General features: G+C 49.1%; 53 protein-coding genes and 1 riboswitch (1 of these 54 running past the window's edge). Of the genes, 25 read left to right on the forward strand and 28 right to left on the reverse strand.

What is annotated here, in order from left to right:
- On the forward strand, window positions 1-98 hold the end of the coding sequence (locus P771_RS0106710; RefSeq protein WP_035244002.1) for a phosphate ABC transporter ATP-binding protein. 670 nt of this gene lie to the left of the window's left edge; only the last 98 of its 768 coding nucleotides appear in the window; its start codon lies off the left edge, out of view; its stop codon occupies window positions 96-98.
- Between the two features lie 3 nt (window positions 99-101).
- Here P771_RS0106710 and P771_RS19115 read toward each other — a convergent pair whose 3' ends face one another.
- The 15 genes from P771_RS19115 to P771_RS0106790 all read right to left on the reverse strand — a co-directional run bounded on the left by P771_RS19115 (window position 102) and on the right by P771_RS0106790 (window position 15,004).
- Window positions 102-1,277 (reverse strand): cobalamin-independent methionine synthase II family protein, encoded by a 1,176-nt coding sequence (locus P771_RS19115; RefSeq protein ID WP_279614512.1) that lies wholly within the window; start codon window positions 1,275-1,277, stop codon window positions 102-104.
- Between the two features lies 1 nt (window position 1,278).
- Window positions 1,279-2,040: a sulfurtransferase TusA family protein gene (locus tag P771_RS0106720; protein ID WP_051617167.1), complete on the reverse strand. Its 762-nt coding sequence runs from the start codon at window positions 2,038-2,040 to the stop codon at window positions 1,279-1,281.
- Between the two features lie 126 nt (window positions 2,041-2,166).
- On the reverse strand, window positions 2,167-2,532 hold the full coding sequence (locus tag P771_RS0106725; protein WP_028574546.1) for a DsrE family protein: 366 nt from the start codon (window positions 2,530-2,532) through the stop codon (window positions 2,167-2,169).
- A 3-nt stretch (window positions 2,533-2,535) separates the two neighbouring features.
- Window positions 2,536-2,793: a sulfurtransferase TusA family protein gene (locus P771_RS16770; RefSeq protein ID WP_051617168.1), complete on the reverse strand. Its 258-nt coding sequence runs from the start codon at window positions 2,791-2,793 to the stop codon at window positions 2,536-2,538.
- Between the two features lie 240 nt (window positions 2,794-3,033).
- Entirely contained in the window at window positions 3,034-4,134 is a 1,101-nt protein-coding gene (locus P771_RS0106740; RefSeq protein WP_028574547.1) for an Sfum_1244 family protein, read from the reverse strand.
- Between the two features lie 178 nt (window positions 4,135-4,312).
- Complete coding sequence (locus P771_RS0106745; protein ID WP_244147301.1) at window positions 4,313-4,804, reverse strand: HyaD/HybD family hydrogenase maturation endopeptidase; 492 nt, start codon at window positions 4,802-4,804, stop codon at window positions 4,313-4,315.
- A gap of 206 nt (window positions 4,805-5,010) precedes the next feature.
- The gene (locus tag P771_RS0106750; RefSeq protein ID WP_028574549.1) at window positions 5,011-6,711 is read right to left on the reverse strand and encodes a nickel-dependent hydrogenase large subunit; all 1,701 of its coding nucleotides are present in this window, start codon (window positions 6,709-6,711) and stop codon (window positions 5,011-5,013) included.
- Window positions 6,712-6,912: 201 nt separating this feature from the next.
- Complete coding sequence (locus P771_RS0106755) at window positions 6,913-7,863, reverse strand: hydrogenase small subunit (RefSeq protein ID WP_028574550.1); 951 nt, start codon at window positions 7,861-7,863, stop codon at window positions 6,913-6,915.
- Between the two features lie 33 nt (window positions 7,864-7,896).
- Complete coding sequence (locus P771_RS16775) at window positions 7,897-8,397, reverse strand: hydrogenase maturation protease (protein WP_051617169.1); 501 nt, start codon at window positions 8,395-8,397, stop codon at window positions 7,897-7,899.
- 157 nt (window positions 8,398-8,554) lie between these two features.
- Window positions 8,555-10,093, reverse strand: a complete 1,539-nt coding sequence (locus P771_RS0106765; RefSeq protein ID WP_279614513.1) for a Ni/Fe hydrogenase subunit alpha — start codon at window positions 10,091-10,093, stop codon at window positions 8,555-8,557.
- Between the two features lie 27 nt (window positions 10,094-10,120).
- A complete protein-coding gene (locus tag P771_RS0106770) occupies window positions 10,121-11,101 on the reverse strand; it encodes an NADH-quinone oxidoreductase subunit B family protein (RefSeq protein ID WP_028574552.1) in 981 nt (326 codons plus the stop codon).
- Complete coding sequence (locus tag P771_RS0106775; protein ID WP_028574553.1) at window positions 11,102-11,515, reverse strand: hydrogenase iron-sulfur subunit; 414 nt, start codon at window positions 11,513-11,515, stop codon at window positions 11,102-11,104. It abuts the gene before it with no gap.
- Window positions 11,516-11,531: 16 nt separating this feature from the next.
- The gene (locus tag P771_RS0106780) at window positions 11,532-12,446 is read right to left on the reverse strand and encodes a CoB--CoM heterodisulfide reductase iron-sulfur subunit B family protein (RefSeq protein ID WP_028574554.1); all 915 of its coding nucleotides are present in this window, start codon (window positions 12,444-12,446) and stop codon (window positions 11,532-11,534) included.
- A gap of 11 nt (window positions 12,447-12,457) precedes the next feature.
- The gene (locus P771_RS0106785; RefSeq protein ID WP_028574555.1) at window positions 12,458-12,973 is read right to left on the reverse strand and encodes a 4Fe-4S dicluster domain-containing protein; all 516 of its coding nucleotides are present in this window, start codon (window positions 12,971-12,973) and stop codon (window positions 12,458-12,460) included.
- A gap of 9 nt (window positions 12,974-12,982) precedes the next feature.
- Window positions 12,983-15,004, reverse strand: a complete 2,022-nt coding sequence (locus tag P771_RS0106790; protein WP_028574556.1) for a CoB--CoM heterodisulfide reductase iron-sulfur subunit A family protein — start codon at window positions 15,002-15,004, stop codon at window positions 12,983-12,985.
- A 474-nt stretch (window positions 15,005-15,478) separates the two neighbouring features.
- Here P771_RS0106790 and P771_RS0106800 point away from each other — a divergent pair, with 474 nt between their 5' ends.
- The 5 genes from P771_RS0106800 (at window position 15,479) to P771_RS0106825 (ending at window position 19,846) form a co-directional block, all read left to right on the forward strand.
- On the forward strand, window positions 15,479-16,555 hold the full coding sequence (locus P771_RS0106800) for a TRAP transporter substrate-binding protein (RefSeq protein ID WP_028574557.1): 1,077 nt from the start codon (window positions 15,479-15,481) through the stop codon (window positions 16,553-16,555).
- A gap of 81 nt (window positions 16,556-16,636) precedes the next feature.
- Window positions 16,637-17,134, forward strand: coding sequence for a TRAP transporter small permease subunit (locus P771_RS0106805; RefSeq protein ID WP_028574558.1), 498 nt, complete (start codon window positions 16,637-16,639; stop codon window positions 17,132-17,134).
- A complete protein-coding gene (locus P771_RS0106810; RefSeq protein WP_028574559.1) occupies window positions 17,131-18,438 on the forward strand; it encodes a TRAP transporter large permease in 1,308 nt (435 codons plus the stop codon). Before P771_RS0106805 ends, P771_RS0106810 begins: the two co-directional genes overlap by 4 nt.
- A 336-nt stretch (window positions 18,439-18,774) precedes the next feature.
- Window positions 18,775-19,215, forward strand: a complete 441-nt coding sequence (locus tag P771_RS16780) for a host attachment protein (RefSeq protein WP_035244003.1) — start codon at window positions 18,775-18,777, stop codon at window positions 19,213-19,215.
- A gap of 37 nt (window positions 19,216-19,252) precedes the next feature.
- On the forward strand, window positions 19,253-19,846 hold the full coding sequence (locus tag P771_RS0106825) for a superoxide dismutase (RefSeq protein WP_028574560.1): 594 nt from the start codon (window positions 19,253-19,255) through the stop codon (window positions 19,844-19,846).
- 79 nt (window positions 19,847-19,925) lie between these two features.
- On the opposite strand, the gene P771_RS0106830 is transcribed toward P771_RS0106825, so the two are convergent.
- Window positions 19,926-20,681: an ABC transporter ATP-binding protein gene (locus tag P771_RS0106830; protein ID WP_028574561.1), complete on the reverse strand. Its 756-nt coding sequence runs from the start codon at window positions 20,679-20,681 to the stop codon at window positions 19,926-19,928.
- Entirely contained in the window at window positions 20,678-21,751 is a 1,074-nt protein-coding gene (locus tag P771_RS0106835) for a FecCD family ABC transporter permease (protein WP_028574562.1), read from the reverse strand. The genes P771_RS0106830 and P771_RS0106835 overlap by 4 nt, the downstream gene beginning before the upstream one ends.
- Before the next feature lie 441 nt (window positions 21,752-22,192).
- On the opposite strand from P771_RS0106835, the gene P771_RS0106840 reads away from it, so the two are divergent.
- Complete coding sequence (locus P771_RS0106840; protein WP_161635949.1) at window positions 22,193-23,053, forward strand: formate/nitrite transporter family protein; 861 nt, start codon at window positions 22,193-22,195, stop codon at window positions 23,051-23,053.
- 47 nt (window positions 23,054-23,100) lie between these two features.
- Here P771_RS0106840 and P771_RS0106845 read toward each other — a convergent pair whose 3' ends face one another.
- On the reverse strand, window positions 23,101-24,666 hold the full coding sequence (locus P771_RS0106845; protein WP_028574564.1) for a nicotinate phosphoribosyltransferase: 1,566 nt from the start codon (window positions 24,664-24,666) through the stop codon (window positions 23,101-23,103).
- A complete protein-coding gene (pncA, locus tag P771_RS0106850; RefSeq protein ID WP_028574565.1) occupies window positions 24,663-25,274 on the reverse strand; it encodes a bifunctional nicotinamidase/pyrazinamidase in 612 nt (203 codons plus the stop codon). Before pncA ends, P771_RS0106845 begins: the two co-directional genes overlap by 4 nt.
- Window positions 25,275-25,422: 148 nt before the next feature.
- Here pncA and P771_RS0106860 point away from each other — a divergent pair, with 148 nt between their 5' ends.
- Window positions 25,423-27,783: an SLC13 family permease gene (locus tag P771_RS0106860; RefSeq protein WP_028574566.1), complete on the forward strand. Its 2,361-nt coding sequence runs from the start codon at window positions 25,423-25,425 to the stop codon at window positions 27,781-27,783.
- Here P771_RS0106860 and P771_RS0106865 read toward each other — a convergent pair.
- Together P771_RS0106865 and crcB are read right to left on the reverse strand one after the other, a co-directional pair.
- On the reverse strand, window positions 27,775-28,437 hold the full coding sequence (locus tag P771_RS0106865) for a flavodoxin family protein (protein WP_051617172.1): 663 nt from the start codon (window positions 28,435-28,437) through the stop codon (window positions 27,775-27,777). The two genes, P771_RS0106860 and P771_RS0106865, sit on opposite strands and share 9 nt — an antisense overlap.
- A gap of 20 nt (window positions 28,438-28,457) precedes the next feature.
- On the reverse strand, window positions 28,458-28,835 hold the full coding sequence (gene crcB, locus P771_RS0106870; RefSeq protein ID WP_028574568.1) for a fluoride efflux transporter CrcB: 378 nt from the start codon (window positions 28,833-28,835) through the stop codon (window positions 28,458-28,460).
- Between the two features lie 100 nt (window positions 28,836-28,935).
- A riboswitch (Fluoride riboswitch) is annotated at window positions 28,936-28,998 on the reverse strand.
- Window positions 28,999-29,332: 334 nt separating this feature from the next.
- Between crcB and mgtE the strand changes: the two genes are divergently transcribed.
- The 12 genes from mgtE (at window position 29,333) to P771_RS0106935 (ending at window position 42,152) form a co-directional block, all read left to right on the forward strand.
- Complete coding sequence (gene mgtE / locus P771_RS0106880) at window positions 29,333-30,766, forward strand: magnesium transporter (protein ID WP_028574569.1); 1,434 nt, start codon at window positions 29,333-29,335, stop codon at window positions 30,764-30,766.
- Window positions 30,767-31,055: 289 nt separating this feature from the next.
- Window positions 31,056-32,015 (forward strand): TAXI family TRAP transporter solute-binding subunit, encoded by a 960-nt coding sequence (locus P771_RS0106885; protein WP_051617173.1) that lies wholly within the window; start codon window positions 31,056-31,058, stop codon window positions 32,013-32,015.
- Between the two features lie 197 nt (window positions 32,016-32,212).
- Window positions 32,213-34,429 carry a TRAP transporter permease gene (locus tag P771_RS0106890; protein WP_028574571.1) on the forward strand — a complete coding sequence of 739 codons (2,217 nt, stop codon included), beginning with the start codon at window positions 32,213-32,215 and terminating at the stop codon, window positions 34,427-34,429.
- Window positions 34,430-34,446: 17 nt separating this feature from the next.
- Window positions 34,447-34,911 carry a universal stress protein gene (locus tag P771_RS0106895; protein ID WP_028574572.1) on the forward strand — a complete coding sequence of 155 codons (465 nt, stop codon included), beginning with the start codon at window positions 34,447-34,449 and terminating at the stop codon, window positions 34,909-34,911.
- Window positions 34,912-35,123: 212 nt separating this feature from the next.
- Entirely contained in the window at window positions 35,124-35,558 is a 435-nt protein-coding gene (locus P771_RS0106900; protein ID WP_208595949.1) for an arsenate reductase ArsC, read from the forward strand.
- A gap of 140 nt (window positions 35,559-35,698) precedes the next feature.
- Window positions 35,699-36,262 carry a GAK system XXXCH domain-containing protein gene (locus tag P771_RS0106905; RefSeq protein ID WP_028574574.1) on the forward strand — a complete coding sequence of 188 codons (564 nt, stop codon included), beginning with the start codon at window positions 35,699-35,701 and terminating at the stop codon, window positions 36,260-36,262.
- Window positions 36,263-36,363: 101 nt separating this feature from the next.
- Window positions 36,364-37,548, forward strand: coding sequence for a hypothetical protein (locus tag P771_RS0106910; RefSeq protein ID WP_028574575.1), 1,185 nt, complete (start codon window positions 36,364-36,366; stop codon window positions 37,546-37,548).
- 50 nt (window positions 37,549-37,598) lie between these two features.
- On the forward strand, window positions 37,599-37,886 hold the full coding sequence (locus tag P771_RS16785; RefSeq protein WP_051617174.1) for an amphi-Trp domain-containing protein: 288 nt from the start codon (window positions 37,599-37,601) through the stop codon (window positions 37,884-37,886).
- 2 nt (window positions 37,887-37,888) lie between these two features.
- Window positions 37,889-39,535: a phosphate signaling complex PhoU family protein gene (locus P771_RS0106920; RefSeq protein WP_028574576.1), complete on the forward strand. Its 1,647-nt coding sequence runs from the start codon at window positions 37,889-37,891 to the stop codon at window positions 39,533-39,535.
- A 31-nt stretch (window positions 39,536-39,566) separates the two neighbouring features.
- Window positions 39,567-40,448 (forward strand): GAK system ATP-grasp enzyme, encoded by an 882-nt coding sequence (locus P771_RS0106925; RefSeq protein WP_035244004.1) that lies wholly within the window; start codon window positions 39,567-39,569, stop codon window positions 40,446-40,448.
- A gap of 48 nt (window positions 40,449-40,496) precedes the next feature.
- Window positions 40,497-41,690, forward strand: coding sequence for a GAK system CofD-like protein (locus P771_RS0106930; RefSeq protein ID WP_028574578.1), 1,194 nt, complete (start codon window positions 40,497-40,499; stop codon window positions 41,688-41,690).
- Window positions 41,691-41,741: 51 nt separating this feature from the next.
- Window positions 41,742-42,152 (forward strand): amphi-Trp domain-containing protein, encoded by a 411-nt coding sequence (locus tag P771_RS0106935; RefSeq protein ID WP_028574579.1) that lies wholly within the window; start codon window positions 41,742-41,744, stop codon window positions 42,150-42,152.
- A gap of 18 nt (window positions 42,153-42,170) precedes the next feature.
- Here the strand turns inward: P771_RS0106935 and nadD are convergent, their stop codons facing one another.
- From nadD to P771_RS0106960, 5 genes are all read right to left on the reverse strand, one after another.
- Complete coding sequence (gene nadD, locus P771_RS0106940) at window positions 42,171-42,860, reverse strand: nicotinate (nicotinamide) nucleotide adenylyltransferase (protein WP_161635950.1); 690 nt, start codon at window positions 42,858-42,860, stop codon at window positions 42,171-42,173.
- Between the two features lie 106 nt (window positions 42,861-42,966).
- Window positions 42,967-44,961, reverse strand: a complete 1,995-nt coding sequence (gene uvrB, locus P771_RS0106945; RefSeq protein WP_028574581.1) for an excinuclease ABC subunit UvrB — start codon at window positions 44,959-44,961, stop codon at window positions 42,967-42,969.
- 22 nt (window positions 44,962-44,983) lie between these two features.
- Window positions 44,984-46,333 (reverse strand): exodeoxyribonuclease VII large subunit, encoded by a 1,350-nt coding sequence (xseA, locus tag P771_RS0106950; RefSeq protein ID WP_028574582.1) that lies wholly within the window; start codon window positions 46,331-46,333, stop codon window positions 44,984-44,986.
- A gap of 32 nt (window positions 46,334-46,365) precedes the next feature.
- The gene (locus tag P771_RS0106955) at window positions 46,366-48,102 is read right to left on the reverse strand and encodes a proline--tRNA ligase (RefSeq protein ID WP_028574583.1); all 1,737 of its coding nucleotides are present in this window, start codon (window positions 48,100-48,102) and stop codon (window positions 46,366-46,368) included.
- Window positions 48,103-48,179: 77 nt separating this feature from the next.
- Window positions 48,180-48,563, reverse strand: a complete 384-nt coding sequence (locus P771_RS0106960) for a Fur family transcriptional regulator (RefSeq protein WP_028574584.1) — start codon at window positions 48,561-48,563, stop codon at window positions 48,180-48,182.
- A 135-nt stretch (window positions 48,564-48,698) separates the two neighbouring features.
- On the opposite strand from P771_RS0106960, the gene P771_RS0106965 reads away from it, so the two are divergent.
- From P771_RS0106965 to P771_RS0106995, 5 genes are all read left to right on the forward strand, one after another.
- The gene (locus P771_RS0106965; RefSeq protein WP_028574585.1) at window positions 48,699-49,667 is read left to right on the forward strand and encodes a metal ABC transporter solute-binding protein, Zn/Mn family; all 969 of its coding nucleotides are present in this window, start codon (window positions 48,699-48,701) and stop codon (window positions 49,665-49,667) included.
- Window positions 49,668-49,779: 112 nt separating this feature from the next.
- Window positions 49,780-50,541, forward strand: coding sequence for a metal ABC transporter ATP-binding protein (locus P771_RS0106975; protein WP_028574586.1), 762 nt, complete (start codon window positions 49,780-49,782; stop codon window positions 50,539-50,541).
- Window positions 50,542-50,544: 3 nt separating this feature from the next.
- On the forward strand, window positions 50,545-51,360 hold the full coding sequence (locus P771_RS0106980; protein ID WP_028574587.1) for a metal ABC transporter permease: 816 nt from the start codon (window positions 50,545-50,547) through the stop codon (window positions 51,358-51,360).
- A gap of 3 nt (window positions 51,361-51,363) precedes the next feature.
- A complete protein-coding gene (gene lgt, locus P771_RS0106985) occupies window positions 51,364-52,164 on the forward strand; it encodes a prolipoprotein diacylglyceryl transferase (protein WP_028574588.1) in 801 nt (266 codons plus the stop codon).
- Between the two features lie 154 nt (window positions 52,165-52,318).
- A complete protein-coding gene (locus P771_RS0106995) occupies window positions 52,319-53,401 on the forward strand; it encodes a lipid II:glycine glycyltransferase FemX (RefSeq protein WP_244147302.1) in 1,083 nt (360 codons plus the stop codon).
- Window positions 53,402-53,443: 42 nt separating this feature from the next.
- Here the strand turns inward: P771_RS0106995 and P771_RS16790 are convergent, their stop codons facing one another.
- Complete coding sequence (locus tag P771_RS16790) at window positions 53,444-55,720, reverse strand: methyl-accepting chemotaxis protein (protein ID WP_035244005.1); 2,277 nt, start codon at window positions 55,718-55,720, stop codon at window positions 53,444-53,446.
- Window positions 55,721-55,963: 243 nt separating this feature from the next.
- Complete coding sequence (locus P771_RS16795) at window positions 55,964-57,583, reverse strand: Na/Pi cotransporter family protein (RefSeq protein WP_051617175.1); 1,620 nt, start codon at window positions 57,581-57,583, stop codon at window positions 55,964-55,966.
- Between the last annotated feature and the right edge of the window lie 88 nt (window positions 57,584-57,671).

Genomic DNA, 57,671 nt, shown 5'->3' on the forward strand with positions numbered 1-57,671 from the left:
TGTTTGTGTTTAAGGACGGTCTGGTGAGTTCAGTGATAGAAGAATTTGATCCACACCAGTCAAAGGAATGCCTGGATTTAATCCAAAGTGCGTTCTAAGTATCAGGAGTATTCTTTTCGCAGTATGTCTGCAGCCTGAACAATGGACTTGATTTTGGCCGCAGCAACTTCTTCTACATTAACACAGCGGTTGGCAAAACATCCGAATCCGCAGTCAGTGTTCAGAAAGATCTGTTCCGGCTTGTAGTGCTCCAGGGCCATTCTGGTCTTGGCTACAATTTCCTCAGGGGTTTCTGCAGTACTGGTCCTGGGATTGACCACTCCAAGTCCCAGCTCTCTAAGCTTCTGGGTTCCAGGAACGTTTCCAGCCAAGGCTTGGCCCACGACCCTGATTTCACCTGCCCTGGGCGTGGCATACTCAAGAACATACTGGTCAACTTTCATCCTGGTCAGGGCAGGCAAAAGCGGAGTATAGTCTCCGGTCAGCAGGACATCCTCCCTGGTGCTCCAGTTGCCCCGGCAGATATGAATGCCGATGCGTGGCCCACTGACTCCATCAATGATCCTGTTCATAAGCTGGGCAGCGTATTCAAGTTCAACACCCACGTCACGGCGGGTGGCCAGGGTGGCTCACATGAAGGTCCGTCGACCACACTCCTGGGACATGACTATTTCCGTAAGAACCGGCTCATCGAACTGGACAAACTCGCACCCGGCCTCTGCCAGTTCTTTAAGTTCGCTGCGCAGGATGTGCACCACATCATCACCCATCTCAAACTGATCTTTGTAAATCTTGCCTGCGTATCTGGTAACCCACATGGACCGAGACAGCAGATATGGTCCGGGCAATGTTATTTTTACCGGTTTCGGGGTGATGTTTTTGACAAACAGATAATCTTCCAGGGCCAGGGGCTCTCTTCTTTTCAGACGTCCAACACAGGTGGGATTGCGAATGGCTGATGCCGGGACATCCAAAGTGTCCAGCATTTCCTCAAATCCTGACTTATCCTCCACCTCATCAAGCATCTCAGCCAGTGACATGAGCCTGGTGCCTTCAACCTTGTCCGTGATAAAGGAGTAGAAGTTATCCCTTCTGTGCTCACCGTCCACCACCATGTCCAGGCCTGCATCCTCCTGGATTCTTACAGTCCGTTCCACTTCCTGGTCGGCAATTGTGTTGAACTCCTGCCTGGATATCTTTTCCAGACGCCTGTCCCGGAGTGCCTTTAACATTTCTCTTGAACGCGGCCAGCTTCCAACCTGAGTAGTTGTAAACACTTTACACCACCAGCAGTTTGATATTGACTTGAGTTGCCTTGGCAAGGGTCACCGCAATAGGAGATCGCTTGACTGTCTGCTCCCAAACCTGGCGGACCTTGGTTTCATCGTCCATGGTTGATGCAAAGCATTTGACCTCAATACTGGAAAAGCCAGGATCACCATCTTCAAGCCCCAGATGAGCCAGAACATTAATCAGCCTGGCCCGCACGGTGATTTCAATATCATCAATTTCCAGACCGCTTTTGGAGCATTCAGTTGCATAGGCAGTACTCAAGGACGAGCCCAAAGCACCGAGCATGGCTTCCACTGCACAGGGATGAGTATCCTTTTCTTCAAAGCTGACTGGCTGGCCGAGTTTCCAGGAAAAATTGCGGCAATATACTGTACTTTCCAGATGACCTGTGGAGCGGGTCCTGACCCGCCATTCATATTCCTTGGCCTGCTCCTTGTCCTTTTGTAGAGCTTCCTGTTCAGAGTCTTCTCCACTTTTGGGCTCTCCCCTGCGGATAAAATAGCGCACATAGCCCTTGCCTTCCAATTGACCCAAATAGTGGTGACCGGACATCCGGCACCATGGGGGCAAATCATCAGCAACAGTCGGCTCGCTGCTGCGCATTTCCAGAATCCCGCCTAGCTGGACCTTGAGCATATTTTCCCGGATCAGCAGGATCAGCCCTGATCCGCAGTCCAGATCCCCCCCATCAAACACCTGGTCTGGAGTTACTTGTTCAAGATTGGTTTGTCCTGATTGTGCTGTCATGGGATGACCTTTTGGCTGATAGTTGATGCTTACAATATTTATAAAATATCCAGAGATAGATGAAATAACCCACAGGAAACCGGACCGGACAGTCAGTGTCCCTGCGGGTTATTTCCGGATTACGAATCAATAACCAACGCAGGGAGAACCGGATGAAAGCCATTCCACCAGTGCTGCTCCGCCAGCTGGGGTAGCCCCATCAACCAGGTCGTTTTCCCCGAGTCCGCGTTTTTTCAGACAAGGAGTGCAAACGTATACCTTACCCCCTGCATTGACAAATTTGCCAACCAGTTCTTTAAGCGGTGCAAAGGGCGCGCCCTCATCAATCTTTTCAGCTTCCCCTTTGACAGCGCAGTAAACACCGTCAGAGCTGAGAAAAACCATGGTTTCCTTTTCACTACCCTGAGCAGCGTTGGCTACCACAAATCCAAGAGTGGCCTTATCACCGTCAGTCCGGCAATGGGTAATAGTTACGCAGAATTTGTCAGCCATGTTTCACTCCTTTTTTAGTTCAGGTTTGTATTCTACAAGGTAGTATGGATGGACCATGTCCAAAAGGGCATTTTTGGTCATCCTGCACCATGCGGGAAACTCAATCGGAGCTGCCGGATCTTTGGAAATAAGAAGAATCCTGTAACCCGGAGGCATTGGTTTCAGGTAAGTGTACAGATTGATGATCACCCGGCCGCAGGTTTCATCTCCACCATCAAATTCATCATCAAATTCCCAATGATCAGGATAGGCTTCAGACATCAGCTCCTCAAAAAACAGCTTATTAAAAACGTATATATTTTACCTTTTGATTTATAGTGTAGGACACCATTCAAAAAATGGTCAAATTGATAATAATAATTCAAGAAGTATAAAACTATTCAGGATTTTTATGAGAGGTTTTTTATTTAATGCTTGATTATGACCAAAAGAAAGAATGGACGGTAATGGAGGTGACCTGCCAAGTCTTGCTGACAGGCAGAATTGATGGATAGGTGGCAGTTAGTCTTCAGTGGGGCAAATGTTCAACGGTTGGATGAGTTGGCTTTCAACAGTTTTCCGGACCCAGTCCTTGCCCCTAGTCTGTCCCTGGAGATGCCAGGCTGTGAGCTTTTGAGCCAGTTCAACAGCTCTTGTCAGACCATGTTGACGGATCCTTTCCAGCTCGTTCCAGTCTGAACCGGAGCTTATCAATTCAAAGGCCCGGATGAGTTCTGGAAACAAAGCCCGGGAAAGAGGCTGGATCAGGCAGAGATAAAAACCCATTGAAGCCTTTTTTTCATGCCTGATGATATGCGCCAAAAGTCCCTGTTCATGGGTGTCTGCCAGGAGATCCTTGACCGCCCTGGCAACTCTTTCCACCAGGGTGTTGGCATGGAGAGCCACAAGCTCTTGCCAGATCTGCAGGTCGAATTCCTGCTGGAGTGCTTCTCCCAATTCATGGTGCACCCAGGTATCTGACTCATCCAGGGCCATCTTCCACAGGGTTTTCCGATGACTTTTGGATACGTCCATCATGTTGTCCACATCCAGATCATACTGGGCAAGAGCAAACCTCAAGGCTTCCAGGGTAGAGGCTTTTTTTTCAATAATAACATCCCACAGGTAAGCAGCCATGACCTGGGGCCTGATGATGATATGGTCACCCTGGCGCATGGCCGGAGATGCAAACAGGTCCCTGGCCAGCTCCTTGTCCAGAATGTGGACATGCATATTTTTGATGGTCTTACTTTCTAAAACAGTAGCCAGAAAAAAAGTTGGTTTCATGCCGGTGGCATACCCGGCTCCGTAGAACAGTCCGCTCTCTGAAATCCTTGCGTTGATCAGATCAGTATCAAAAGGATCAAGGTCCTGCCCGTTGATCCGGATGGCATTCAGATCCTTGCGGTTGGATCTCTCCCACTTGTCCTCCCTCATCTCCACCCAGGAAAGAAGATCCTGGTAGTCAGGCTCATCCCAGGGTTCAAGGCCTTTTTCCCATTTGTAGTAATCTCTCATCCGGAGCAGAAAACCGCACAGGGAGAATACACCGCCGAATCGAGCATCAGAGATAAGGCAGTTTAAAAGGACCTGATCTTTAATGTTGTCCGAGTCACAGTCCATGATGCAATGTCCAGGAGGTTAAAACCAAAGGTTTAATTGTCAGAAATAGGAACAAGACCTGATAAGGCCAAGATGCTTAATGGAATCATGATTCAGCTTTAAACTCAAGAAAAAAACAGAATCTTCTCCATTAAGCATTCTGGAGGACAAGGCAGTGTTGAACAGAGCAGAATTTGAATTATGAAGTCTGGTCTTTTGACTGATACGTTCCACCAGCCAGCTCGACCTCACTAAGGACCATCTCAGTCAATTCATCAATTTTAACCTGAACCTCAGGAGTCAGCTTTTCGCTCCAGGGAGCAAATTCCTTGGGCTCAACCCCGATAATCACGCATTCTGGACGGCTGCCAATGAGCTCACAATGGGTCAGGGTTTCCACCAGGTCAGCCTGATGCATGGAGTCTTTAAAGGCCATGCTTTTTCTGAGATCATCTCCAATCAGCCGGTAAACCGTACCTGGAGGCATTTTATTCAGGACAGCGTCCACAACCACAAGATAATCACACTCCATGATATAGTCCATGAGCCGGATGCCCAGGGTGCCCCCGTCCATGACCCGGACATTGTCTGAAAATTCGAACTCAGACTCCAGCTTTTCAACAACCCGGACCCCTACCCCTTCATCTCCAAGAAGGATGTTTCCTACCCCTAGAACCAAAATTTTCTTCATTCCACTATCCATAACAGATTAAGGTTTATCCGGAATAACAGCCTACTGCAGCTGAGAACAATAAACAGCTTGCCAAAAAGCACAAAGGACACAGGGCTCTGAGGGGTCAGGCATCAGTACCTGTGCCGCCCCCTCTCAGTAACCACTGCGTCCTTTGTAGCAGCAAGTAGAATTGTTCTGATTTTCAAAATTGTGGCCAGCTGAACCTAGCTGGCCTTGAACTTATAAACCTCGTTGGTTTTCGGGTCAATGACATGCACTCCGCAGGCAATGCATGGATCAAAAGAATGAATGGTACGCAGGATCTCCACCGGTCTTTTGGGATCAGCCACTGGAGTTCCGATAAGTGCCTGTTCAACCGGGGCAAGTATTCCCTTGGCACATCTGGGACCAAAGTTCCAGGTGGTGGGAACAACCAGCTGAAAATTTTCAATCTTGCCGTCTTTGATTTTAATCCAGTGGCTGAGGCCACCCCTTGGTGCGTCTGCGAACCCGACACCTTCAGCCTCATCCGGCATCTCCCAGTCCTGGGCGATTTTGGTGTCTCCAGCAGCCACATTATCTTCAAGCTCTCTTAGCCAGTCAGCAGTTTTTTGGGCAATTACCAAGGCCTTGACTCCCCTGGCTGCTGTCCGGCCCAGGGTTGAGTGCAGGGCTTCAGGCCCAACCCCTAAGTGTCTGAGCACTGTGTCCACAGCATTGACAATTTCCGGCTGACCTTTGGCATAGGCCACCAGCACTGAAGCCAGAGGGCCAACTTCCATGGCCTGATCATTGTACCTGGGAGCCTTGGACCATGAATAGCGTTCCTTGTCGTCATAACTGGTGTACTTAGGTTCAGTCACACCTTCATAGGGATGCTTGGCTTCTTTACCTTCATACCAGCTGGCTGCCACATGTTCATAAATTGCACCCGGATCAACAGTATCCACCCTGGACAGATTTCTGTTCAAAATCACTCCAGGAGGAATCCACCTGCTTTCAAGGTCCTGTTCATTTTTAGGGAATTCCCCGAAGCTCATGTAATTATGGGTTCCACCGATCCCTGCCCAATCCTTATAAAATGAGGCCACAGCCAGGAGGTCGGGAATATAAACGTCTTCGATAAAATCCCTTGTTTCTTTTAACAACTCTGCAAACTGGTCAATTCGTTCCTTTCTCAGCCCATCATAACAGGTTACCCCGCCTACAATAGTAAACTGGGTATGGGGATTTTTTGAGCCATAGATGGCCATCATTCTGGCTGCCTTGACCTGGAGACGCAGAGCTTCCAGGTAGTGGGCCGTGGCAATCAGGTTGACTTCTGGTGGCAGGTAATAGGCTGGATGCTCATCCAGAAAGTAAGCGTTGGTAAAAGGTCCGAGCTGCCCGCTCTCCACGAACTTGGTCAGCCTTTCCTGGACTGCTTTCAACTCCTGAGGAGTTGTTTTTCGAGGAGATATATCATTGGCAATCTGGGCTGCTTTCCTGGGATCTGCCTTGAGGGAACTGGTCACATCCACCCAGTCCAGGGCATGGAGCACGTAGAAGTGGACCACATGGTCATGCATGAACTGGGAAGCCATGACCAGGTTCCGGATTATTCTGGCATTCTCTGGAATCTCCACTCCAACCGCATTATCAACACACCTTGTGGAAGCAAGGGCATGGACATAAGTACAGACTCCACAGGCCCTCTGTGTGATATGCTGGGCATCTCTTGGATCCCGACCCTTCAGAATGATCTCCAGGCCCCGGAAGAGCTGTGAACTGGACCAGGCATTCTTGACCCGTCCGTTCTCAACCTCCACCTCCATTTTCAAGTGGCCTTCTATCCTGGTAACCGGATCAATGATAATGGGTCCGGAAAAATCGCTTTTGGGGGTCACCGGAATCACCGGTGCCGCCTGGGGTTTACAACCGGCCATATATAATTCCTCCTGATTTCATAAAATTTTTATTACAGAGAGGGCAGAGGCAGTTGAGTACAGCTGGCCTGACCTTGTTGCTCCTCTGTAACTGCAGATTATTCTCTGTGGTGAACTTTCTATTCAAACCATTGTTCTTGCAGACCGGAAACCTAAGCAGCAGATTCTGACCAGTCTGACCCTTGAACTGCTTAAAAGGGTTTACAGGTCATAAAAAGGACTCATTGTATCCCAGAAGTCCGGCTCGCTGCAGCCTATACAATGATGTCCGGCCTCAACCGGCCAGTTGGTCTGATTAAACTTGATCTTGGGACAATTGTTATAGGTCCAGGGCCCGCGGCAGCCCAGCTCATACAAACAATATCCCTTTTTGGCTTCTTCAGAATCAAAGGAATAGGCGAATTCTCCATTAATGTAGTGATCAAGTCGTTCGCACAATTCATGGACTGAAGTTCCATAAAACATGGTTGGCCGCATGAGCGAATCAACCTGAGGCATTCCTTCTGTCAGAAGATGGACAACGGTTCCCACAAAATTGTAAGGATTGGGTGGACATCCAGCAATGTTAATGGCCTTGATGCCTTTATCCTTTAAAAAGTCATTGACGCCCTTGGCTCCGGTGGGATTTGGAGCTGCAGCCTGTACCCCGCCAAAGTTGGCACAGGCACCAATGGCGATGGTGGCCTGGGCTTTAGGGATGATTTCATTGGCCATTTGGAGCATGGTGTGTCCGCCAACCTTGCCGTAAATCCCGTTTTCCTTGGTTGGAATAGCACCCTCCACAACGCAGATAAATCCTTGGGGAGCGTTTATTGCCTGCTCCAGGGCCTCTTCAGCCGCATCTCCGGCAGCAGCCATGATGGTTTCGTGATAATCCATGGAAATGGTGTCCAGGATAAGATCATCTACATAAGGCTGAATTGTCCGCAGCACCGACTCGGAACAGCCTGTGCATTCGGCAAAATGAAGATAAACCACTGAGGGCCTTCTTGGAGCTGTCAAGGCCTGGGCAACCTTGGGTGCAAAGGTTGCATCCATTCCCATAACAGCAGCCACAGTGGCACAGAACTTCATGAAATCACGCCTGGAGACACCATTTTGCTCCAGTCTCTTTTCTCCGCCTTCTTTACCAAGGCCTACACTGAATTTCATACCCCCCTCCTTATTAAATGGTAATCAACTGCATTATGTCGATCCAACCTGGCAAAAAGGCTGGCAGGACATTTTCTCACCCTTTATTCTTGCTGCTATTGAGGCCACTGCCCTGTCCACTCCATTCTCAACAACCTCGGTCATAACATTTGTAAATTCTTCAATTTTTTCAACTTCAATCAGTAGAATGTATATCTCCCCGGGCATTTGATCCGGAAAAAGTTCATATCCGGTTTTCAGGGTAGCTCCCAGAGTTATTGCATGGGAATTGGATAATGAGTGGGAAGAAAAAATATCGTCAACAGTTACCTCAACCACGGTCCCAGGCTGGTAACCCAGTTTACAGGCGTCAACTACAAAGGCCCGGTCATATCCCATGAGCCGGTCCAGGACATCCAGGCCTACAGTGTACAGCTCCTGAATATCCACTGAGAGGTCCATACTGGAAAGTCTCTGAACAACTTCAAGACCAGCCCTGTCATCCTGAAGAAGAGGGTTGCCTATGCCTAACGCGATGGTTTTACTGCAATTCATCAAAGTGCCGCCATGATATGGTTATTGGATTCAATGAAATTATTATTCTGGATTGTTCTCAAAGCTTGATAGCTTCGTCCTGGAATCGCGGAGAAGCATGAAGCGATCAAAGGAATATCCATGCTCTCCGCATTCCGGGACTGATTATATTAAGGGTTTAGAAGTTTTTCATTTGCCTTAGGATCTCACCGTCACTCTTGTAGATATTCACCTCAACTGGAAGCTGTCCAGCTGTGACCGTGTGGGTGGCACAGGCCAGACACAGGTCATACGGTCTGAAGGCCATTTCCACATGATTGAGAAGTCCTTCGGAAACATTTCCATCCTTGATGAAATGCTTGGCTGCAGTCTTGACAGCCAGATTTATGGGCGCATTGTTGTGGGTAGTTGATACGATGAGGTTTGCATTTTGAACTATACCGTTATCATCTGTGATATAGTGATGAATCAGGGTTCCCCGGTTGGCTTCGATGATCCCGACACCTTCACCAGTGCAGGAAGTAGGCTTGTTCCAGGTGTCTGAACCAGTAATTTCAGGATCTCTGGAAAGCTCAAGACACTTTTCAGCTGCAGCCAGTATTTCAATGGCCCTGGCCCAATGGTAACCGAGGATGTAATGAACTGGCTTTAATCCAAAAGTGTTATGAAACTTTTCAAAATGTTCCTGAGCCAGGGGAGTGCTCATGGAGTCTACCACGTTCATCCTGGCCAAAGGGCCCACGCAATAGATATTGGTGTCTGGTCCGCTCTTAATGCCGTCCCAGCTGCCAAGTTTCTTGTTATAAGGGAATTTAAGATAAGACCATGGTAGCACTCTTTCAGAGATAAAATCAAGGTACTCTTTACCGGTGAAAGTACCGACAAGATCACCTTTGGCGTCTATGACTTTCTGGGTACCGTCGTATAGGGTGAATCTGTTCTGTTCATCCACAGAAGCCATGTAGCCCACCTCGACCTTGTACATATCCCCTGTGACCAGTTCCATGTACTTGGGATTTTTAAGGACAACATCCTCAAAGACCTGAAGGGTCAGCTTACCCAGTTCAACCAACTCTTCTGACCATTTCTCAATCTGGGCCCTTTCCTCCTCACTCAGCCTCTTGGACCACCCACCAGGCAGTGCAGCAACAGGATGATTGGGTTTGCCTCCAAGAATCTCAAATATTTTGACTGCCAGACTGCGTTTTTGAAGGACCATCCTTCCTGTCTCAACACCTACAGCGTTGATGAGTCCGATAAGATTGCGTTCAGCAGGAGAGGCATCCGGACCGACCACAAAATCCGGGAAACCAAGGGCATACAGAATTGCCGTGTGGTCTTCTACGGTATGGGCGCTGTAGAAGAGTTCCCGTAGCTTCCTGCCCGTGGGCGGAGGAGTTACCCCGTACACGTTATCAGATGCTTTCATGGAACACAGAAAATGCACTGCCCTGCACACTCCGCAGACCGTGGATACGGTCCTTGGCACCTCTTCAATGGGCATGCCCTGCAGGAATTTTTCATACCCGCGAAATTCGACTGTCTGGAAAAAGGCGTCGTCAACATTGCCGCTTTCATCAAGGAAAATGGCGATCTTGCCGTGCCCCTCCAGGCGGGTCATGGGATTGATTTCTATTTTTTTCACTTTGCTTTCTCCTTTGATTTGTCCTCGACACATCCCTACTGCTTTTTTCAGCAGTTCTGTCACTTTACTCATGACTACCCCTCACGGGTTAAAAGAAGATCATTTGCCCGGGGTCAACTTCTGGTTAAGTATTCCTGCCGAATATGAGTACCGATAGCAGAATTTAGCCATATCATTAAATTTTTTAACAAATTCCTCCGCTGTTTCATCATCCTTCAAGCTGGAAGTAATGGTTGAAACACACCTTGCCCCGTAATCTCTGACACCGGGAATAGGACCTCCACAGCCACGGCATGGTATATTCACATTCAGACAGGATGCACCGCAATCACCCTGAGTGACAGGACCAAAACAGATATATCCCTGCTGAAGAAGACACTTATCTTCATCCGGGCGGCCGTCCACAGTCCTGAACACCTCTCCGATAGGCAGTCTTTTCTGATCATGGTCAGCTGGATTGCGTTTGCAAATGTCACAAACAGCTTTGCCCGAGGTGAGCCAAGATCCCTTGGCAGGCAGGTTTCCACTGACAATGGCCTGAACCAGCTGGGCAATGAAGTCATGGTGAGGAGGACAACCGCCTACAAAATAGTCAACCTCAACCAGCTGATCTATAGTACTGACCCGGTTGGTGAAAGCCGGAAGGGTCAAATCATACTTTCCTTCCCAGGTGCATTCGGGCTGAGGATAAATCCCGTCAGGGTTGTCAGTGCTGAAGGTGTCTTTATAAGCCTGACTGAACAGCTCCTCCTGGGAGTGACAGTCGCCCAGGGCTGCAATGCCGCCAAGGCTTGCACAGGCGCCAAAAGCTACCAGAGTCTTGGATTTCTGCCTCAGAACTTTAACAGTATGTTCGTTTTCCGTGTTTCTGATCATTCCATCAACAAAAGCCAGGTCAATGTACCCGTCTTCCATGGCTTCCAGGTCTTTGTACTTGACGTCAGCTACTGTGGGCGCCCAGAAAACCACATCCAAATGCCCCAGGGCGTCCAGTAATTTCTCTGACATGTCCACCAAAGCCATTTCACAGCCAGCACAACCGCCGGCCAGCAGAAAACCGAATTTTATTTTTTCAGCCATTTATGCATCCTCCTTGACAGGATTGGGACCAAGCTCCTGCAGCTCTCTGGTGAATTCCTCCACCACTTCGGCAAACCGCTTGCCCTCGGCTCCGGATATCCATTCCAGTCTGAAACGCCTGGGATCGAACCCTGCGTCTTCAATCATTTTCTTAAGTACGGTCATCCGGCGGGAAGTCTTGTAGTTGCCATCCTTGTAGTGGCAATCACCATAGTGACAGCCACCAACAAGTACACCATCAGCGCCCCTGGCCAGTGATTCAAGGATATACTCCGGTTCAACACTGCCAGAACAGGGTACTTTGATGAGTTTAATGGTGGGAGGGTATTTGCAGCGCAGGTTACCAGCCAGGTCAGCCCCGGCATAGGTGCACCACTGACAGGCAAACCCCACAATATTCGGATTGAAAGACATTTAATTATCCTCCTGGTTATCCCTTATTTATTTTTCTCTTTTCACTCTGGATTTCCGAGATGACTGCATCCCTGGGGGTCTGGCTGATGGCCGCAACCTGGGCAGGATCAAAACCCTGGGCCAGGGCCAGAACCTGGGTATAGTAGAACACTGGAATGGTGAAATCGATCATTCCACGTTCCTTGAGTATCTGCTGAGACATGTCGAATTGCAGAAAACAGGAGGAACAAGTGGTCACGATCATGTCCGGATCAATCTCTTCCTTCATGGACATGAGCTTATCTGTAAACAGCTTCAAAGACTTTTCTACGTCAGTTGAACGCATCCCGCCCATGCCGCAGCAGAACTCCAGCCGGCTGTAATGGGGAACCTCAGCTCCAAGAGCTTGAGTAAGTTCCTTGAGAATAGTCGGGAAAAACGAGTTCTTTTCCTTGACGTGATACACATCAGACGGCCACAGGATATGACAGCCAGGCTGGATAGCAGCCTTGAGGCCATCCAGAGAATAGACCAGGCTTTCCTTAATCTTTTCCGGACCAACCTTTTCATAAAGAACATGAGAAATATGATAGATGTTAGAGGTGCCTTTGAACTCACGATCAATGGCCTTGAGGTTCTCATTAACCCTTTTTTTCCGGGCCGGATCATCTTCAATAAAGTGCTTGGCCTCGCTCATGATGCCAAAGCAGCTGTTGCAGCCGGTCATCAGATCGATATTCTTATCTTCAGCCAGGATGATGTTTCGCGATGAGATGGCGCACCATGTATCCAGATCAAATGATGGGGCGGTTCCCCAGGCCGGACAGCAGGTGGCACCTTCCAGGTCTTCCACTTCAATCCCAAGGACGGGAAAGGTCTTGCGGAAGGACTGTTCAATGTCCGGAGCTTTGAACGGGATATTGCATCCCAGATATAAACCGAGTTTTTCCATTTCCAGCCTCCTTAATATAATCCCAGTTCGCCCATGGGGCTGTTTTCCAGTAGTGTCTGAATTTCCTTCTGCGCCTTTTCATTATAGGCTGAAGTAGGGGCTTCAGGTGCAAGACCGACTTTCTTCCTCAGTTCCCTGGCATCGCTGAAAACCGCATGGCCATAAGAATGAAGATTCATCTGGCTGGTGATGGCCGAGGTGGAAAAGGCCAGTTCATTGGCCTGATAACGCCTGAAGGCAAACACTACTTCCTGGGGTCTGACCCCCTGGGGACAGACTTCTGTACACCTGTTGCAGGCCTGACAGCCCCAGGATGAACTCTCCTCGATCATTTCTTCCAGCTGACCATCCAGAACCTTCTTGATGAGCAGCCGGCACAGGACCGGGAACCCGGCCTTGACTCCAGGGCAGACCGCTGAGCAGGCCCCGCACTGGACACACTTGAGTATGCCGTGCCCCCCAAGCTCCGTGATGGTCTTGACCCCCTCGGATATCTTTTCACTGTCTAATTTGATATAATCGGACATGTCTTCCTCCTAAGCAGTTAACGCGGCTATCTGGGCGTAAATCTGATCTTCTTCGTATCCATGCAGAATAATGGCTGCTGATGGACAGGCCGTGGTGCATACTCCGCACCCTTTGCAGGCTGTCATGTCGATCTCAGCCCTGGGACGGTCAGCCACCATCCTGAAGGTGATGGCATCATAGGGACAAAGAGGGATGCAGATGCCGCATCCACTGCACTTTTCAGCGTGAACTTCGGATATGATGGGATCGATCTTGACCTTGCCCTGAGCCAGAGGAACTGCAGCAACTGCTGCTGCACCCTTGGCCTGGGACACGGTGTCCGGAATATCTTTGGGACCCTGACAGCATCCAGCCAGGAAAAGACCACGGACTGAAGTTTCCACAGGTCCAAGCTTGGGATGGAGTTCGCGGTAAAAATGAGATCCGCAGAACTGCAGGCCTGTGGCCTGGGCCAGCTTCTTGGCGGTTTCGGGCAGCTCTATGGCTGTGGCCAGAACAACCAGGTCGGATTCGTATTCAATGGGTACAGCTCCTTCCATGTCATAGGCCAGAACCCTGAGCCGGTCTTCCGGCAGGACTTCCAGACCGCCTACTTTACCCTTGAGTATATTAATGCCCATCTTCCGGGCTCCGGTATAGTACTCATCATATTCCTTACCTGCGGCCCGGACATCAATGAAATGCATATTGATATTCAGGTCCGGATATTTCTCCTTGAGCAGCCTGGCCTGTTTGATCATGTACATGCAGCAGACCCTGGAGCAGTAGGTATGGAAATTCTCATCCCTGGAACCGACACAGGACACAAAAGTGATGGTCTTGGGTTTTTGCTGGTCTGAGGGACGGACAAGCTTGCCTCCGGAAGGACCAGTGGCTGATATGATCCTTTCCAGCTGCAGGGCTGTTACCACATTGGGGGAATCAGGGGCCAGCTCCTTGAACCACTTCTTGTCCATGACCTGATAGCCCGTGGCCACCACAATTGATCCAACCTTTATCTCTTCAATGGTTCCATTGGGATCAAACTGCTGGCTGCGGTCAATGGCATCAGCCGGACAGGCCTCCTGACAGGGGGCAATCATGGGCTTGCCTGTTTTCTTGCTGATCTTGGGTTCCTGACCAAACTTATGGCCTTTACAGCTGATACAGTTGGCAGCATCCACTACTGCCTTCTTGGGCACAGCCTGGGGAAAATGAATATAGGCTGCTCCCCTGGGTGACAGACCCTGGTTGAATTCATCCGGGATCCTGCCCTTGGTCTGCTCTACACAGACCTCGGCACAATCGCCGCAACCAGTACACTTCTTCCAGTCTATATAGCTCTGCTTATGGCGGACCTTGACAGTGAAGTTACCTATAAAACCCTCGACCTCTTCCACTTCGCTGTAGGTCATCAGTTTGATGTTGGGGTGATTGCCCACATCCACCATCAAAGGAGTCAGGATACAGGCTGAACAGTCGTTGGTGGGAAAGGTCTTGTCCAGCTGGGCCATGATCCCGCCAATGGACGGTTCCTTTTCCACCAGATAGGTGGTGTAGCCCATGTTGGCCAGCTCCAGGGCTGATGATATCCCGGCTACGCCTCCGCCAATGACCAAAGCTGCCTGGGTCACATCAACATACTTGTCCTCCAGAGGCTTGAGCCTGGATGCCTTGCCCACTGCACTGGCCAGAAGCTTCATGGCCTTTTCTGTGGCCTGCTCCGGATTGTCCGGATGGACCCAGCTGTCCTGATCCCGGATGTTGGCCATCTCAAACAGATACTTGTTCAGACCGGCTGACTCCACAGCCGCCCTGAATATGGGCTCATGGGTCCTGGGAGTACAGGCAGCTACCACAACCCGGTCCACCAGACCCTCCCTGATATCCTGCTTGACCAGCTCCTGACCCGAATCCGAACACATAAACAAATCCTTGCGGGCCACCACCACCTCAGGCAAGGCCTCGGCAAACGCCCGAACAGCCTCCACGTCGATGACGCCGGCGATGTTCGTCCCGCAATGGCACACATATACGCCAACTTTAGCCATGATCTACCTCCTAGGACCTTGGGTTTTAAAAAGACCCATCTGTTTTTGATGAGCCTTGGGACAGTAAGAAAATTTCAAAAATAGAATGCAGAGTTAACACGCCAAATCGGCATTGTGTGTTATTATGGAATATCCTGTGCTGCATGCGTACTTACTCCATGGAATTAGTTTTATTTCTGAAACTATGTCCAATACTTATTTTTAATCTTCTCTGATCGTAGCAATTGATTAAATCTATGAATATTTTTTGGCATAAAAGTAGGATAAGAATCCAAGCTCATGGTCAATTCGATCTTTCCAGGTCAGTTCAACAATGGCTGAACGATTTCTACTGGAGGGTTTAATAAAGGTTTTACAAACAATTCTTGTTGGGGTATTAAATTTTGCCTTTTTTAACTTTGCTTTTTTGAATCGTGGTGACCAAAAAGGCCTTGGGTGGTATTTCATCTTTAACTTTTTGCGAGGTAGGAAGTTATGAAATCGAAATTCACGCTCTGGATTGGAATTGCGTTTCTGGCAATGACGCCTTTTCTGTGGAGCTGCGCTTCAGATGAAGCCGCGGATCCCCATGGTGAGCCAGCCCAGGTATTCAGACTTTCCATGGCCACCTTCTGGCCATCCACTGCTTTTCAGGTGGCAGAAATGCAGAGACTCTGGATAGATGAAGTAGCCAGACGTACCGAGGGCAGAGTCGTAATAACCCTTCATTCAGGTGAAGTTCTGCTTGGAGCCAGGGAGATCTATAACGGGGTTGTCAGTGGTGTTGCTGACATAGGAACAACCTGCCCATCCTACACACCGGGCATGTTTCCACTGACCGAAGCCTTTGAGCTGCCTGGATATCGCAATGTCAATGCTGCTGCTGCTTCAGCTACCATCAATGAGGGATATAAGAAGATCAGAGATGACTTGGGAATAGATGAATTTGAAGATGTAAAGGTCCTGTTTCTTTGGGCCACCGGACCAGGGAATATAATGTCCAAAGCTCCGGTCAGAACCCTGGAGGATATGGCAGGAATGGAAATACGGGCTGTGGGCGGCACAGTTCCTTCCATTGAAAGCCTTGGAGCCACCACCCATGCCATGCCTATGTCTGAGTCCTATCTTGCCCTGGACCAGGGGCTGGTCAACGGGATACTTGCCCCCAACGAGACTTTGCGTGCTTTCAGACTGTCCGAGGTAATCAGCCATGTCACCAACACTCCTTTTCTTTATAATGTTGCTTTCATCAAGATCATGAACAAAAGGACCTGGGATTCTTTGCCTGCTGACATACAGGCCATTTTAGAGGAAATGAATGATGAATTCGCCATCAAGTATGCCACCATGATGGATGAATTCTCTCAGGACATCCTGGATCAGGCTGTTGAAGAAAGAGGAATTGAGGTAATCAACCTGACTGATGATGAGAGGCAGAGATGGCTGGCCAGAGTTGAGCCAGTGGTTGACAAATGGATTCAGAGAAGGGAAGGCCAGGGGCTTCCGGCCTCAGATGTGGTTGAGATAGTCAGGGAACTGGATGAAACATATTCGGATTATTACGGAAATTAGAAACTGATCTGAACTCGATTTCCCCGGACCGGCTGCAGACAATGGTCGGTTCGGGGAGTCATTTTTATTTGGAATGTTCAAATGTCCAGACTCGAAAAATTCATATTTGCCATGACCAGAAAGACCTCCCAGGTGGCCCAGGCTGCTCTGGTTCTGGTCATGCTGGTCATTGTAGCCAACATCATCATGCGCTCCTGGTGGAAACCCCTGCCTGGAAGTTATGAACTGGTTGAACTTTTGGGAGCTGTCATCCTGTCCATGGGGGCTGCTTATTGTGCCATGACCAGAGGACATGTTACTGTGAGCCTTTTGGTGGATAAACTTCCTAAGACCGGACAGGCAATTGTCGACCTTTTCACCAGTCTTGTCTCTTTTATATTCATTTCAGCCATCGGCTGGGGCCTCATCAAATACGGAACCATGGTTTCCAAAAGAAGCCTTGAAACCTCGACCCTGGGCATTCCGCTTTACCCTTTTTACTACCTGGTGGCCATCGGACTCATGATGCTGGCCCTGACCGCTTTGCTGGAACTGCTTAAATCCGTTCTCATTCTTATTGGTAAAAGGAATATAAAGTGACTCCCACCCAGGTCGGAATTCTGTCGGTTGTTCTTGTTTTTACCCTGATCATTTCCCGGATGCCGGTTGCCTATGTCATGCTGGTCATCGGGGTGGGCGGATACGCTTATCTCATTTCTCCGGAAGCGGCCCTGTCCATAGCCGCCTCATCCATTTACAATACTTTTGCTTCCTACTCCCTGATCGTGGTTCCCCTTTTCGTCTGGATGGGGTATATTGCCTACCATGCCGGAATAAGCAGACGCATTTATGATGCAACTTACAAAGTCATGGGTAGCCTGCCAGGAGGACTTGCCCTGGCTACCATCGGCGCCAGCACTGCCTTTGGTGCTATTTGCGGATCAACAACCGCCACAGCAGCCACCATGAGTGCTGTGGCGGTTCCGGAAATGAAGAGGTACAATTATTCCCGCTCCCTGGCCACTTCTGTGGTGGCCTCTTCAGCCATTTTGGGAGTAATGATCCCACCGAGCGTAATTTTTATCATCTACGGCATAGCTACCGGTGAATCCATTGCCCGGCTTTTTCTGGCCGGGATCTTCCCAGGCGTTCTGCTCATGACCCTGTTCATGCTGGTCACTTATGTCATGGTCCGTAGAAATCCCAAGCTTGCACCCACCGGACCCAGGGTAAGCATGAAGAAAAAGCTTAAGGCTGTGCTCAACGGGGGAGTAGAGGTCATATTAATATTTCTGGCTGTTATCGGGGGGCTCTTCATGGGCTTCTTCACCCCTACCGAAGCTGGAGCAGTAGGAGCTGCAGCCACCCTGGCTGTGGCAGTAGTCCGGCGTCAGCTGTCCTGGAAGGGTTTTTTTGACTCATTGCGGGATTCCATCCGTATTTCAGCCATGATCATGTTTCTGGTGGCTGGAGCCACGGTTTTTGGCCGATTCCTGGCAGTGACCAACATTCCCATGACCATGGCCCTGTGGGCTGCTGAACTGCCCATCCATCCGGTAGCTGTACTGGCAGTAATCCTGCTAATATATTTGATCCTGGGCTGTTTTATTGATGCCTTGGCCCTGATTCTGCTGACCATACCCATTTTTTATCCTGTTGCAGTCCAATTAGGATTTGATCCCATCTGGTTCGGGGTGATCATTGTCCTGGTGGTAGGCATGGGGGTCATCACTCCGCCTGTAGGGGCCAATGTTTATGTTGTGGCCGGGATAGTCCATGACACCCCGGTTACGACAATCTTCCGGGGAGCCTGGCCATATTTGTTGACTATAATGGCCTGCATCGCCATCCTGACTGCTTTTCCTCAGATCGCCCTTTTTCTGCCAGGTTTTTTCAGCGGTTGATCTGCTGAATTTTCATGATCAAAGTCACCTTCTGACTGAAGGCTCAGCACACTGGAACCCAGAACTTAACAAAGCAGGGAATCAAAACCCGGCCTTGAAACAACCCAGCTAAATTCATCAGCCTTCAGCCGGGATCCCCTTCTGAGCAGACCACCAGCCATAAACTCTGATTTATAATTCAATTTCTTTTTTGTCTGCTAACAGATTCAGAAATCAGTATCTTTTAGTAATTTATCCAATATTTTTTCTGATCTGGAGTTGACCCTTGATGTCAGAGGCAGATCAGTGTTAATAGGAAATCCTAAACTGATAATCCTTATTATAAGGAGGAATTGTATGGAGAAAATTTGGGTTTTAGCAGCAGACAACAGCCGGGCCAGGTTATTTGAAACCACTAAACGCACCGCCCTGGAAAAAGAAATCCAGTCAATGGTGCATCCAGCCGGAAGAAAAAGCGTTCATGATCTGGTGGAGGACCGTCCCGGACGAAACCCTCATGTGGCGGATTCTGAAAAGCGGGTTGCTTATGCCCCCTCGGTTGATCCCAAAAAACATGAAGCCCATCAGTTTGCCAGGTCTCTGGCTGGAATTTTGAACAAGGCTGCAAGGAATAATGAATTCCAGAAACTATACATCCTGGCTCCGCCGAGCATGCTCGGCATGCTCAGGGCCGAGCTGGACCATCATTCCAAAGAAAAGTTGCTGGCCCAGGTTGATAAAAACGTTACCCAGCTTAAAATGGAAGAAATCAGAAAACAACTGCCTGAATACATGTAATACCTTATACAACCATAACTTTTACAAGGAGGAAATCATGAGTTTCACCCTGCCTGAACTGCCCTATTCCAAGGACGCCCTGGCTCCTCATATCAGTGTCCAGACCCTGGAGTTTCATCATGGAAAACATCACAACACTTATGTAGTTAATCTGAACAAGCTGATCCAAGGAACTGATCTGGCCAGCGAATCCCTGGAAACGATCATTCAGAAGTCAGCAGGTGTTCCTGACAAATCCGGGATCTTCAATAATGCAGCCCAGGTCTGGAACCACACATTCTACTGGAACTGCATGAAGCCGGGTGGAGGAGGAAAACCATCAGGACCTGTATCAGAAAAGATTAATCAGGATCTTGGTGGATATGAAAAGTTCGTGGAAGAATTCAAAAATGCCGGTCTGACTCAGTTTGGAAGCGGATGGGCCTGGCTGGTGCTCAAGGGAGGCAAGCTGGAAGTAATGAAGACCCTTAATGCTGACACTCCCCTGGCCCACGGCATTAAGCCCCTTTTGACCATGGATGTCTGGGAACACGCCTATTATCTGGATTATCAGAACAGACGGCCGGACTACATTGATACCTTTATCAGCAGCCTTATCAATTGGGAATTTGTCAATTCCGGCTTAAGTTAATCACTCAGGAGCGCCGGGCATAGCCTTGTTCCGGTGCTCCCTTATCAAAAAGTACCCTGAAAAAAACCGGAAAGCATCTTTACTCCCTGGGCACGACTACCATCTGACCGGCATGGGAAATAATATCCACATCCACCCCGTAGACTTCTTTGATCATTTTCGATTTCAGTTCAGCAGCCCGGCCATGGTGAAACACCCGGCCATTTTTTAAAAACAGAAACTTATCCGTAAACCTGAAGGCCATGTTCAAGTCGTGCATAGTCATGACCGCTGCTATATCATGACCCTTGACCACCATCTTGATGGTCCGCATTATTTCCAGCTGATTCTTGAGATCCAGACTGCTGGTTGGTTCGTCCAGAAGAATGACTGTGGGCTCCTGCACCAGAGCTCTGGCAATGCACACCTTTTGCAATTCTCCCCCGCTCATCTGATCGATATGCCTGAGAGCCAGGTGTTCCAGTCCCATACGTTTGATGGCTGCGTCCACAATGCTCAGGTCATGGTCAGAAACCTTCCAGCGAAGATAAGGTTTTCGCCCCAGTAAAATAGCGTCAAAAGCAGTCATCCGTCCGGCTTCACTTTTCTGGGCGACATAACCCAACCGCCTGGCTATCTCTCCGGCGCTCATCCTGAAGACATCGGCGTCTTCAACCATGATCACGCCCTTGCTGGGGTTCAGAATTCTATTGACACATTTTAAAAGGGTTGTCTTGCCCACACCATTCGGTCCCAGGATAGTCAGCATTTCCCCGGGATCAACGCTGAAATCAAGATCCTGCAAAACCAGACACCTGTCATATCCAATACAGAGCTCACGTACGGCAAGGATCATCTGATCCTCCTCCTGATAAGCAGGTAAAGGAACGTGGGGGCCCCTAGAAAAGCAGTAAGAATTGAAACCGGCAGAACGTGGGGTGCAAGCATGAGTCTGGCTACGGTATCCGAGGCCAGAAGCAAAATTCCGCCGGTCAGGCAGGATGCAGGCATTAGAAAGCGGTGATCATCCCCGATTACTCTGCGGACTATATGGGGACAAATAAGCCCCACAAAACCAATGATTCCAAGGAAAGAAACTATGGTCGCAGTAACCAGGGAGGCTACCATCATTCCGGCCATCCTGACTACTTCAACCCTGACTCCCAGGCCTTTGGCAGTTTCGTCCCCTGCATCAATGGCATTATAATTCCAGCGGTTGTAGATGAAGAACAGCACTGATACGCCAACCACTGCCGCCATAATCCTGATCTCACCCCAGCCGGCCCGGGCCACATCTCCAAAGGTCCAGAAGACCATGGCCGCCAATTGAACATCATCGGCAAAATACTGGAGGAACATCGTACCAGCCCCAAAAAGTGACCCCAGGGCCACCCCGCTCAGAACCATAACCTCAGGGGTTGCTCCCCTGAGCCTGGCTATGGCCACGATGACCATGGAAGCAATCATGCAGAATATAAAGGCGATGATGGTCGTTAAATATGGATTGGCAATGGTTACAGCCCCAACCTGGGTACTCTGCATGACTCCGCTGCCCATGATCATGACCGCAAAAGCAGCTCCAAATGCTCCTGCCTGGGAAATACCCAGGGTAAACGGAGACCCCAGAGGGTTACGCAGGATTGACTGCATGGCTGCACCGGCAGCTGCCAGGCCTGCGCCGGCCAGCAAAGCAGCCAGGGCATGGGGAAGTCGGATATTGAGGATGATTATGTTAAACCTGGGATCAGAAGATAAACCAAAAAAAGTCTTGACTACTTCCAGGGCTGGAATGCGAACCGCACCAAGAGAAACTGCCAGGATAAAGAAAAACATACAGAGTACAAGAAGCAGGAAAAGGAATATGCATTTCCGCCCTATGTAAGCGTTGTATTCCTCTGGGCTGCGACCATTTTCAAAGTGGGACATGTTAAAATTATGCTCGGATTGAAATTAATGGATGAATACAAAGCCTAAGCCCAACCACATTGTTTTCTTTGCACCTGTTTCATTATAATTGAAACAGGATCATGTCAAAATTAAAATATTTTTTCCAAAATAGTAACACAATGCCTCAGATCCATGTCACATTGAGCAATCAAAGAGATCAGTCTTTCGGCATCACCCGGCATTAATTTACCCAAAGATATGGCCAGTTCCAAGATGCATATTTGACTGATGTTGACATCCTACTCTCCCTGAACCACGCTTTCATCGTGGCAGGTGAAGGGGTCTTACGGCGAAGATGATAAAATATTGCTATCAAATTTCGCCACTGACAGGCAGAATGAGCTGGCCATACCTGTTTGACCAAAGGGCCTGATCAAGGAAAAAACAAAGTCCAGACTGATGCTGAAAAAGGGAAGCAACATGACAGATGATCAAGCTAAGAACGACAAATCTAAACTGCCTGTTTTCGGATTGGACGCTTATTCTCCAGAAGAAATTGCTCATCGGGTGGAACATGTCGGGGCCAAAAAGGCTAAACTTCCAGTAACAACTACTTTGATGCTGGGCATTCTAGGGGGCGGTTTTGTTTCCCTTGGTGCCATGTATCAGCTGGTGGTCCTGGGCAACCCCTTATTAAGCCAAGGAAGTGCAGCCATCCTCAGTCCAATTTTCTTCTCCATGGGATACATGCTGGCCATGCTGGCTGGGACAGAAGTGTTTACCACCAATAACCTTCTGGTCATGAGCTGGGCTTCGAAAAAGATCTCCTCCCTGGATCTGATCCGGAATTGGAGCCTGGTCCTGCTTGCCAATGCTGTTGGAGTTGCCGGAGTAGTAATCATGTTCATTCTTTCTGGTCAGTCCGGTGCTCATGGGGGTGCTTTGATTGAAACAGCTCTCAACATCAGCTCTGACCGGCTTTCATATACTCCGGTCCAGATATTTTTTCAGGGTGTGCTTGGAAACCTTTTGCTCTGCACGGCTGCATGGGTGGCCATGGCCGGAAGGACAGTCACCGACAAGACCCTAGGGATGATACTCCCGATATCAGCAGTATATGCAGGAGGATTTCAACACTGTACCGGCAATATGTTCAACATGCTCCTGGCTGTTCTGGCCGGCTTGATAAAGAAAGATGGGGTGCAAAGAGTTGATATCAGCGTGACAGAGGCACTATTCAGTTTAAGTCTTGTTGCCTCCGGAAATATCGTGGGTGGCGGCGTCCTGATAGCCCTGGTCTATTATTTCATTTATCTGCGGAAAAACAGCCTTAAAAAATGATCCGGCCAGGGGATGACCCATGTCAGAGATCAGCTTGTTATTAAATGCTATACTTGGTGGTTTTCATGAGTCTTTTGCCTGGACCTGACCATTGCCTGCTTAAGATTCCAGAGCTCACGGCTTAAGGATACATGGTAGATGTGAGGATTGATGAGTCTTTTGACGCCGGGATCAAGATGATTCAGGTCAGCATCCCTGATCTTCCTGATCCGGTCAATGCTAGGGTGTTCCCTGCAGGGTCTGCCTTTTAAAAACACCTCTTTAAGAAGACATTCAATCCTGGAGATTCCTGATCGGTTCAGACTTCGATAAGTCTGAGCCTCCACTGGATGATGGAGAAAGATGGACTCCTCTTGATCCGGGCGCTCATGGTCCAGGCAAATGAGATCCACTGTAGCTTTACCCCTCTGGTCGTAGATTCTCCAGTTTTTCTTGAATCCCGGGTTGATGGTCTTGGCCGGAGTTTCAGAAATTTTAATGGCTGGTTTCCAGACCTGGTTCTTTTTTATGGCAGTAAGTTTGTATACCCCATCCAGGGCGCACTGCCCAGATGAAGTCAGCATCCTGGTTCCAACGCCAAAGACAAGGCGGTTAACTACATGGTCAGGATCAACCCCGTAACTCGGTGCTTCTTCAATGATCTGGTTGATAATCTGGGTGATGACCATTTCATCCAGCTGATTGGAAAGGGTGATGAAGGTCTTGGAAAAGCCATTGGCATCAAGCATTTTGCGGGCCAGAACGCTTAGATGGGCCAGATCCCCGGAATCTATCCGGACTCCCCTTGGCTCATGTCCTTTTTTCTTGAGTTCTTCAAACACCTTTATGGCATTGGGCACACCACTTTCCAGAGTATTGAGCGTGTCCACCAGGAGCACGCAATCATCCGGATAAACCTGAGCAAAGGCCCTGAAGGCATCAAGTTCAGAATACCCAAGAGCCATGAATGCCTGGATCATGCTGTGGGCATGGGTCCCTTTGGGAGGAAAGCCAAGCACATGGGAAATACCTACATTGGAGGTAAAATCTGCACCACCGATCAGGGCTCCCCTAGCTCCGGCATTGGCTCCCAGATCCTGCCCTCTGCGCATGCCGAATTCCAGCACTACCCTATTCCGGCCGGCCTGGCGGATTCTGGAAGCTCTGGTGGCTACCAGAGACTGATAATTCAGGTGGTTCAACAGGGAGGACTCCAGGATCTGGGCCATGGCAAACGGTCCTTGGACCACGGCAACCGGAACATTGGGATGAATGACCCGACCCTCAGACATGGACCTGATGGAAATCTGATCAAACGAACCGTTATCCTTTAACCAGGCCAGAAAGGACGGATCATAAAAGGGCTTGCCTGATGAGGACTTCTGATTTTTCAGCAGGTCCAGTTCCAGGTCTCTGAACTTGACATCACCCATCCAGTCCAAAAGCCATTCAAGTCCGGCAAAGATGCAGTAGCCAGCCTTGTGGGAACCGTAGTCAGGATATTTCCGAAAGAAATACTCAAATTGAACCTCATTTTTATGCAGCCCCATCTGAAAATAAAACTGAGCCATGGTCAGCTGATACTGGTCAGTATAGAGAATGCCCGTGGCTATTTTTTTCTGTTCCTGATTCATTTTAATTCCTTGCTGCTAAGGACCTTTATCCCTCTGGTTAGCATATCTGCGTATGCCCTGTCGACATCCCCTGGATTCAGATCCACTCCCTGACATGCATCTTTGATGACATAAGTCACTAATCCCAGATCTGCAGCATCCAACGCAGTGAATTTAACGCAGACATCTGTTGCCAGGCCGACAATATAGACTGAATCCACCTTATTTTCAGCCAGAAACCTGTCCAGGCCGGTGGATTTCAGTTTTTGATTGTCAAAAAAAGCAGAATAACTGTCAATATCTGGTTCTGTCCCCTTTTTTACTACCAACTGGACTTGAGCTGTATCAAGCTTTGGATGAAACTCCGCCCCCCAGGTATCTTGCACACAGTGCTCAGGCCAGAGCATCTGTGTTCCTGCAGCAGTTTCAATGGTTTCACCAGCTTTCTTGCCATGCGTCGAGGCAAAGCTGACATGCTCCCTGGGATGCCAGTCCTGAGTGGCAACAATGAGCTCGAACCTGTCCTGAATTTTATTGACCACAGGAATTATTTCATCCCCGCCAGGCACTGCCAGGGAACCTCCTGGACAAAAATCATTCTGGATATCAACCATGATCAAGGCTTTCATGAGACCTCCCAATATTGCGGACTTTCATGACCAAACCGGTCAACTCATCTTTCCTTTTTCTGCATTTTCAAGTAATAATACCCCTGTAGTCAAGACCAGATCAAAATGGACCCTTCAATTTCCATCAACCATACCCTGAGATGACTCTATGACCCTAGAAATAGCTCTGGTTCTTGTTATTCTGCTCATAGCAGTTTTTCTTTTGGTAACTGAAGTCATACCCATGGAGGCCACAGCCCTGCTGGTTCTTAGCAGTCTGGCCATCACCGGACTGGTAAGTTATTCAGAAGCCCTGTCCGGATTCAGCAGCCCGGCAGTGGTCACGGTCTGGGCTGTTTTTATTCTTAGCGGCGGTCTCACTCAAACCGGTGTGGCCAACGCAATAGGAAGGCAGGTCATGCGCTTTTCAGGCCAAGGAGAAGCCAGGCTGATCATCCTGATCATGATCAGTTCCGGGGTCATGTCCGCCTTTATGAACAACGTGGCAGTAGCTGCGCTGCTGCTGCCGGTGATAATGGACATCACCAGAAAAACAGGGCATTCGCCGTCTCGGCTTTTGATGCCTCTGGCTTATGGTTGTCTTTTAGGGGGGTTGACCACCCAGATCGGGACCCCTCCAAACATACTGGTCAGCGAGGCCCTGCGAGATAATAACCTGACTCCTTTTTCCATGTTTGACTTCACTCCCATCGGCGGAACAATCATGGTGGGCGGAATTATTTTTCTAAGTTTTTTCGGCAGACACTTTCTTCCATCCAAGAGCCTGGCAGGCTCAGCCGGCATTCCCCAAGCGGACCTGACCAGTCAGTACGACATCAAGAACCACCTTCTCAACCTCAGGGTCCCCAGGGACTCCTATCTAGCCGGGAAAAATCTGATCCAGAGCAGGCTGGGCGAGGTTCTGGGTATAACTGTTCTGGGCATAACAAGACATGGACAGTCCCTGCTGGCCCCGCCTCCGTCCACCTTAATCCAGCCTGGGGACATTCTTGTCTGCGGCGGACGGGAAGACCTGGTCAGGGAAATACTCGACTGGAGCGGACTTCAGGCTGATGAACCTGATCACAATATGCTGAAACTTGTTCTCAGTCAGTACAAGATAGCCGAGATAACCATAAAACCTGATTCGCCTGTCATAGGAAAAAGACTTCTAGACCTTGACCTGTATTCCAGGCACGGGCTGACCATTCTTGCCTTTTATTCCGACCAGGAAGGAACACAGACTGAACTGCAGGATCTGGTCGTGACTGGAAAAGAAACTGTCCTGGTTATTGGTGACAGCCAGTCCCTGACAAAGGCCGGTAATGATGAAAACCTGGTGCTGAAGGAAGTTCCGGTTTCAGGGGTCCTTGAGCAACAACTAAGACAGGCTGATCAACTTCTGGCCATGAAGGTTCCGGAAGAAACCTTTCTTGCCGGCAGAACCCTGGGCCAAAGCGGGCTGGGAAACACCCTTGGCATGCGAGTAATTCTGATCGTCCGCAATAAGACCAGGGTTCTCAAACCTGATCCGGATACTGTCCTTGCTCCCGGAGACATGCTCATCATCACAGGAGCCAGAGAACGGCTGGCCTTCCTCAAGCTTATGGCAAAGCTGGATGTCAGTCCTGCAGAAGCTGATTATGTCCAAGGCATTGAAAATGAGAAGGTCGGCTTGATGGAGGTAATGCTTTCTCCTCATACCACCCTGATTAACAAAACACTCAGCCAGATAAACTTTCGGGAAAAACATGGCTTGACAGTCCTGGCCATCTGGCGGGAAGGAAAAGCAATTTTCAGCGGCATTCGGGATATTCCCCTGCGCCTGGGTGACGCCATTCTTACCCACGGGTCCAGGGAAAAGCTTAAGGTTCTAGGCAAAGAGCCCGACTTCCTGGTACTCACCGAATCGGCTCAGGCCAAACTGCGGACCAGCAAACTTCCTGTGTCTGTGATGATTATGGCAAGTGTTCTTTTCCCGGTTATTATGGGCTGGCTTCCCATAAGCATCGCTGCTGTCTGCGGTGCATCCCTGATGGTCCTTTCAAAGTGTCTGACCATGGAAGAGGCTTATCGTTACATAGAATGGAAAGCCATATTTCTCATTGCCGGCATGATGCCATTGGGCGTAGCTCTGGACCAGACCGGTGCTGCCAGGCTTATCGCCGAAAACATAGTTACTCTGGTCGGCCCTTATGGACCGCTGGCAGTAATGTTTGGCATGGTGGTCATGACTTTTGCCGCCACCTGCGTCATCCCTACGGCAGCCCTTGTGGTGCTTATGGTTCCCATTGTCCTGAGCACTTCTGCTGACATGGGTGTATCACCGTACCCAATGATGATGGCCATGTCCATGGCTGCCTCGGCCAGTTTCATGACCCCAATTTCTCATCCGGCCAACGTCCTGGTGATGGGCCCGGGTGGCTACAGATTCATGGACTATATCAAGCTTGGGGTCCCTTTGACCATGGTTGTTTTGGTCATCCTGATGTTCTTTCTGCCTGTACTTTGGCCTTTTCAATCAGTCTGATCCGGTCTTCTGAGAGGACAGTGCCCCGGCCAGTTCAAGACCAAGCATTCTGGCTCTGGCAAGTACTTCCCTATCTTTGTTAACCCCGGCCCGGTCAAATATTCCAAAGACCGGCAGCCTACCAACAATATCATAACCAAGGGCTTCCAAAGGACGCTGCATGGCATCCAGAGTAAAGCCCATGTCAAACTCAGCTTCCTGTTCAGCAATGGCAATGAGCAATGCTTTTCGATTATGGCCGGACAGCCTGGTAGACCATTGTCTGGGCCTGGTGTCTTCAAAGTCGTAAAAACAGTACAGCCGGTCAATAAAGGCTTTCATCCAGGCCGTGATATTGTAGTTATGGGTGGGAGATACCAAAACCAGACCCAGGGACTGGTACACAGCCGGATAAACCAGGGACATGCCATCCATGTGGCCGGTACAGATCTTTTCTTTTCTGCATTTTTCGCATCCAATACAAGGGCTGAATTTCAAGTTCCGTAGTTGAAGTGCAGCTGTCCGGATCTTTTTTTCTCCTGCACCCTTAAGCGCTTCATGTAACAATAAATCGGAATTGCCTCCCTTCCTGGGACTGGCCCCAACGCCCAGGACCCTGGGTTCTGGACAGGAAGACGAAATTTTTTTCTTCAAATCCTGGTGAATGAAATTCATGCATACTCCATTGAAAATTTTTAAATCAGCCTGGTCATGGCAATGCCCATCCACAGGGCCACAAGCCCTGCTGCACACTGACCCACCGAGTTCAAAATAAGAAAAAACCATTGTCCGGCACGGATCAGATCGTTACTTTCAAAAATAAAGGTGGAAAAAGTAGTAAAAGAACCAACAAAACCCACTAGAATGATGATTTTCATCTCCTGGCCGATAAAATTCCTGGTCTCAGCCATGGACCACAGTATCCCGAAAATAAAGCAGCCCAGAATGTTCACAGCCATGGTTCCAAAGGGAAATCCTCGCCCCAGGAGCAGGTGAGCGGCATTGGACAGCCAATATCTGGCCAGAGTTCCTCCGGCTCCTGCTAAAGCCAGGAAAAAAATTTGTCGATACATGGTTAACCCCTTTAATCAGTTACAGAAACAGAAAAGCCGCACCAGCAGGCGCGGCTTTAGGCACACCCGCTTTCCCAGGCTGACCCAAATAGGGAGCCTGAAGACAGCAGGAGTCATCAGCTTGAAGTCGCAGTTAAAGGGGGACCCCATCCCCGGATTACCCAACTAAATTAAAACAGGAAAGTCATGATCATGTCAATGGACTGAAATAGAAATACATTGACAATTGAGTATAATTTTGATTAATTTTGTTGAGTTTTTAAAACGGCTGCCACTATTTTATGCCGACAATATTCATTTTTTAAAAGAGGTTGAATTAAAAAAATGGACCTTCCGAGTAGTGGTTTATTAGAAATTAAACCAAATTTTTATTCCATTTCAACTATTGACGCCATTATTTCCTTGCCCATAAGGGCGGCCTCCGCAGCAGATCCTTCCTGATCCAGCCGGTCTGCTTCTCTTTTGCCGCCTCAAGGGCGGTGCAAAGGAGACAGACCATGACCGAAAAAATTCTGATAGAAGAGCAAGATTTTATCAATGCTGCCCTGTCTGATGAGGGCTCCAGCCGAAAGGAACTAGTCTCCAGGCTTGAACAATACCTGGCCGAAAAAAACCAGGGAATCCTGCGGGATTTTTTCATGCGTCTGCATCCAGCAGACTCAGCTCAGGTTTTGGAGTTTTTTCCCCCTGACAAGGCCTGCAGTCTGATAAAACACCTGGATATCAGTGATCAGGCCAGAATATTCAACTATCTCCCAGCATCATTTGAAGCCAGGATGGCCAAGATCCTGGGAAGAAAAGAACTGGCCAAGATAGTCAGTGCCATGTCCCATGACGAGCGGGCTGATCTTTTCAACCGGCTCTCACCTGAACAGCAGGAAGAAATCCTGCCCGCCCTGGCCCAGGCCGAAAGAGAGGATATCCGAAAGCTGGCTTCATACCCTGAGGACACGGCCGGTTCGGTCATGACTTCAGATTATTGTGCCCTGCAGCCGGATATCACTGCCAAGGAGGCCATGGATAAGCTGCGTATGGAAGCTCCTGACAAGGAAACCATCTACCAGTCCTTTGTCATTGACCAGGACCGCCGGTTGATAGGAGTGGTTTCCCTGAGGGAACTTCTGGTGGCATCACCCGGGGTGAAAGTGAAAGATATCATGAACTCCCAGCCCATATTCGGCCGGGCAGAGGATGAAGCCGAAGAAATTGCCGACATAATGGCCAAGTACGATCTCATGGCCATGCCCATCATCAATGGAAACGATAAGCTTGTGGGGATTGTTACCTTTGATGATGTGCATGACATCCTGGAAGAAGAAGCTACTGAAGACTTCCATAAGATGGGATCGATTTCAGGGCATGGAGAAAGCATAACCGGTGTAAACTTTCTCAAGGTCAGTCCCTGGCTGCTTATCCAGAAACGATTGCCCTGGCTTTTGGCCCTGGTTTTTGTCAACCTTTTGTCTGGAGCAGGCATAGCTTTTTTTGAAGACACCATCCAGGCAGTGGTGGCTTTGGTCTTTTTCCTGCCCCTTTTGATCGCCAGCGGCGGGAATGCTGGAGCCCAATCCGCAACCCTCATGGTCAGGGCTATTGCCACTGGTGATGTGCAGACCAAGGACTGGGTCAAGCTGTTGAGCCGGGAAGTGGGCATTGCCATGATCCTCGGAGTAGGTATGGCTCTGGCAGTTTCATTCATCGGCGTGTTCAGGGCAGGCCCGGAAGTGGCTGTAGTTGTTGCCCTGACCATGATGGCCGTTGTTCTGTTCGGAAGTCTTGTGGGCTGCCTGCTTCCCTTTCTTTTGACCAAATTCAATATGGATCCTGCTACAGCCAGCGCTCCCCTGATCACCTCTATTGCTGATGTGGGCGGAATCATCATTTACTTCAGCATTGCAACCTGGCTGCTGAACATCCACGCTGTGACCTGACTCATGGACTCCATGTCATCCGGACCAGTTGTGCACAATACGGTCCGGATGACAGAATAATCAATTTTGGTAAAGCCAGCTTCTTCTTTATTTCTCAGCCACCTTGAACACCTGCCCAAAAAACCTTTTTCTTGCCGTGTCCAAGGAGCCCATACTTGCTATCCTGGCAGAAACTTTCATAATTGTAGTTTGACAAAAAAACATGATCTGGGGCATAATATAAGGATATGGTAATGGACAGCTTTGTTAACCATCAGTCAAACCAAATCGTTATACAGGAGGTATGATCATGTTCGGGAAAAAAATCTTTATTACGTTGGCGGTCATTATGGGCCTGGCCCTGTCCGCACCCCAGGCCAAGGCCAAACAGGACATCCTGTTCGGTGGTGCGTCCATAACCGGAGTCTATTATCAGGTAGCTCTCCAGATAAGCAACATCATGAACAAGTACCAGGGAGACAAGTACAACTTCATAGGCAGGCCCACTGGTGGGTCAGTATTCAACATCAATGCCCTGGAACGTGGGGCATTCGACTTTGGTGTTGCCCAGTCTGACCGCAACTGGCAGGCCTTCAATGGTTCAGCTGACTGGGATGGCCGCCCCATCACCTCCCTGCGCAGCCTGTTCAGCATGCATCCTGAGACTGTTATGCTGGTCACCCGTAAGGACACCGGTATAGAAAAAGTTGAAGACATCAGGGGCAAAAGAGTAAACATCGGCAATCCCGGCTCTGGACAGCGCGGAAATGCCATGGATGTTCTGCGCATTTATGGTTTGGACCACACCAAGGATTTCCGGGCCGAGGGACTCCAGCAGCATGAGGCTTCCAGGGCTCTGGTAGACCGTAATATCGACGCCTTTTTCTATACTGTGGGCAATCCCAGTGCCGCCATTGAAGAGCCGGCCACGTCTGTGGACATCCGCATGATTCCCATCAATGCTCCTGGCATCAAGAAAATGGTTGAAGAAAGACCCTATTATATCATGACCAGCATTCCTGCCGGCACATACCGCGGTGTTGATCAGGATATTGAAACCTACGCAGTGACAGCTACTGTCGTGTCCAGCGAAAGCGTATCCGATGAAGTAGTCTACGATATGGTCAAGACAGTTTTTGAAAACCTTGATGAGCTCAAGGCTTCCCATGCAGCTTTCCGCAACCTGGTGGTTGAGGAAATGCTCCAAGGCCTTTCAGCTCCTCTGCATCCTGGAGCTGAGAAATACTTCAAAGAACAGGGCTGGATGTAACCTTTCGCTCCGACGCCCGGACAGATCCGGGCGTCGGTTTAATGGACAATGACTTGGCGATTTAGTCTGCCAGTTCAAGGTTCTGGCCATCACTAGCATGGATGGCTCTAACCTTCAGCTTGCAACTCCTGTCGCCTTTCTGACTTGCAGATACTTATCAAATACTTGATCAACAGCCAATGACCCAGGAAAAAGCCATGCAGGTAGACACCAGCGCTTCCAACAACAGCCAGAATAACCTCAAGGAAGAAAGAAAAGAATCCACCAGGCAGGCAGCCCAGGACATCGTAATGATGACCGAGGCCGGAGCTAGAGATCCTAAAAATATTATAGCCAAGTCACTGATTATTGTCATATGTCTGGCCTGGTCCGGATATCAGCTGATGATCGCTTATGATCCCATTAATTCGCATATTGCCAGGGCCTGGCATCTGGCCTTTGCCATCTGTCTGGCTTTTCTGGCCTACCCGGCTTACAAGCAACACAGTCCTCCCATCTGGGTCAACTGGACCTCCAAGGTCATTCCCAGCTTTACCAGACGTTCCAACCGAAGATACATTCCAATATACGATATCATTTTTGCAATCCTGGGAGCAGGGGCAGCCCTTTATATCTGGTGGGATTATGATAACCTGGTGTACAGACAGGGCATGCCCAACACTACTGACATAATCATGGGCATTATCCTGATCATTCTCCTTCTGGAAGCAGCCAGAAGGTCCCTTGGTCCGGCTCTGGCTATCCTGGCCCTGATTTTTCTATCCTATAACTTTATTGGCCCTTATTTGCCGGAGGTTCTCCGACACAGGGGGCTGCCCATGGATTTCATCATCAGCGACATGTATCTGAGTACCACCGGGATCTTCGGTGTTCCCTTGGGAGTGGCAACAGATTTTGTGTTTCTTTTTGTACTCTTTGGGGCACTGCTGGATAAGGCCGGGGGAGGCAAATATTTTATTGACGTAGCCTTTTCAGCTCTGGGTACATACCGCGGCGGTCCAGCCAAGGCAGCGGTCCTGGCCTCTGGAATGACAGGCATGGTGTCTGGCTCATCCATTGCCAATACCGTAACCACTGGTACCTTTACCATTCCTCTCATGAAAAGAGTCGGCTTTCCACCCCACAAGGCTGCTGCCGTGGAAGTCGCTGCCTCTACCAATGGCCAGCTCATGCCGCCCATCATGGGCGCAGCCGCCTTTATCATGGCCGAAATCATCGGCATGCCCTATCTGGATGTCATCAGGGCAGCCCTTATTCCAGCTCTTCTGTCCTACCTGACACTTTTTTATGTAGTACATCTGGAAGCCCTGAAGCTTGGGCTCAAGGCCATTCCCAAGAATGAACTGCCCAAATTTTTAAAAACTCTCCTTCGAGGGTGTCACTTCATCATACCCCTGGCCTTTCTCCTCACCTACCTGGTGATCTTCAGGCGCTCGCCCATTGCCTCAGCCATGATGGCCATCCAGTCACTGCTGGTCATAATGATCATTCAAAGGCCCATCATTGCCTTTCTAAGCCTTGGTGCCCATAAAAGAGCCGGAACCCTGGATCCTAATATCAATTTAGCAGCTTTTATCGGGAAATCATTTCTGGCTGGAATCCAGGATATCTGGTCCGGACTCATAAGCGGTGCCAGAAACATGATTTCTGTTGGCGTGGCAACTGCCACTGCCGGAATTATCGTGGGAGTAGTGACCATCACCGGTCTGGTTGGCAGGTTCATTAATGTAATTGATACTCTGGCCATGGGCAATGTTGTCCTGATGCTCATCCTGACTGCCATGACCAGTCTGATCCTGGGTATGGGCATGCCCACCACGGCCAACTATATCATCATGGCCACCCTGACCGCACCGGTCATCGTGCATTTAGGCGCAGACGCCGGTCTGGTGTTTCCCTTGATTGCAGCCCATTTATTCGTGTTCTACTATGGTATCCTGGCTGATGACACACCGCCGGTAGGTCTGGCCGCCTATGCCGGTGCTGCCATTGCCAGGACCGACCCCATCAAGACCGGTATCCAGGGATTCACCTATGATCTGCGCACCGCCATCCTGCCCTTTATTTTTCTGTTCAATACGGAACTGCTCATGATAAGCGGAGTAACAGAGACAGGCAGACCTATCTGGATTGACAACTACTTTTATATCAGCTGGATATTCTTTTCCGGCCTCATTGCCATGTTCTCCTTTGCCTCAGCCCTGCAGGGCTTTCTGGTAACCAGATGTTCATGGATTCTAAGGATCGTTCTTCTGTTCAACACCATTACGGTGCTTAGACCAGGGATATTTGAATCCTACGTACCCATGGGCAGGGTCGGACTCCAGATTACAGGGGTGATGATTTACTTTGCAATTTTCTTCTATCAGAAATATAAACTAAAGAAACAGAGGCTACTTTTTCAGAAAAGCTAGATTTTGGAGGAAAACTAATGTTTAAACACATCCTGATTCCCATTGACCTGCAAGAGGAAGATGAACGCCCCCGTACCCTGGCTCTTCATAAGGCCATAGAACTATGCAGGGTTTATGATGCCCAGCTCCATGTATTAACGGTAGTCCCTGATGTTGGAATGCCCATTGTCGGTTACTACTTCCCTACTGAAACCGAGGATAAGATTGTCTCAGAGGCGGAAACTTACCTGCATGAGCTGGTCAACAAGAATATTCCGGATGACATCAATGTTCAGCACCTGGTGGCCCAGGGTACGGTCTACAGAAGGATCCTTAAAATGGCTGAAAAGGTTAATGCCGACTTGATCATCATGCCTGCCCAGAGGATGAAGATTCAGGACTATTTGATCGGATCCAATGCCTCCAGAGTTGTCCGCTATGCCAAATGCTCGGTCCTTGTGGTCAGGTCCGAATTTGATGACCGATTCGTGTGTGTGAGGTAATAATTCACAAGACTGAAAACCTCCCGGGTCCAGGTAAAAAGACTCCCAAGAGAACCCCTTTTCAGGGGTTCTCTTGTTTAAGCCAATTAAAAGATCTGTTACCAGGCCCTGCCTGGATTTTTTTTCAGATTCATTGTAAATGACATCAGACTGTAAACTTATTTGGTTATAAGCCATTAACATTTTACAACCCAGACCCTTGAGAGAAGAACATGATTGCTAAAAAACAGATACTTTTCCTGTGCACAGGCAACTCATGCCGAAGCCAGATGGCAGAGGCCTGGACCAATCATCTGCATGGTGATAAGCTGCAGGCCTATTCTGCAGGAGTTGCCAAGAGCAAAGTAGACCCCAGGGCCATCCAGGTAATGGCTGAACAGGGAATCGATATCTCTTCCAGCAGGTCCAAGCTGGTAGAGGAGCTGGAAAAAACTGATTTTGACTATGTCATTACCCTCTGCGATCATGCCAGAGAAAGCTGCCCTCTTTTTCCCGGACCGACCAAAAAGAAACATGTGGGCTTTGATGATCCCCCTTTTCTGGCGAAAAATGCCCCCAGCGAAGAAGAAGCCCTTGGTTACTACAGAAGAGTCAGGGATGAGATCAGGCAGTTTGTGACAAACCTCCCTCAAACCCTGGAACAATAAGCCTGGATCTTCTTTTATTCCATGAAGCCAGAGTAGTGGCTACTTGCTGCCGGGGCAGTTCTGCTTACTATACTTAACCCGGGTAGACCCCCTTATCCAGACCGAGTCCAGAGACATTTCATCAGCAAAAGGATAAGCTTATGGATAAGAAAAAGAAAAAAATCAACCAGGTCATGACCAGCAAGGAGACTTCGGACTTTTTGAAACAGCTGGCCTCCGGGATCCAGGGAGGTGAACTGGTTTTAGACGGTGAATCCTTTGAATGGGACGAAATAAAGAAAATCAAGATCACCTTTAAAAATCAGCAGAGTCGGGTCATGGTCAAGACCAAGCTGAAAACCGAACCAGCAACTGATGTGGAGATGGACTTTGATCTTGATGATGAGCCGGTTGAACCAGAGGTTGATCAAAAAACTGACCTTCCCTATAAAAAACTGAAAAAAAGAATGAAACAGACCTTGAAGACCGTTCATCAGAGCCTGAAGCTAAACCAGATGCCCCGTCATCAGGATCTGCTGACTTTGTTGGAGGACTCCAGGGCAATGACCAGTTTTCAAGGCTACGGTGACGAGTACTATCCTGAATTTCTGGAAATTGTTCAGCAGCTAGAAGAGAGCCACAAATTAAATGACCTTCAAGCCCTGAATACTGCTTTTAAAAATTTTGTCGGGCAGATGAAACACTGCCATGACCGTTTCAAGTGAACATAAACGTCCTGCAGTATCCCTTGAAAAATTTCTGTCCGGAACACTTGTTTCAAATTGTTTAAAACCCGCTACTGACATGTTAGTTGATGAGGCCGAATATGCCTTTAAAAGCCAAAAATATGGAACTGGTCAAGCCGGAGGAGAAGCTCAAAAAGCTGTCTCCAGAAACCCTGAACCGGGACATTAACCAGGATGACCTGGACGCATTTAGCCTCATAACCTGCCTTGCTCTCAGTCCTGATCAGGTTAAAAGAGTCTGTACACCCCTTGAAGTCTTTCCTGAACAGAAATCGGTTCTGGCCGTACACTGGCATCCTGAATATGTTCCTATGGACCTGATCAGGCAAAGGATTGAATCGACCTTCCCCCAAAAAAAACAGGAGCTTATCATACCCACCCAGCACAACCAGCTGATGAGCTATGATGGCCGGTACTCAGGGGTTGAAGTGGATTGCTATTCCAGGGGGTTCAAACGCAAAGTCCAGCTTCTCCTGCACTTTAAAAGTGACAAGCTGGAACAGGCCAATACCCTGAAATCCATGCTGGAGCACACTTTTGAATACAGGTCAGGCCAGCTGTTCCAGCTCATGGAGACCATAACCGATCCCAAATGGGAAGATTATGTGCAGCTGGCTGTAGAGGGGACCGGAGTCAGTGATGCCGTGGTTGAATTTGCCAGGATCCAGACCTGGAAACTCATGACTCTGCTCAAAGAGAATGAATCCCCGGCCAGTAAAGAGATCATTAAAAACAGGCTGATCAAGGATTTTATTGATGCCCAGAGACATCTTTACCCGGAAAACTTTATCAACAAGGTCCAGGTCTTTATCAAGTCGATAAAAAAAATCGTCAAGGCCAACTTCAATCTGACCTATTTTTACCGGACCTCGGAAGTAATCGAAGAAGCTAGGGGTATCGGGGCCGGGATAATTGTTCCTCACCCTGAACAGTTCTGGCCGATTCTGCTCTGTGAATACGACATTGATGGATACGAAGTCTGGAACCCCCAGTCTCAGGAATATACCGAATTTTTGGTCAATGTAATCAATCGTCAGAACAGGGCCAGAGGAACCGGGCGTAAGCGGCTTCTGCTTTTCATGGGAGACGATACCCATCTGTCCGAAAAAATTAAAGACTCCATCAGTATTGAGGCTTCAAAATACTATCGGGACATTGGAGTTCAGCCTGCCTGGGACGACCTGTCCATTAGAAAATCCCTGATCATAGGGAATTTCAGCAGGGAAAAAATGATCGAGGAATACAAATCCCGGCTGGAAGGATGACCACCCGGCTCTGAACAATCGTTTGTAAACATTTCCAAGGAATATAAGTAATGCCCAGAGAAAAAAAAATCTCATTGGAATCCCTTCAGGATTCGGAATCGATCTGCAAATATCTTGATGCCCTCAAAGACGGATTCAGGAACGGCACAATCAATTTCTCTCACCAGGACAACAAGTTGACCCTTCATCCCCATGGTTTGATCAAGTTCGAAATCAAGGCCAAGCACAAGCAGGGCGAGGTCAAGCTTCATCTCAGGTTCAGATGGGAGGAGGATAATGACCAAAATTTCGATATCAACCCTTTGGCTGATGATGCTGCACCGGCGCAGGACAAGTAACCATGCAGTATTTTAAAGAATTGGAGGAAAAAATCCACTTCATGGTCCTGGAGGTAACCAGGCAGCTTGAAAACACCCTGAAGATTATCCATGATCCTGAATCAGAGCTGGTGGAAAAGGTCAAGTCCAGAGATGACCACATCGACAACTACAAATCAGTTATTGAAAATATCTGTTTTTCCCGGATCCATGGCCATGAAAACCTGCACAAGCAGAGGGTTGACTTTATCCGGGCCGCCAACATTATCAGCAATAACCTGGAGAGAATCAGCGACTATGCAGTGAATATTGTTGGCCAGTTAAGCTACCTGGAAGATATTCACGCTGTCAGGGACTACAGGTTCAGCCCCTACTTCGACCATATGCTTGCTTCCCTGGAAAGCCTGGTCCCTGCCCTTTTCAAACGTGATCTGAACCTGGCTCTAAGAATCTGCAAGGCGGAATTTCTCATAGACAAACTTTATAAAAAGAGCTTTGATATTATTATTGAAGAACTCAATTACGATAAAAACAAGCACGACCTTGTCACCTGTTTGTTTATTTTCAGGTATCTGGAAAGGATGGGGGATTCTCTTCTGAATATCGGTGAAGCCATCATCTTTTCTGTATTCGGAGAAAAACTCAAGATCCATCAATATCAGGCCCTGAAAGAAAGCCTTGATTCCATCAACACGGACATCCCTATTGATGAGGTGGATTTTGAGTCCATTTGGGAATCAAGATCCGGATGTCGTATTGGAAAAATCATGGACCCTGTCAAGCGTGGAGGGCGTGGTGTCCTGTTCAAGGAGGGAAAGCTCAAGAAAATAGCCAGGGAAAAGGAAAACCTTGAAATCTGGAGGGAAATCTTTCCCAGCCTGGTACCCATGGTATTCAGCTACAATCAAAGCAAAAACAACGCTTCCATGCTCCTGGAATTTCTGCAGGGATGCTCTTTTCAGGAAACCCTGGCCATCCAGGATCAGGAAATTCAGGATAACTCCTTTTTTCTGCTCAAGGAAACCCTGAGCCTTATTTGGGAGAAAACCATGAAGCCTGGGCAAGTCAATGCCAAGTTCATTGCCCAGCTCGTGGACAGGGTCGACGACGTGCTCATGATTCATCATGAATTCGATTTTTCTGAGGCCAGGGTTGGTTCATTATTAACTCCCTCTCTGAACAGCGTCATTGAGCTACTCACTGAAATTGAAAACAGCATCCATGCCCCTTTCGCCGTATTCATTCACGGTGATTTCAATTCCAACAACATCATCTGCAACCAGAAAGAACAGCAGATATACTTTATTGATGTCCATCGCTCCTGTTATAATGATTATGTCCAGGATATATCAGTTTTTCTGGTCTCCAATTTCCGGCAACCCAATTTTGACTCCCAGTTCAGGAACAATATCAATAAGCTCAATGAAAATATGTTCAAGTTTGCCCTGGAATTCGCCCAAGAAAATGATGATCATCTTTTCAAGGCAAGGCTGGCCCTGGGCCTGATCCGGTCCTTTTTCACATCCACCAGGTTTGAACTGAATCGGGAATTTGCTGGAAGCATGTATCAACGGGCAGTATATCTGGCAGAAAAGCTCATCGCCCATCACGGCAGCCCATGGGAGGAATTTGACTTTCCACCGGATGTTTTCCGATACACTTCTTTCTAACAAACGTCCTGCAGGAGCTAAACAAGAAATAATGAGCAACTTGAAAATCGCAGTAATTGGAAACCCTGGAAGCTGGTCAACAGAAAAACTGGCCAATGCCATTGCCAGAAAAACAGGTTTCAGATGCGTGGTTGAAATGTCTGAGGTGACCATGGATTTAAACCAGAGGTCACTTTTTCACAATGATCTGGATCTGGCTTCTCTGGATGGACTGGTCATCAAAAAGATTGGCCCTGTTTACTCTCCTGACATGTTTAACAGGCTCGAAATACTTAGATTTTTCTGCAAGCTAGGAATACCTGTCTACTCCCGGCCTCAAAAAATAATGGCTGCCATCAACCGGCTCAGCTGTACTGTTACCCTGCAAAAGGGAGACATCCCCATGCCCCCGACTGTCATCACCGAAAATATTGATCAGGCTGTAAACACGGTCAAAAAATTTGGGAAAGCAGTCTTCAAGCCCCTTTATTCCAGCAAGGCAAGGGGGATGATGGTTGTGGAAGATTACCAGCAGTGTACTTCCATGATTGAAAATTTTCAGACATCAGGCAATACTACCATGTACATCCAGAAAATGGTCAATATTCCGGGTCAAGACCTGGGGGTTGCTTTTCTTGGTGGCAGGTACGTGGGAACCTATGCCCGAAAACAGGGAACCTCCTGGAACACATGCACATCCAGTGGGGGAAGGTATGAACCCTTTGATCCTGGACCAGAAATAATCGACCTGGCCAGAAAGGCCCAGGACCTGTTCGGACTGGACTTCACCTGTGTAGACGTAGTAGAAACTGAAGATGGTCCCATGGTCTTCGAAGTTTCGGCCTTTGGAGGTTTCAGGGGCCTCAGCGAAGCCTGCGGCATTGATGCAGCTGAGCTTTATGCAGATCATGTCGTCAGCGACATTCTGTCCTGACCTGGTCCTGGAGGCTGCCATGGACAGTTTTAAAACTCACTTGGTCCCATGAAAAAAATTGTCATCACCCGCAGTGCAGCTATCCCTGACCGACTCAGGCTGGCCAGGTACTTCAAGAATCCGGAACTTGGCCCAAAAATCCTTTTTTTCAGTGGCGGGACAGCCCTTAACTCTCTGAGCAGATCCCTTCTCAAATACACCCACAACTCCATCCACTTGGTCACCCCCTTTGACTCAGGCGGAAGTTCGGCCAAGTTGCGCAAGGCCTTTAACATGCTGGCCGTGGGTGATCTCCGGAGCAGGCTCATGGCCCTGGCTGACCAGACAGTCAAAGGAAATCCGGAAATTTTCAGGCTGTTTGCCTATCGATTTCCCAGGGACGAGGACAACAAAGAACTCAAAGACAAACTGTCCAAAATGGCCAAGGGTGAACACTCCCTGGTCAGAAGCGTCCACGATCCCATGCGCAAGATCATCCGTTCCCATCTGGAAATATTCAAATCTGCCATGCCCGAAGACTTTGATCTTAGAGGGGCAAGTATCGGCAATTTGATCCTGGCTTCAGGCTACTTCACCAGCAACAGACACATTGACCCGGTCATCTTCATCTTTTCCAAGCTGGCCGAAGTCAGGGGTATTGTCCGTCCCATAATGAACACCAGGATGCATCTGGTGGCCCGCCTTGAAGATGGATCAATGGTCAAGGGTCAACATATGCTTACAGGCAAGGAAGTGCCACCCATAACCTCTCCGGTCAGGGAACTCTTCCTCAGCAAGAAGCTGAACAAACCTGTCCGGGCCAATCCAGCAGTCAGAGACAAAATCAAAAAACTAATTCTTGATGCCGAGCTGATCTGCTATCCCATGGGTAGTTTTTACTCCAGCATCATAGCCAATATCCTTCCTGCCGGAGTCGGTGCAGCAGTTTCTCTCAATCATTGCCCTAAAGTGTATGTCCCCAATACCGGTCACGACCCGGAACAGGTCGGCACCACCCTTGATCAGAGGGTTGAAATTCTCATCACCTACCTTCAGAAAAGCTGTCCAGCACCTGTGAGGGTTGACAGTCTCCTGAACTTCGTAGTCATAGACAGGGACAAATCCCTGTACCAGGGGGGAGTTGACGTCCAAAAAATAAAAAAACTCGGAGTTGAAGTCCTGGAAACAACCTTGACCCAGCAGGATCAAAAACCTTATCTTACCAATCAGATGCTGATGGAAGCATTGTTTTCAATGGTCTGAAACCTGACTATAGCCCATTCTAATTTGGCAAAATAACTATGGAGAGACCCCATGAGTAAAAACGAAATCAAACTCAAAGGCGTTGTGGAAAAAGAAACTGCGATATCCCATCTGGAGGATATTCTGGAAACCATGAAACAGGGACGGATCAATATTCAGAGCAGCAAGGACACAGTAACAATAACTCCCGGACCTTTTATGGCAATGGAAATCAAAGCCAAGTCTGGAAAAGGAAAAGAAAAAATTGAAATAGAACTGTCCTGGAGGAGCGACAAGGAAATCAAGGGAGAACCGTTTGAAATCACCATAACCAGTGACGGAGATGAGGATGAACCCCGGTCATCGGCCCATTCTGAACATCCCCTGCCTGCCAGACCGGAACTCAAAACCCCGGCAACCTCAGCTCCCAGCATTGAACTGCAGGATAAATCGGAAAAAGAAACCGGACCCGACAAGTCATAAAGGTTTAAAGGGCCGGTCTCAGTAAGCCGACCGGCCCCAGAATTTTTTGACCTCTGAGCTGTAAAGATTCAGAAAGACCTTGACTGGCTCAGGTACAAGCCAGTCAATTATCCTTCCTTCCAGCCACCTGGACCTGACCATACTTGAACTGATCTCCATTTTGGGAATGACAATGTACCTGATCTTTTTTCCCCTGCTCACCACCCACTGATTCTTTTCCAGTCTCTGAGCATCCCAGAAGCTGGTAATAAACTGGTCAAGTTTCTTTACCCCGCAGCCCTGTCGGCCGGCTACAATCAGATCACATTGAAAAGCTATTTGTTTGCCATTGTGCCACTTGGGCATGGTCAGAAGGTCATTGTCTCCCATGATAAACGAAAAATCAGCTTCAGGATGATCCCGGACAACCCCCTGCAGGGTATCATAAGTATATGAGGGGCCTGGCCGATCTTTTTCCAGCTTATTGACCCTGATCCGGGAAATGCCGCCCAAAGAGGCTTCCATCATGGCGCAGCGCATTTCAAAAGGCAGAATATGTCTGAGTTCCTTATGCGGAGGGATGTGGGCAGGGATCAACTGAATCTGATCCAGCCCGGCCTGTTCAATAGCTTCTGCACATAGCCGCAGATGCCCCAGGTGGAGTGGATTAAAACTGCCTCCCAGAAGCCCGATGTTCTGGAATCTGTCTGTTTGGATCTGGTTTGTCATTGCGAAAAAATAATCTGGCATCCAACTGCCGGTTGTCCTGTACCCGCTCCTGGCACAGCAATACTAAAAGAATTTTCTGGATAAAAAACCCGGAAGACAGAATATGTCAAAGCATAAGAATGTCCTTTAGAGCCTGAATCCTGTCTCGAACCTGGGCTGCTTTTTCAAACTCCAGGTCTTTGGCCAGGGAACGCATTTCTCTCTCCAGCCTTTTGACCTCTTTTTCCACCTTGGCCAGATCCTGGCCGTAAGCCTGGATTTCTTCAGCTGCCAGAACCAGGTTATCAGGTTTATCATGGTGGTGCAGATCATACAGGGTATTAGCACCCTTTTTGATGATGGTGGCCGGGACAATTCCATGATCCAGGTTGAACTTTATCTGCTTGTCCCGCCTTCGTTCCGTTTCTTCCATGGCTTTCTGCATGGACCCGGTCACCCGGTCTGCGTACATGATCACCCGGCCCAATGCATTGCGGGCTGCCCGGCCAAAGGTCTGGATCATGGATCTGGTGGACCGCAGAAAGCCTTCTTTGTCCGCATCCAGAATGGCCACTAAGGATACTTCCGGGATATCAAGCCCCTCACGCAGCAGGTTAATGCCCACCAGTACAGTGAACTCTCCACTGCGCAGGGCCTGGATTATGGCCACCCGCTCCAGGGTATCGATGTCCGAGTGCAGATACCTGGTCCTTACACCCCTTTCCTGGATGTAATCAGTGAGGTCTTCAGCCATTCTCTTGGTCAGGGTTGTTACCAGTACCCGCTGATCCTGCTCCTGCCTTTTCAAGCACTCCCCAAGGAGATCATCCATCTGGCCAAGGGTGGGCCGGACTTCCACCAGGGGATCCACCAGACCTGTGGGTCGAATGATCTGCTCGACCAAGATCCCCTGGGAACGCTCCATTTCCCACTCCCCAGGAGTGGCCGAGACATATATGGTCTGTCCCATACGTTCCTGGAACTCTTGAAAACTCAAGGGCCGGTTGTCCAGGGCTGAAGGCAGGCGAAATCCATAATCCACCAGGGTGGTCTTTCTGGAGATGTCTCCATTGTACATCCCCCCGATCTGGGACACAGTAATGTGGGACTCATCAATAAACAAAAGATAATCGTCTGGAAAATAGTCTAAGAGACAGGACGGTGGCTGGCCCTTTTGTCGACCGTCAAGATGACGGGAGTAGTTTTCTATTCCGTTGCAGTAACCCAGTTCCTGAATCATTTCCAGGTCAAGCTGAGTTTTCTGTTCCAGCCTCTGGGCCTCCACCAGCATATTTTTCTTTTCAAACCATTGCAGTCTGGACCTGAGTTCCTCCCGGATGTCGTTCATGGCCCGGTGCAGGTTATCCTGATCTGAAACATAGTGGCTGCCCGGATAAATAATGGTCTTTTTCATCCTGGAGATGATCTCTCCAGTCAGGGGGTCGGCCTCATAAATGGCCTCAACTGAATCTCCGAAAAACTCTATCCTCAGGGCCTGTTCCATCCGGTAAGCAGGAATGAGTTCCAGAACATCACCCCGGACCCTGAAGGTTCCCCGATGAAAATCATAGTCGTTTCGTTCGTACTGGATCTCCACCAGTCTGCCCATGAGCTGGTCCATATCCATGACCTGTCCCTCTTCCAGAGGAATTATCATCTTGGCGTAGTAATCCGGTGATCCCAGACCATAAATGCAGGACACCGAAGCCACAATTATCACGTCTCTGCGGGTCAGGAGGGCATGAGTGGCCGAGTGTCTGAGCTTGTCAATATCATCATTGATGGAGGAGTCCTTTTCAATATAAGTGTCCGTCCGGGGAAGATAGGCTTCAGGCTGATAATAATCGTAATAGCTTACAAAATATTCCACTGCATTTTCCGGAAAAAGGAGCCGGAATTCATTGTAGAGTTGAGCTGCCAGGGTCTTGTTGGGGGCCATGACCAGTGCCGGACGGTTCACCCCGGCAATAACATTGGCCATGGTAAAAGTCTTGCCCGAGCCAGTGACTCCCAGCAGGATCTGATGAGGCACTTCCTGATTCAGGTTGCTGATCAGCCCGGCAATGGACTCCACTTGGTCCCCTGCCGGATAATACTCTGATACCAGTTTGAAACTAGACATACAAAAAACTCTTTAATCCGGACTAATCACTGTCTATGGTTCTGGCCCTGATGTTTCCATGGGCAACCTCTATTATCAGTCCATCACCGGACCGGACATCGCCTGGGCTTCGCAGGAGCGATCCGGTCTGTTCAATGGTGACCATGGCATAACCACGCTTAAGAGGACCTCGGGGGTCGAGGCCGGCCAGTTTTTGTCCTGCCAGGCTGACCCGGTTATGGTTACGATCCAGAAAGATCCTGGCACTGTTGATAATCCTTTTTTCAAGGTAATCCAGCTGGTTGGATCTCACCTGCCAGTACTCTGAACCGAATCTGACCTGAAGCCTGGATTCAAGAGCCTGTAACTTTTCTGCCCGAATCTGCCAGAAACCTGCCCCGCTTCTATGCAGATCCCTTTTCAGGACTTCCAGTTTCTCGTCAAGTCTTTGCAGTTGTCCTGCAGGACTGAGCCAGGTCAGAGCCTTTTCCAGATGATCCAGCCGGCTGACCTGGTGTTTTAAATAATTGTCATAACTCCTGCCCAAAGCTGTTTCCAACCTGTCCACGTCCTGGGCCAGATCATCCGTACCCGGCCACAGGGTCTGGGCAGCATGGCTGGGAGTGGCAGCACGCTGGTCAGCAGTCAAATCAGCAATGGTGGTATCAGTTTCATGCCCTATCCCGGTAAGAACAGGAATTTCGGATTCAAATACGGCTCTGGCCACCTTTTCATCATTGAAGGCCCACAGATCTTCCAGGGATCCTCCGCCGCGGATAATTACCAGAACCTGGGCCCAGGCCTGCTCATTGGCCAGCTTAATGGCTCTGACGAGCTCGCGTGGAGCATCATCGCCCTGGACCTGGCTTGGGTAAACCCTGATTTCACTGCCCAGGCCAAGTCCCCGGGCCACCTCCATAAAATCATGTATTACTGCTCCTGTGGGTGTTGTCACGATGCCCACCCGATCCGGACAATATGGAATTGGTCTTTTCCGGTCCTCTTCAAAATACTCCAGGCCCTTGAGTTTACTCTTCAGGGCCTCAAAAGCCAGGAAAAGATCTCCAAAACCCTGTTCCTGAACCAGCTCGGCCACCAGTTGGTAGGCTCCTCTAGGCGCATACAGTCCGATCTTTCCGGCACAGACCACTTCCTGCCCATCCACCAGATTTGAGGCCGGATCAGCCCCTTTTTGTCTGCTGAAGGCCTGAGAATTTTTGAACCAGACCACCTGGAGGCCGGCCTGCTCATCTTTGAGAGTAAAGTAGATATGGCCGGACCCGGGCCTGGAAATATTTGAGACCTGTCCCTTTACCCAGATGAATGGAAACTGGATTTCCAGCACATCCTTAATGGCAGAGGTCAACTCGATAACTGAAAAGACATGGGGCACTTTGTCAGGTCCGGGGTTGGCAGTTGCAGGGATTAATTTTTGGCGGACAATCCAAAATGGTCCAGGACGCCATTTCGGATGGCCATGAACCTGGAAGAGAATTCCTCAATCGGGACTTGGATCCGCTCTCCTGAGTGACGGATCTTGACCTCATAGATTCGGTTCTTCAGCCCTTTTCCACCGATAACAACCTGAATGGGTGAACCGATCAGGTCATTGTCCTTGAACTTGAATCCCGGTCTCTCGTCCCTGTCGTCCAGGAGTACGTCCACGCCTATGGATCTCAGCTGATCATATACTGCTTCAGAATGCTCCCTGACTTCCTGGTCTTTGTAGTTCAGGGCGATGACCACCGCCTCAAAGGGTGCAATGGCCGGAGTAAAGATGATCCCGTTCTGATCATGGTTCTGCTCAATGCACGAAGCCAGAATCCTGCTCACCCCTATGCCGTAGCAACCCATGATAATCAGCTCCTCTTTGCCGTTTTCATCCAGATAAACTGCCTTCATGGATTGGCTGTATTTGGTCCCGAGCTTGAAGATATGTCCTACTTCAATACCCTTGGTCAGATATATCTCTCCAGCGCACTTGGGACAGGGATCCAGACTAGTAATGGTCCGCAGATCGAAGTACCCACTGATATTCACGTCCCGTCTGAGGTCCACATGCTTCAGGTGAAAATCATCCTGGTTGGCCCCGGTGATCCAGTCAGTGTCAAACTCAAGCTCCAGATCAGCAACTATCCTGTCCACGACAAGCTCCACTGGTCCGGCAAAACCGACCTTGGCTCCACTCCACTTCTCAACCTCGGCCCTTGAGGCCAGCTCCAGAGTCTGGACGTTAAGGATGTTCTTCAGCTTGATTTCATTGAGTTCCCGGTCACCCCGGACAAGGGCGGCAACTGATTTGCCGTCGGCATTATACAGCAGGGTCTTGACAATTTTCTGAGCAGGAACATTGAGAAAACCGGCAACCTGTTCCACTGTATGCAGGCCAAGGGTTTTTACTTTTTCAAAAGGCATGGAGCACTCTGCACAGTCCTGCCCCTGGCACTTGACCTCGGCTTTTTCAAGATTGGCGGCAAAATCACAGCCAGTACAGGTGGCTATGGTATCTTCTCCAGTATCAGCCAGGACCATGAACTCATGGGAAAAACTTCCACCAATGGCTCCTGAGTCTGCCTCTACAGCTCTGAATCTAAGGCCCAGTTTCTTGAAGATACTGATATAAGCCTGACGCATGCTTTCGTAGCTTTTGGAAGCACCGGCATCGTCCATATCAAAGGAATAAGCATCCTTCATGATGAATTCCCGGCCTCGCATCAGTCCGAACCTAGGCCTTATTTCATCCCTGAACTTGGTCTGAATCTGATAGAGGTTCAAGGGCAGCTGGCGATAAGACTTCACCTCCCTGCGGATCAGGTCGGTAATGACTTCTTCGTGGGTAGGCCCTATGCAGTAGTCCCGGTCGTGACGATCCTTGAACCTTAACAGCTCTTTGCCATAGGCTTCCCATCGGCCGGACTCCATCCACAGGTCACCTGGCTGAACTGCCGGCATGATCATCTCTATTCCATCAAAACGATTCATTTCCTGACGGACTATGGAAGATATCTTCTGGAGCGCCTTCCATCCTGTGGGCAAATAAGTATAGATCCCTGAAGTAAGTTTCCGGATCATTCCAGCCCGCAACAAAAGCTTGTGACTGATGACCTCGGCTTCAGCCGGGTCTTCTTTTAAGGTCGGTATGAAATATCGGCTCCAGCGCATTAATCTCTCCATTTGTTAAGTAACTTAATGTGGTTATTGGATATATTCTGGCATGACCAGCACCAACTGCAATGGGATCATGCCTGGACAGACATCCTGCAGTGGGAACATCTGCCGTAAAGGACGATTTCATGTCCTTCCAGGGAGAAACCCTCAGGAGTCATAGAAGAAAGTCCTCCGGGACAGCCCTGAATGCAGAATACCTTGTCACAATCCCTGCACAGAAAATGATGGTGGTGTTCAAGTCCGGCTATTTCGTATCTGGAACCTTCGCCGGGAAAGGCCAGTTCCCTGATTTTTCCATCTTCAGCCAGAAGTTTAAGGTTTCTGTATACAGTGGCGATACCCAGCCCTACAACTTCCTTACCTGCCTGTTGGTGGACTTCCTGGGGATTCATGGGGCCATGAGCCTGGCGAAGGCATCGAATAATGGCCTGGCGCTGCCTTGTGTTGTGCTTCATAGTCTGCCCTCCAGGCAAAACACTATATTTTCAAACCGTTCATATTGCAACTTTTCAGACAATACTTGACCGACAAGAAATGATAACCTATTATCACCTTAAACCTGCCTAACTCTATTTCAAGGAAGAACAATTATGAAAAAAAACTATCTGAATTTGTCCACCTTGTTGTCTGCAGCCGTCCTGGGCTTGCTGTTTCAGATGGTTATGTTCCATCCGGCACTGGCATCTCAAGATAAAATCAAAGTCATGGTCAGCATTACTCCACAAAAATATTTTGTGGAAAAAATTGGTGAGGATCTTGTTGATGTATCTGTTCTCCTTCCCCCTGGAGCCAGTCCACACTCCTTTGAACCAAGACCGGGCCAGATGGTGGAACTGGGCCGAGCTGAGATATACATGGCCATAGGTGTAGAATACGAAAAAGCCCTTCTGCCCAAGATCAGGTCCATCCATCCGGATCTGAATATCGTTCATACCGATCATGGCATTAAAAAGGTTTCCATGATTCCTCACTCCCACGACCATGGTCATGATCACGGCCACGACCATGATCACAACCACGGCCACGGTCATGATCATCACCATCACCACCATGAAGGGGACGACCCCCATGTCTGGCTGTCACCTGATCTGGTGATGATCCAGGCTTCTAACATCCTTGACGCCCTTGTCCAGGCCTCCCCGGAGAATAGAGATTATTTTCAGAAAAACTACCTGGAATTTATCAGAGAACTGATGATCCTGGATCAGGAAATCAAGGAAGTCTTCTCAGATATTCAGCCGGGCACCAAATTTATGGTCTTTCACCCGGCCTGGGGATATTTTGCCCGGGCCTACGGACTGGTCCAGGTAGCTGTGGAAATCCAGGGAAAAGAACCAAAGGCGGCCGATCTTAAGCACCTTATTGACATTGCCCGTCAGGAAAACATAAGAGTTGTGTTTGTATCTCCCCAGTTTTCCGAAAGAAGCGCCAGTACCATTGCCCAGTCCATTGGTGGAGAGACAGTCTCCATCGACCCTCTGGCTGAGGACTGGGAAAAAAACATGCTCGCGGTGGCGGAAAAATTCAGAACCGCCCTTGCCCATGATGATGTTCACTAACAGACCGGTTTTTTAATGAATCACTCCGGCAATTGAACCTGGACCAAATCCCTGCTCTGATTCTTTTTTGCCTTTTGGATAAGAGCAGGGCTGAAAAAAAGTAAAGATCATAATGACCAAAAAAGTTATTGAAGCCAATGGATTAAGCTTTTCCTACAATGGTCATCCTGTTCTGGAAGATGTGGATCTAGGTGTTGATGCCGGGGATTTTCTGGCCGTTCTTGGGCCCAACGGCGGAGGCAAGTCCACTTTGATCAAGATTCTCCTGGGCATACTTCCGCTTCAAAAAGGCAGGGCTTTGGTCCTGGGATGCAAACCCGGGCAGGCATCTGACCGGATCGGCTATGTCCCTCAAAATGTCACAGCCAGCGAAAAATTTCCCGTAAATGTCCTGGATGTAGTGCTCATGGGCCGCCTGGGCCATCTGGGACGGTTCAGAAAATACTCTAAAACAGATTATTCCTGGGCCGAAAAATCTTTGGACCAGGTGGAAATGACAGCCTACCGGAGCCAACTGGTATCCAATCTGTCCGGCGGCCAGAGGCAGAGAGTCCTGATTGCAAGAGCTCTGGCCTGTGATCCGGAAATTCTCTTTTTGGATGAACCAACTGCCAGTGTAGACCAGCCCTTCCACACCAGACTGTACAAACTGCTCTTTGACCTGAACAGTCAGGGAAAGACTATAGTGGTCATCAGCCACGACCTTTCAGTGCTTTCCAGCCATGCCAAATCAGTTGCCTGCGTTAATAAGAATCTGTATTTTCATGATTCATCTGAGATCACCCAGGAAATGCTGGAAAAGGCCTATCACTGTCCTGTAGAACTCGTCACCCACGGCCATGTACCCCACAGGGTCCTGAAGCACCACAACTAATCCATGCTGGAAATCCTGCAATACGAATTTATGCGCAACGCCCTTTGGGCTGGTCTGTTGATCAGTATAGCCTGCGGCATCATCGGAGCCCTGGTGGTGGTCAACCGTATCGTGTTCATTTCCGGAGGGATAGCCCATGCTTCTTACGGAGGAATAGGCCTGGCCTTTTTTGCCGGATTCTCTCCCAATCTTGGGGCCTCCCTGGCCGCCCTGGTCTCGGCTCTGGTTATGGGGCTGGTTAGCAGGGGCCGGAAACACAGGGCAGATACAGTCATCGGAGTAATCTGGGCCGTTGGAATGTCCGCCGGGATAGTGCTTATCGATCTGACGCCCGGATACAACGTGGATTTGATGAGCTATTTATTTGGAAGCATTCTCATGGTTCCAGGCCGGGATCTGTTTTTCATGGCTAGTCTCAACCTGATAATTTTCCTTTTGGTGTTTTTATTTTACAAGGACTTCCTGGCCATGTCCTATGACGAGGAATTTGCCCTGGCCATGGGTGTACCGGTAGGTTCCCTGTATTTTCTGCTGCTGGCCATGGTGGCCATGACCGTGGTCATGACCATTCAGGTGGTTGGCCTTATCCTGGTCATCGCCCTGTTGACCATTCCATCCTATCTGGCGGAAAAATACACAGCCTCGTTGAAAAGCATGATGATCTGGGCAGTGGTCATCAGCCTGATCTTTACCCAGACCGGAATATGGCTGTCCTTTCATCTCAACCTGAGTACCGGGGCTACCATCGTTCTGGTGGCTGCGGTATTTTTCTTTTTGTCCAGCTTGATACCAGGCAGAACATCGTCCAGTCAGAGTTAAGTAATGATAACTTATCCTGATATAAACCCAGTGGCCGTGGAGATTGGTTCAATTCAGCTCCGCTGGTACGGCCTCATGTACCTTTTCGGGTTCACCATGGCCTGGCTTCTGGCCAGACACAGGGCTGGCAAGCCGGACTCGGGCTGGACCAGATCCGAGCTGCCGGATTTGATTACCTTTTGCGCTTTTGGGGTAATCATCGGGGCCAGGATCGGATATGTACTATTTTACGATTTCCCAAGCTTTATGGCCAGGCCCTGGGAAATGTTCATGATCTGGAAAGGAGGCATGTCGTTTCATGGAGGACTGCTTGGGGTCATAGTCTGCCTGTTCTGGTATGCCCGCAAAACCGGACGTCCTTTTTTCCAGGTGACTGACTTTATCGCCCCCCTTGCTCCCCTGGGATTGATGTTCGGCCGGATAGGAAATTTCATCAATGGAGAACTCTGGGGAAGACCGGCTCAGGTTCCCTGGGCCATGGTCTTTCCTGATCCAGCTGCCGGCTATATTCCAAGACATCCTTCCCAGCTTTATCAGGCCTTTTTGGAAGGGCTGCTTTTGTTTGTCATCCTCTGGATTTTTTCCTCCCGGTCCAGACCGAGAATGGCTGTATCCGGACTGTTCTGCCTTGGTTACGGTGTCTTCAGATTCACAGCTGAATTCTTCCGTCAGCCAGATGCCCACCTTGGTTTTGTATTTCTGGACTGGATGACCATGGGGCAGATCCTTTCTTTGCCCATGGCCCTTCTGGGCCTTGGACTGCTTGCAGCATCCTACTCCAAAAAAAGCCCGAAAATTCTGTAACAAATCTCGGGATCAGACTTTGTCTGGGTCTATGCCTGGAATGCATTTTTAAAGTCAGAAGAACATCCCGGATTAAAACCCTTCTGAATCAAAATCTGGGTTCAGACTTTTTTCCCTCCAATGATCTGCTTGACATCCGTCATGGAAGATGTTCATGGGCATGCCCATGCAGATCAACCTGACCCCCAAAAGAACAAAATCTCTCTATCCCACGGACATACTTTTCCAGACCTCCTACTGGGGAAGGGTCAAATCAAGTCTGGGATTTGAGGCAATGGCTTTTGACATTGAGTCGTCCGGGCCCAGAGGTGATGTCCTGGCCCTTGTCCAGCCTCTGGGAACCGATGGAAAGGCGGTCTATATCCAGCAGGGGCCTGAATACGCTCCGGAAAAGGAAGAATATGGAACTTTTCTGGAAGAACTATCCCAGGCCATGCTCAAGCATCTTGGCCGGGAAATATCATTCATAAGATATGATCTGCCCTGGGAATCCCAGTATGCTGAAGAGATCAAGAATAATTTCTTGGAATCCTACCCTGAAGCCCGCCTCAGGGAAATGCGGATGAATATGGGCACCAGATCCTGGAACCTTAGAAAGGCATCCATGGACATGACCGTGGCCAGCACCATGATGGTGGATATCAGAGGTTCAGACAGGGAGATCCTTGACCGGATGAAACCAAAAGCCAGGTACAATATCGGCCTGGCAAAAAGAAAGGGAGTCAAGGTTTTCAGGGCCGAACCAGACAGGCTTCCAGAATTTTACGACCTGTACAGGCAGACCGCCTGCAGAAACGGATTCGCCATCTGTAACTATAAGCACTTCCAGGCCTTGTTTAATACCCACCTGAATGATCCAGGCAATTCTGAACTGCTTTTCCTGCTGGCCGCCCACAACCAGGAAGTCCTGTCTGGGGCCATTGTGGCGGTTTCAGGCAAAACAGCCCTTTATCTTTATGGGGCTTCGTCCAGTGAAAAGAGGAACTACATGGCTCCTTATGCCATGCATTTTGATGCCATCAAGCGGGCCAAGTCATTGGGCTGCACCGGATACGACATGGGTGCAGTATGCACATCCCCTGATCCTGAGCATCCGTTTTACGGGCTTTACCGGTTCAAAACCGGTTTTGGCGGAAAAGTTCAATTTAGAAGCGGTTCCTGGGATTATCCCCTGGATGAAAACAAGTATTTAGCATTTACCAACTCCCACAATCTGTCCAGGTCAGTTATAAGCTGATCAATACAAGGGGCCGGAATCAGAGCCTGAATTTCCTTTTGGTCACTTCCTCAGCTTGAAACTTTCCACCATGGTCTGCAGCTCAGTGGACTGCTTTGAGAGTTCTTCTATCTGACTGGTGGCCTGGACCATGACTTCTACTGTGGATGATGCAATTTTACTGATATCGCTCAGGCTTCTATTGACCTCTTCACTGGCTGCGGACTGTTCCTCAGTGGCAGCGGCAATTGAGCTGACCTGACCTGATACATCCCTGGCTATGGCCAAAATATTGCGAAGTGCCTCTCCGGAGTTGTTTGCAAAGGATATGGCCTGATTTACAGCTTCCACAGTGTTGTCCATGCCCCGAATATTATCATCAGCTCCGGCCTGGATCAGGTTTATGGATTCTTCAACTTCCTTGGTTGCCACCATGGTTTTTTCAGCCAGCTTGCGCACTTCATCTGCCACAACAGCGAATCCCCGGCCGGCATCTCCAGCTCTGGCCGCTTCAATGGCTGCATTCAGAGCCAGCAGGTTTGTCTGATCAGCAATGTCTTGAATTACATCCATGATATTGCTGATCTGGTCGGCTTTGTGACCTAGCTGATCCAGGCTGTTCTTAACCGAACTGGAAAGATCCTGAACCCTGGAAATGGATTCAATGGATTTTTCCACTATTTGAGCACCGGTCTGAGCTTCTTCCCAGGCCTTGTCCGCTCCAGATGCTGCATTTGAAGCGCTTTTGGCTACTTCAAAGACTGTAGCGTTCATTTCTTCCATGGCAGACGCTGTTTCAGATGTCCTGTGGTTCTGATCATCAGCCCCCTTGCTGGATTGTTCAACCTGCCCGCTCAATTCCCTGACAGCTGAGTTTACCCGGGTAATAACCCCTTCAAGCTGAGATGCAGCTGCCAGCATCCCATCCTGTCTGGCCTGATCTGCCCTGGCCTTTGCCTGCACAGCCTCTGCCTCGGCTTTGCGGGCCTTTTCTGCTTCCATGGAATTTTTCTCAACAATACCCTCAAGCTTGTCCAGAAAACTGTTGATCCACCTTGCCAATTGAGTGGTTTCATCATTGCCCATCCTGGTTAAATCCAAGCGGGACTTAAGATCAGCTTTGCATTCAGCCACATCCAGCATTATTTTTGACATTGCTTTCAAGCGCATGGTGAGCATGGCCGGAATCCGGCGGTAGTAAAGAAAACAACCCAGCGCTGCGCTGAAAAGAGCTGACAAGTATGTGAGAGATCGGGGCAGACCTGAAACATCACCAAGTCCCATGACCATCAGGGGAATAAGTGTCAACGGTAAAACCAGACGCATCATTTGAAACCCGATCGAACGCGGTCGGTATGCTTCCTCTAGATCACATTCGCACATCATGCCCCATGTATCTGCAGAACCTGGCATTCGTAAGAGGACACCCTTTCCGATCACCGGAACATGCCTGTAATCCGGATAACCAGGATACTCCACAAACAGGTTTTCCCCGTTCCTGATGGTTTCCCTGACTCCTGGAAGCAGTTCTCCGGTGGATGGATTGACAAAATTCAATTCAAACTCGGTATGATTTTTGACCTTTACTTTGCCCCAGGGTGCAGTAAGGCCCTTTTTCAGGTTCGGACCCTGGCTGAAGGTCTCATCCTCAAATCTGGACCGGGACAGGGCCGTTCCAGGAGCAATGGATGGATCAAAACAGGATTCGACCATGAAAAGATAGTTATCTCCAGAATCAGAATAAATATGGCCTGCTTCACGCTGGATCAGGTCCCCCAGGACATCCATTGGAACCCGGCCGCACAGGCAGTCTTTTGATCCCGACTTCCTGACCAAGGGCTGAAAAAACATCAGAGTTACTTCATCATGAAAACTGGAAGATGAAGGACCAAGGCTGCCCGTGACTGGATCAAGATAAGGACCGTGAAGAAAGGGCTTTTCAAGTCCCTGCTCCAGTGCCTTGGCATGAACGCCTGATTTAGCTGTGTTTCTTTGCCCACTGGAGGAAGCCAGGAGTCTGCCCTGGTGATTTACAACAAAAAGCTCAGAAAAATCAGTTGACTTTTCCAGGCCACCTTGAAGCAGGGCCAGGGTTTCATCCTGGGATTTTTCCTGACCAAGTTGACTGGTCAGCTCTGCCAGAAATTGCCATTGGCCCTTTGCCCAATCCAGTAATGCCTGTTTCCTGGTTTCTGCCAGACATTCAAAAATCTGTTCTATATCCGACACCTTATCCCTGTTCAGGAAAAAGGACCAGCCCAAGGCAAGTCTTCCATGGGGCCCCTTCCAGGGAAGCCATTTTTTTTCCTGTGCACTGAGAATCATTTTTTTCTTATTCATACCCCAACCTTTTTCTGTCCTAAATAGTTATGCATTAAAAACAGACCGTTAATAAAAGAGCAAACTTCGTGGATTATAACTGGCTTAAATTATATCAAGTTTACTGTTGAAAAATGTCCAGAATATGACAGGCAGGATGATAAAAGGTTAATACCGGATAAAAAAATCCGGATTCTGTAATGAATCACAAGCTAAAAACCAGCATTCTGCTCTGCACCATGTTGTTAAAGTTAGATATGATTATTACAGACTGTGCTCCTGATCCGGGATTGCATGACCATTATTGTCCCCCTCATTTTCCCGGCCCAGATAATTACAGATCCGCCAGACATGGTAGCATACCCTGTCCAGCCAGCGCATGGCATCAAGCAGGTCAAGAGCAGCTGTGGGATCTTGTTGGCCATGAACTGTCTGGTCCAGAACAGCTGGTCGTTCCTTTCTGCGCAGCTCGGCCAGCGCCCTGGCCTTTTGCTCAATTTGCCCGCTCCAGTCTCTGTTTTCCTCTCCCCTGAGCCCGGACAGGGCCAGGTCCATGATGTCCCGGGACAATCTAACTGCCGGCTGCAGGGCTTCAGCTGACATGACCTTTCTTATCCTGTCTGGTGGATAAAAATGGGTAGTCAGCCGCATCAGATGATCAATGGCATGCATCTGACTAATCCTGGCCCTGGACATGGGCTGTTCTTCAGATACGGATGGAATCCTGGAAAAGAAATGTTGAGTTTTTTCCAGGGCCTCCCTGGACAGGGCAAGGGATTTGTCCAGGCTGTAAGGTCGATTAAGAATAGCTGAACTTATCCCGGTGATCAGGATCATTGCCACTTTGACCAGCACTCTTCTGGTGGCTTCCAGGGCCACCATGGGAGCGTGGAGCAGGCTGTCGTCAAGATGTCTGGTCAGGACCGGACCTTTGTCTGGCAAAAGCCCCTCGATGAATCTGGAAAAACTGTTCACAAAGGGGAGAAAAATGGCCACCCCCATGGCAATAAAGAATGTGTGAAAGGCAGCCAGGCTGACAGCTCCGGGTTCAAGCCCAAGGTGCACCTGCATCAGTTCGATCACCCAGAGCAGGATGGGCAGCAGCAGTATGGCGATCAAACCTGTGGCCAGGTTGAACAGGACATGGGCCAAAGCAGTGCGTTTGGCCGGTATGCTGGCTCCTATGGCAGCCAGGGCGCCGGTTACAGTGGTGCCTACTGCTGCTCCGATGACTATTGAGGCGGCCTGGTCAAAATTGACTGTGCCGGTATGCAAAGCAGTCAGGGCAGTTGCCACGGCAGCACTGGAAGACTGCATCACCACTGTCATCACCGCACCAATGACCATGGCCAGCAGATGGCCCCAGATACCTATGCTGGGAAGCTGGGCCAGGTTAAACATCCCTGAAATGCCCCTCATCCCATCCTGCAAAGACTCAATACCCACAAAAATCAATCCAAATCCTGCCAGGGCCATGCCCAGGGACTTCCATCGACCATGGGCCAGAAGTTTGATAAAAGCTCCGATTCCCACCAGGGGCAGGGCATAAAAACCCACGCTGACCTTGAGCCCCAGGACAGATACAATCCACCCTGTCCCAGTAGTGCCGAAACTTGCACCCAGGACAACACCCACAGCCTGAGCAAAGGTCAAGAGTCCTGCACTGACAAAACCGATTACCGTAACAGTGGTGGCACTGGAAGACTGGACCATTACAGTTACAATCGCTCCAGACCCGAACGCCTTAAAAGGAGTCCCGGTAAAACGAATCAGAGCCTTTTGCAGGGACTGGCCGGCAAAGGATTTTAAACCGTCAGTCAGCAGAATCATCCCCAGTACAAAGAGACCGACTCCGCCAGCAAGTTTGAAAAGCATGGCAATCATGAAATATATCCTTTATCCACAGGTGATATCCGGACAGGATGATACTGAATCAGCTTTTTTAAATCAGGTTTCAATGGTCTGCAGCATG

This window comes from Desulfonatronovibrio hydrogenovorans DSM 9292, assembly GCF_000686525.1.
GTDB classification, from domain to species: domain Bacteria; phylum Desulfobacterota; class Desulfovibrionia; order Desulfovibrionales; family Desulfonatronovibrionaceae; genus Desulfonatronovibrio; species Desulfonatronovibrio hydrogenovorans.

What these genes read in the sequence shown, in the direction of transcription:
- P771_RS0106755 (WP_028574550.1), bottom strand. Translation starts at nt 7,863, where the DNA reads ATGAAATTCAGTGTAGGCCTTGGTAAAGAAGGCGGAGAAAAGAGACTG.
- P771_RS0106935 (WP_028574579.1), top strand. Translation starts at nt 41,742, where the DNA reads ATGAGTAAAAACGAAATCAAACTCAAAGGCGTTGTGGAAAAAGAAACT.
- P771_RS16775 (WP_051617169.1), bottom strand. Translation starts at nt 8,397, where the DNA reads ATGAATTGCAGTAAAACCATCGCGTTAGGCATAGGCAACCCTCTTCTT.
- P771_RS0106840 (WP_161635949.1), top strand. Translation starts at nt 22,193, where the DNA reads ATGACAGATGATCAAGCTAAGAACGACAAATCTAAACTGCCTGTTTTC.
- P771_RS0106910 (WP_028574575.1), top strand. Translation starts at nt 36,364, where the DNA reads ATGCCTTTAAAAGCCAAAAATATGGAACTGGTCAAGCCGGAGGAGAAG.
- P771_RS0106975 (WP_028574586.1), top strand. Translation starts at nt 49,780, where the DNA reads ATGACCAAAAAAGTTATTGAAGCCAATGGATTAAGCTTTTCCTACAAT.
- P771_RS16770 (WP_051617168.1), bottom strand. Translation starts at nt 2,793, where the DNA reads ATGTCTGAAGCCTATCCTGATCATTGGGAATTTGATGATGAATTTGAT.
- P771_RS0106885 (WP_051617173.1), top strand. Translation starts at nt 31,056, where the DNA reads ATGTTCGGGAAAAAAATCTTTATTACGTTGGCGGTCATTATGGGCCTG.
- P771_RS0106790 (WP_028574556.1), bottom strand. Translation starts at nt 15,004, where the DNA reads ATGGCTAAAGTTGGCGTATATGTGTGCCATTGCGGGACGAACATCGCC.
- P771_RS0106900 (WP_208595949.1), top strand. Translation starts at nt 35,124, where the DNA reads ATGATTGCTAAAAAACAGATACTTTTCCTGTGCACAGGCAACTCATGC.
- P771_RS0106775 (WP_028574553.1), bottom strand. Translation starts at nt 11,515, where the DNA reads ATGTCTTTCAATCCGAATATTGTGGGGTTTGCCTGTCAGTGGTGCACC.
- P771_RS0106725 (WP_028574546.1), bottom strand. Translation starts at nt 2,532, where the DNA reads ATGGCTGACAAATTCTGCGTAACTATTACCCATTGCCGGACTGACGGT.
- P771_RS0106980 (WP_028574587.1), top strand. Translation starts at nt 50,545, where the DNA reads ATGCTGGAAATCCTGCAATACGAATTTATGCGCAACGCCCTTTGGGCT.
- P771_RS0106965 (WP_028574585.1), top strand. Translation starts at nt 48,699, where the DNA reads ATGAAAAAAAACTATCTGAATTTGTCCACCTTGTTGTCTGCAGCCGTC.
- P771_RS0106905 (WP_028574574.1), top strand. Translation starts at nt 35,699, where the DNA reads ATGGATAAGAAAAAGAAAAAAATCAACCAGGTCATGACCAGCAAGGAG.
- P771_RS0106805 (WP_028574558.1), top strand. Translation starts at nt 16,637, where the DNA reads ATGTCCAGACTCGAAAAATTCATATTTGCCATGACCAGAAAGACCTCC.
- P771_RS0106960 (WP_028574584.1), bottom strand. Translation starts at nt 48,563, where the DNA reads ATGAAGCACAACACAAGGCAGCGCCAGGCCATTATTCGATGCCTTCGC.
- P771_RS0106925 (WP_035244004.1), top strand. Translation starts at nt 39,567, where the DNA reads ATGAGCAACTTGAAAATCGCAGTAATTGGAAACCCTGGAAGCTGGTCA.
- P771_RS0106740 (WP_028574547.1), bottom strand. Translation starts at nt 4,134, where the DNA reads ATGGACTGTGACTCGGACAACATTAAAGATCAGGTCCTTTTAAACTGC.
- nadD (WP_161635950.1), bottom strand. Translation starts at nt 42,860, where the DNA reads ATGACAAACCAGATCCAAACAGACAGATTCCAGAACATCGGGCTTCTG.
- P771_RS0106770 (WP_028574552.1), bottom strand. Translation starts at nt 11,101, where the DNA reads ATGGCTGAAAAAATAAAATTCGGTTTTCTGCTGGCCGGCGGTTGTGCT.
- P771_RS0106750 (WP_028574549.1), bottom strand. Translation starts at nt 6,711, where the DNA reads ATGGCCGGTTGTAAACCCCAGGCGGCACCGGTGATTCCGGTGACCCCC.
- mgtE (WP_028574569.1), top strand. Translation starts at nt 29,333, where the DNA reads ATGACCGAAAAAATTCTGATAGAAGAGCAAGATTTTATCAATGCTGCC.
- P771_RS16780 (WP_035244003.1), top strand. Translation starts at nt 18,775, where the DNA reads ATGGAGAAAATTTGGGTTTTAGCAGCAGACAACAGCCGGGCCAGGTTA.
- P771_RS16790 (WP_035244005.1), bottom strand. Translation starts at nt 55,720, where the DNA reads ATGAATAAGAAAAAAATGATTCTCAGTGCACAGGAAAAAAAATGGCTT.
- P771_RS0106825 (WP_028574560.1), top strand. Translation starts at nt 19,253, where the DNA reads ATGAGTTTCACCCTGCCTGAACTGCCCTATTCCAAGGACGCCCTGGCT.
- pncA (WP_028574565.1), bottom strand. Translation starts at nt 25,274, where the DNA reads ATGAAAGCCTTGATCATGGTTGATATCCAGAATGATTTTTGTCCAGGA.
- P771_RS0106765 (WP_279614513.1), bottom strand. Translation starts at nt 10,093, where the DNA reads ATGAGTAAAGTGACAGAACTGCTGAAAAAAGCAGTAGGGATGTGTCGA.
- P771_RS16785 (WP_051617174.1), top strand. Translation starts at nt 37,599, where the DNA reads ATGCCCAGAGAAAAAAAAATCTCATTGGAATCCCTTCAGGATTCGGAA.
- P771_RS0106835 (WP_028574562.1), bottom strand. Translation starts at nt 21,751, where the DNA reads ATGTCCCACTTTGAAAATGGTCGCAGCCCAGAGGAATACAACGCTTAC.
- P771_RS0106720 (WP_051617167.1), bottom strand. Translation starts at nt 2,040, where the DNA reads ATGACAGCACAATCAGGACAAACCAATCTTGAACAAGTAACTCCAGAC.
- P771_RS0106860 (WP_028574566.1), top strand. Translation starts at nt 25,423, where the DNA reads ATGACCCTAGAAATAGCTCTGGTTCTTGTTATTCTGCTCATAGCAGTT.
- lgt (WP_028574588.1), top strand. Translation starts at nt 51,364, where the DNA reads ATGATAACTTATCCTGATATAAACCCAGTGGCCGTGGAGATTGGTTCA.
- P771_RS0106800 (WP_028574557.1), top strand. Translation starts at nt 15,479, where the DNA reads ATGAAATCGAAATTCACGCTCTGGATTGGAATTGCGTTTCTGGCAATG.
- P771_RS16795 (WP_051617175.1), bottom strand. Translation starts at nt 57,583, where the DNA reads ATGATTGCCATGCTTTTCAAACTTGCTGGCGGAGTCGGTCTCTTTGTA.
- uvrB (WP_028574581.1), bottom strand. Translation starts at nt 44,961, where the DNA reads ATGTCTAGTTTCAAACTGGTATCAGAGTATTATCCGGCAGGGGACCAA.
- P771_RS0106895 (WP_028574572.1), top strand. Translation starts at nt 34,447, where the DNA reads ATGTTTAAACACATCCTGATTCCCATTGACCTGCAAGAGGAAGATGAA.
- P771_RS0106865 (WP_051617172.1), bottom strand. Translation starts at nt 28,437, where the DNA reads ATGAATTTCATTCACCAGGATTTGAAGAAAAAAATTTCGTCTTCCTGT.
- P771_RS0106780 (WP_028574554.1), bottom strand. Translation starts at nt 12,446, where the DNA reads ATGGAAAAACTCGGTTTATATCTGGGATGCAATATCCCGTTCAAAGCT.
- P771_RS0106785 (WP_028574555.1), bottom strand. Translation starts at nt 12,973, where the DNA reads ATGTCCGATTATATCAAATTAGACAGTGAAAAGATATCCGAGGGGGTC.
- P771_RS0106890 (WP_028574571.1), top strand. Translation starts at nt 32,213, where the DNA reads ATGCAGGTAGACACCAGCGCTTCCAACAACAGCCAGAATAACCTCAAG.
- P771_RS0106930 (WP_028574578.1), top strand. Translation starts at nt 40,497, where the DNA reads ATGAAAAAAATTGTCATCACCCGCAGTGCAGCTATCCCTGACCGACTC.
- P771_RS0106830 (WP_028574561.1), bottom strand. Translation starts at nt 20,681, where the DNA reads ATGATCCTTGCCGTACGTGAGCTCTGTATTGGATATGACAGGTGTCTG.
- P771_RS0106745 (WP_244147301.1), bottom strand. Translation starts at nt 4,804, where the DNA reads ATGAAGAAAATTTTGGTTCTAGGGGTAGGAAACATCCTTCTTGGAGAT.
- P771_RS0106955 (WP_028574583.1), bottom strand. Translation starts at nt 48,102, where the DNA reads ATGCGCTGGAGCCGATATTTCATACCGACCTTAAAAGAAGACCCGGCT.
- crcB (WP_028574568.1), bottom strand. Translation starts at nt 28,835, where the DNA reads ATGTATCGACAAATTTTTTTCCTGGCTTTAGCAGGAGCCGGAGGAACT.
- P771_RS0106845 (WP_028574564.1), bottom strand. Translation starts at nt 24,666, where the DNA reads ATGAATCAGGAACAGAAAAAAATAGCCACGGGCATTCTCTATACTGAC.
- P771_RS0106920 (WP_028574576.1), top strand. Translation starts at nt 37,889, where the DNA reads ATGCAGTATTTTAAAGAATTGGAGGAAAAAATCCACTTCATGGTCCTG.
- P771_RS0106995 (WP_244147302.1), top strand. Translation starts at nt 52,319, where the DNA reads ATGGGCATGCCCATGCAGATCAACCTGACCCCCAAAAGAACAAAATCT.